The sequence below is a fragment of the Streptomyces sp. NPDC047880 genome (assembly GCF_040706515.1).
Lineage (GTDB): Bacteria > Actinomycetota > Actinomycetes > Streptomycetales > Streptomycetaceae > Streptomyces.
The window spans coordinates 30,513-87,380 of sequence record NZ_JBEZOK010000017.1 but is presented as its reverse complement, the minus strand read 5'-3'; the positions used below and the strand labels follow the sequence as shown (position 1 = coordinate 87,380).

At 71.3% G+C, this 56,868-nt stretch carries 49 protein-coding genes, 3 pseudogenes and 1 riboswitch (1 of these 53 cut by a window edge); of the genes and pseudogenes, 30 read left to right on the top strand and 22 right to left on the bottom strand.

Annotated features, from left to right (window positions below):
• From AB0937_RS24475 to AB0937_RS24465, 3 genes are all read right to left on the bottom strand, one after another.
• On the bottom strand, positions 1–1,197 hold the 5' portion of the coding sequence (locus AB0937_RS24475; protein WP_366714312.1) for a sensor histidine kinase. It extends 477 nt beyond the left edge of the window; the window shows 1,197 of its 1,674 coding nt (coding positions 1–1,197); it begins with the start codon at positions 1,195–1,197; the stop codon falls past the left edge of the window.
• A gap of 196 nt (positions 1,198–1,393) precedes the next feature.
• Entirely contained in the window at positions 1,394–2,338 is a 945-nt protein-coding gene (locus AB0937_RS24470) for a sucrase ferredoxin (protein WP_366714311.1), read from the bottom strand.
• Positions 2,339–2,391: 53 nt separating this feature from the next.
• Positions 2,392–3,651: a citrate synthase gene (locus AB0937_RS24465; RefSeq protein ID WP_366714310.1), complete on the bottom strand. Its 1,260-nt coding sequence runs from the start codon at positions 3,649–3,651 to the stop codon at positions 2,392–2,394.
• 110 nt (positions 3,652–3,761) lie between these two features.
• Here AB0937_RS24465 and AB0937_RS24460 point away from each other — a divergent pair, with 110 nt between their 5' ends.
• Complete coding sequence (locus tag AB0937_RS24460) at positions 3,762–4,919, top strand: citrate synthase (protein WP_366714309.1); 1,158 nt, start codon at positions 3,762–3,764, stop codon at positions 4,917–4,919.
• Positions 4,920–5,119: 200 nt separating this feature from the next.
• The gene (locus AB0937_RS24455; RefSeq protein WP_366714308.1) at positions 5,120–6,220 is read left to right on the top strand and encodes a GTP-binding protein; all 1,101 of its coding nucleotides are present in this window, start codon (positions 5,120–5,122) and stop codon (positions 6,218–6,220) included.
• On the opposite strand, the gene AB0937_RS24450 is transcribed toward AB0937_RS24455, so the two are convergent.
• A complete protein-coding gene (locus AB0937_RS24450; RefSeq protein ID WP_366714307.1) occupies positions 6,217–8,673 on the bottom strand; it encodes a DNA topoisomerase IV subunit A in 2,457 nt (818 codons plus the stop codon). The genes AB0937_RS24455 and AB0937_RS24450 overlap by 4 nt on opposite strands.
• 348 nt (positions 8,674–9,021) lie before the next feature.
• Here AB0937_RS24450 and AB0937_RS24445 point away from each other — a divergent pair, with 348 nt between their 5' ends.
• The 4 genes from AB0937_RS24445 (at position 9,022) to AB0937_RS24430 (ending at position 13,837) form a co-directional block, all read left to right on the top strand.
• Positions 9,022–10,365, top strand: a complete 1,344-nt coding sequence (locus AB0937_RS24445) for a pitrilysin family protein (RefSeq protein ID WP_366714388.1) — start codon at positions 9,022–9,024, stop codon at positions 10,363–10,365.
• Positions 10,362–11,750: a pitrilysin family protein gene (locus AB0937_RS24440; protein ID WP_366714306.1), complete on the top strand. Its 1,389-nt coding sequence runs from the start codon at positions 10,362–10,364 to the stop codon at positions 11,748–11,750. Before AB0937_RS24445 ends, AB0937_RS24440 begins: the two co-directional genes overlap by 4 nt.
• 192 nt (positions 11,751–11,942) lie before the next feature.
• A riboswitch (cyclic di-AMP (ydaO/yuaA leader) is annotated at positions 11,943–12,107 on the top strand.
• Positions 12,108–12,119: 12 nt separating this feature from the next.
• Entirely contained in the window at positions 12,120–12,908 is a 789-nt protein-coding gene (locus tag AB0937_RS24435; RefSeq protein ID WP_366714305.1) for a M23 family metallopeptidase, read from the top strand.
• A 233-nt stretch (positions 12,909–13,141) separates the two neighbouring features.
• Positions 13,142–13,837: a GntR family transcriptional regulator gene (locus AB0937_RS24430; RefSeq protein WP_366714304.1), complete on the top strand. Its 696-nt coding sequence runs from the start codon at positions 13,142–13,144 to the stop codon at positions 13,835–13,837.
• 196 nt (positions 13,838–14,033) lie between these two features.
• On the opposite strand, the gene AB0937_RS24425 is transcribed toward AB0937_RS24430, so the two are convergent.
• Entirely contained in the window at positions 14,034–14,315 is a 282-nt protein-coding gene (locus tag AB0937_RS24425; RefSeq protein WP_003993478.1) for an HPr family phosphocarrier protein, read from the bottom strand.
• A gap of 178 nt (positions 14,316–14,493) precedes the next feature.
• Here AB0937_RS24425 and AB0937_RS24420 point away from each other — a divergent pair, with 178 nt between their 5' ends.
• From AB0937_RS24420 to AB0937_RS24405, 4 genes are all read left to right on the top strand, one after another.
• Positions 14,494–17,328: a GNAT family N-acetyltransferase gene (locus tag AB0937_RS24420; RefSeq protein ID WP_366714303.1), complete on the top strand. Its 2,835-nt coding sequence runs from the start codon at positions 14,494–14,496 to the stop codon at positions 17,326–17,328.
• 51 nt (positions 17,329–17,379) lie between these two features.
• On the top strand, positions 17,380–17,967 hold the full coding sequence (locus AB0937_RS24415) for a DUF5998 family protein (protein ID WP_170320912.1): 588 nt from the start codon (positions 17,380–17,382) through the stop codon (positions 17,965–17,967).
• Positions 17,967–19,163, top strand: coding sequence for a nucleotide pyrophosphatase/phosphodiesterase family protein (locus tag AB0937_RS24410; protein ID WP_366714302.1), 1,197 nt, complete (start codon positions 17,967–17,969; stop codon positions 19,161–19,163). Before AB0937_RS24415 ends, AB0937_RS24410 begins: the two co-directional genes overlap by 1 nt.
• A gap of 67 nt (positions 19,164–19,230) precedes the next feature.
• Positions 19,231–19,881, top strand: coding sequence for a thymidine kinase (locus tag AB0937_RS24405; protein ID WP_366714301.1), 651 nt, complete (start codon positions 19,231–19,233; stop codon positions 19,879–19,881).
• A 22-nt stretch (positions 19,882–19,903) separates the two neighbouring features.
• Here AB0937_RS24405 and AB0937_RS24400 read toward each other — a convergent pair whose 3' ends face one another.
• Positions 19,904–20,707, bottom strand: a complete 804-nt coding sequence (locus tag AB0937_RS24400) for a VOC family protein (protein WP_366714300.1) — start codon at positions 20,705–20,707, stop codon at positions 19,904–19,906.
• A 251-nt stretch (positions 20,708–20,958) separates the two neighbouring features.
• Between AB0937_RS24400 and AB0937_RS24395 the strand changes: the two genes are divergently transcribed.
• Positions 20,959–21,810 carry a sulfurtransferase gene (locus AB0937_RS24395; protein WP_366714299.1) on the top strand — a complete coding sequence of 284 codons (852 nt, stop codon included), beginning with the start codon at positions 20,959–20,961 and terminating at the stop codon, positions 21,808–21,810.
• Between the two features lie 62 nt (positions 21,811–21,872).
• On the opposite strand, the gene sepH is transcribed toward AB0937_RS24395, so the two are convergent.
• The 3 genes from sepH to AB0937_RS24380 form a co-directional block, all read right to left on the bottom strand.
• On the bottom strand, positions 21,873–22,907 hold the full coding sequence (sepH, locus tag AB0937_RS24390; protein ID WP_366714298.1) for a septation protein SepH: 1,035 nt from the start codon (positions 22,905–22,907) through the stop codon (positions 21,873–21,875).
• Between the two features lie 1,005 nt (positions 22,908–23,912).
• Complete coding sequence (locus tag AB0937_RS24385; RefSeq protein ID WP_366714297.1) at positions 23,913–25,232, bottom strand: D-arabinono-1,4-lactone oxidase; 1,320 nt, start codon at positions 25,230–25,232, stop codon at positions 23,913–23,915.
• Complete coding sequence (locus AB0937_RS24380; RefSeq protein ID WP_366714296.1) at positions 25,192–26,433, bottom strand: MFS transporter; 1,242 nt, start codon at positions 26,431–26,433, stop codon at positions 25,192–25,194. The genes AB0937_RS24385 and AB0937_RS24380 overlap by 41 nt, the downstream gene beginning before the upstream one ends.
• 313 nt (positions 26,434–26,746) lie before the next feature.
• Here AB0937_RS24380 and AB0937_RS24375 point away from each other — a divergent pair, with 313 nt between their 5' ends.
• Together AB0937_RS24375 and AB0937_RS24370 are read left to right on the top strand one after the other, a co-directional pair.
• The gene (locus AB0937_RS24375) at positions 26,747–27,874 is read left to right on the top strand and encodes a ferrochelatase (RefSeq protein ID WP_366714295.1); all 1,128 of its coding nucleotides are present in this window, start codon (positions 26,747–26,749) and stop codon (positions 27,872–27,874) included.
• A gap of 8 nt (positions 27,875–27,882) precedes the next feature.
• Entirely contained in the window at positions 27,883–28,698 is an 816-nt protein-coding gene (locus AB0937_RS24370) for an inositol monophosphatase family protein (RefSeq protein WP_366714294.1), read from the top strand.
• Positions 28,699–28,816: 118 nt separating this feature from the next.
• On the opposite strand, the gene AB0937_RS24365 is transcribed toward AB0937_RS24370, so the two are convergent.
• Positions 28,817–28,990, bottom strand: a complete 174-nt coding sequence (locus AB0937_RS24365; protein WP_234846524.1) for a hypothetical protein — start codon at positions 28,988–28,990, stop codon at positions 28,817–28,819.
• A gap of 414 nt (positions 28,991–29,404) precedes the next feature.
• Between AB0937_RS24365 and AB0937_RS24360 the strand changes: the two genes are divergently transcribed.
• From AB0937_RS24360 to AB0937_RS24345, 4 genes are all read left to right on the top strand, one after another.
• Positions 29,405–30,058, top strand: a complete 654-nt coding sequence (locus tag AB0937_RS24360) for a response regulator transcription factor (RefSeq protein WP_234846523.1) — start codon at positions 29,405–29,407, stop codon at positions 30,056–30,058.
• Positions 30,059–30,064: 6 nt separating this feature from the next.
• Positions 30,065–31,297 carry a HAMP domain-containing sensor histidine kinase gene (locus tag AB0937_RS24355; RefSeq protein WP_366714293.1) on the top strand — a complete coding sequence of 411 codons (1,233 nt, stop codon included), beginning with the start codon at positions 30,065–30,067 and terminating at the stop codon, positions 31,295–31,297.
• 406 nt (positions 31,298–31,703) lie between these two features.
• The gene (locus tag AB0937_RS24350) at positions 31,704–32,000 is read left to right on the top strand and encodes a DUF4193 domain-containing protein (RefSeq protein WP_003993510.1); all 297 of its coding nucleotides are present in this window, start codon (positions 31,704–31,706) and stop codon (positions 31,998–32,000) included.
• A 13-nt stretch (positions 32,001–32,013) separates the two neighbouring features.
• Complete coding sequence (locus tag AB0937_RS24345; RefSeq protein WP_366714292.1) at positions 32,014–32,988, top strand: hypothetical protein; 975 nt, start codon at positions 32,014–32,016, stop codon at positions 32,986–32,988.
• Positions 32,989–33,295: 307 nt separating this feature from the next.
• On the opposite strand, the gene AB0937_RS24340 is transcribed toward AB0937_RS24345, so the two are convergent.
• Positions 33,296–33,751 carry a DUF3093 domain-containing protein gene (locus tag AB0937_RS24340; protein WP_366714291.1) on the bottom strand — a complete coding sequence of 152 codons (456 nt, stop codon included), beginning with the start codon at positions 33,749–33,751 and terminating at the stop codon, positions 33,296–33,298.
• Between the two features lie 58 nt (positions 33,752–33,809).
• Here AB0937_RS24340 and AB0937_RS24335 point away from each other — a divergent pair, with 58 nt between their 5' ends.
• From AB0937_RS24335 to AB0937_RS24300, 8 genes are all read left to right on the top strand, one after another.
• Positions 33,810–34,394, top strand: a complete 585-nt coding sequence (locus tag AB0937_RS24335) for a PaaI family thioesterase (protein ID WP_366714290.1) — start codon at positions 33,810–33,812, stop codon at positions 34,392–34,394.
• Between the two features lie 104 nt (positions 34,395–34,498).
• On the top strand, positions 34,499–35,068 hold the full coding sequence (dut, locus tag AB0937_RS24330) for a dUTP diphosphatase (protein WP_366714387.1): 570 nt from the start codon (positions 34,499–34,501) through the stop codon (positions 35,066–35,068).
• 1 nt (position 35,069) lies between these two features.
• The gene (locus tag AB0937_RS24325; RefSeq protein WP_366714289.1) at positions 35,070–35,822 is read left to right on the top strand and encodes a DUF3710 domain-containing protein; all 753 of its coding nucleotides are present in this window, start codon (positions 35,070–35,072) and stop codon (positions 35,820–35,822) included.
• Between the two features lie 249 nt (positions 35,823–36,071).
• The gene (locus AB0937_RS24320) at positions 36,072–37,247 is read left to right on the top strand and encodes an alginate lyase family protein (protein ID WP_366714288.1); all 1,176 of its coding nucleotides are present in this window, start codon (positions 36,072–36,074) and stop codon (positions 37,245–37,247) included.
• A 174-nt stretch (positions 37,248–37,421) separates the two neighbouring features.
• Entirely contained in the window at positions 37,422–39,965 is a 2,544-nt protein-coding gene (locus AB0937_RS24315; RefSeq protein ID WP_366714287.1) for an ATP-binding protein, read from the top strand.
• Positions 39,962–40,642, top strand: a complete 681-nt coding sequence (locus AB0937_RS24310; RefSeq protein ID WP_366714286.1) for a response regulator — start codon at positions 39,962–39,964, stop codon at positions 40,640–40,642. The genes AB0937_RS24315 and AB0937_RS24310 overlap by 4 nt, the downstream gene beginning before the upstream one ends.
• Before the next feature lie 167 nt (positions 40,643–40,809).
• On the top strand, positions 40,810–41,208 hold the full coding sequence (locus tag AB0937_RS24305; RefSeq protein ID WP_104781211.1) for an OB-fold nucleic acid binding domain-containing protein: 399 nt from the start codon (positions 40,810–40,812) through the stop codon (positions 41,206–41,208).
• A gap of 3 nt (positions 41,209–41,211) precedes the next feature.
• A complete protein-coding gene (locus AB0937_RS24300; RefSeq protein WP_107459968.1) occupies positions 41,212–41,943 on the top strand; it encodes a DUF3159 domain-containing protein in 732 nt (243 codons plus the stop codon).
• An 82-nt stretch (positions 41,944–42,025) separates the two neighbouring features.
• Here AB0937_RS24300 and AB0937_RS24295 read toward each other — a convergent pair whose 3' ends face one another.
• On the bottom strand, positions 42,026–42,700 hold the full coding sequence (locus tag AB0937_RS24295) for a TrkA family potassium uptake protein (RefSeq protein ID WP_234846512.1): 675 nt from the start codon (positions 42,698–42,700) through the stop codon (positions 42,026–42,028).
• Positions 42,700–43,371: a TrkA family potassium uptake protein gene (locus AB0937_RS24290; protein WP_094053911.1), complete on the bottom strand. Its 672-nt coding sequence runs from the start codon at positions 43,369–43,371 to the stop codon at positions 42,700–42,702. The genes AB0937_RS24295 and AB0937_RS24290 overlap by 1 nt, the downstream gene beginning before the upstream one ends.
• A gap of 643 nt (positions 43,372–44,014) precedes the next feature.
• Between AB0937_RS24290 and AB0937_RS24285 the strand changes: the two genes are divergently transcribed.
• The gene (locus AB0937_RS24285) at positions 44,015–46,066 is read left to right on the top strand and encodes an APC family permease (RefSeq protein WP_366714285.1); all 2,052 of its coding nucleotides are present in this window, start codon (positions 44,015–44,017) and stop codon (positions 46,064–46,066) included.
• 122 nt (positions 46,067–46,188) lie between these two features.
• Positions 46,189–47,517, top strand: a complete 1,329-nt coding sequence (locus AB0937_RS24280; protein ID WP_366714284.1) for a TRAM domain-containing protein — start codon at positions 46,189–46,191, stop codon at positions 47,515–47,517.
• 22 nt (positions 47,518–47,539) lie between these two features.
• Here AB0937_RS24280 and AB0937_RS24275 read toward each other — a convergent pair whose 3' ends face one another.
• Positions 47,540–47,992, bottom strand: coding sequence for a DUF5597 domain-containing protein (locus AB0937_RS24275; protein ID WP_366714283.1), 453 nt, complete (start codon positions 47,990–47,992; stop codon positions 47,540–47,542).
• A 234-nt stretch (positions 47,993–48,226) separates the two neighbouring features.
• On the opposite strand from AB0937_RS24275, the gene AB0937_RS24270 reads away from it, so the two are divergent.
• From AB0937_RS24270 to AB0937_RS24260, 3 genes and pseudogenes are all read left to right on the top strand, one after another.
• Positions 48,227–50,101: a polymorphic toxin-type HINT domain-containing protein gene (locus AB0937_RS24270; RefSeq protein WP_366714282.1), complete on the top strand. Its 1,875-nt coding sequence runs from the start codon at positions 48,227–48,229 to the stop codon at positions 50,099–50,101.
• Positions 50,102–50,109: 8 nt separating this feature from the next.
• Entirely contained in the window at positions 50,110–50,442 is a 333-nt protein-coding gene (locus AB0937_RS24265) for a hypothetical protein (protein ID WP_366714281.1), read from the top strand.
• 71 nt (positions 50,443–50,513) lie between these two features.
• Positions 50,514–50,930 (top strand): annotated as a pseudogene (locus tag AB0937_RS24260) (transposase); the annotation flags it as partial.
• Between the two features lie 555 nt (positions 50,931–51,485).
• Here the strand turns inward: AB0937_RS24260 and AB0937_RS24255 are convergent.
• From AB0937_RS24255 to AB0937_RS24220, 8 genes and pseudogenes are all read right to left on the bottom strand, one after another.
• On the bottom strand, positions 51,486–52,346 hold the full coding sequence (locus tag AB0937_RS24255; protein WP_366714386.1) for an aldo/keto reductase: 861 nt from the start codon (positions 52,344–52,346) through the stop codon (positions 51,486–51,488).
• A complete protein-coding gene (locus tag AB0937_RS24250; RefSeq protein ID WP_366714393.1) occupies positions 52,343–52,555 on the bottom strand; it encodes a hypothetical protein in 213 nt (70 codons plus the stop codon). Before AB0937_RS24250 ends, AB0937_RS24255 begins: the two co-directional genes overlap by 4 nt.
• Positions 52,556–53,104: 549 nt before the next feature.
• Entirely contained in the window at positions 53,105–53,293 is a 189-nt protein-coding gene (locus AB0937_RS24245) for an acyl-CoA carboxylase epsilon subunit (protein WP_366714280.1), read from the bottom strand.
• A gap of 32 nt (positions 53,294–53,325) precedes the next feature.
• Entirely contained in the window at positions 53,326–54,870 is a 1,545-nt protein-coding gene (locus AB0937_RS24240) for an acyl-CoA carboxylase subunit beta (RefSeq protein ID WP_366714279.1), read from the bottom strand.
• Positions 54,871–54,894: 24 nt separating this feature from the next.
• On the bottom strand, positions 54,895–55,326 hold the full coding sequence (locus AB0937_RS24235) for a hypothetical protein (RefSeq protein ID WP_366714278.1): 432 nt from the start codon (positions 55,324–55,326) through the stop codon (positions 54,895–54,897).
• A gap of 107 nt (positions 55,327–55,433) precedes the next feature.
• Positions 55,434–56,228 carry an AfsR/SARP family transcriptional regulator gene (locus AB0937_RS24230; protein WP_366714277.1) on the bottom strand — a complete coding sequence of 265 codons (795 nt, stop codon included), beginning with the start codon at positions 56,226–56,228 and terminating at the stop codon, positions 55,434–55,436.
• Positions 56,229–56,648: 420 nt separating this feature from the next.
• Positions 56,649–56,741, bottom strand: a pseudogene (locus AB0937_RS24225).
• 32 nt (positions 56,742–56,773) lie between these two features.
• Positions 56,774–56,866 (bottom strand): annotated as a pseudogene (locus AB0937_RS24220).
• Positions 56,867–56,868 lie beyond the last annotated feature (2 nt).

Genomic DNA, 56,868 nt, shown 5'->3' with positions numbered 1-56,868 from the left:
CGCCTTGCCGACCAGCAGGGCGGCGAGCAACGGGTCCTCGATCCGTTCGGTGACCTGTTCCGCGGTGGCCCGGTGGTCACCGACCACCTCGCCGACGAACTCGACGGCATCGTCGTACATCTCGAGTTCGAGCAGCCCCAGAAGCGTGTGCATACGGTTCGCGTGCTCGTGGTCCTGGGCGCGCAGGGCGTCGATCAGGCCGCGGGTGGAGTCCAGCTCGCGGCCCAGCTGCTCCAGCTCGGTGCGGTCGCGCAGGGTGGCCACGGCACCGCCGTCGTCGGTGGGCATGCGGTTGGCGACCAGCACCCGCTGGCCGCGCACCGTGAGCAGATCCGTGCCGGTGACCCGTCCGGCCAGCACATCGGCCGTACGCCCCGTGCCGAGCGCCTCGTCGGGGGAGCGGCCCAGCACCGCCTCCCCGATGCCGAGCAGGCGCTGTGCCTCGTCGTTCACGAGGCGGATGCGGCCGGTGCGGTCCAGGGCGACGACGCCCTCCCGGATGCCGTGCAGCATCGCCTCACGTTCGGACAGGAGCGCCGCGATGTCCGAGAACGCCAGGTCCCTGGTCTGCCGCTGGACCCGCCGTGAGATGACCCACGCGGCCAGCGCGCCCACGGCCAGGGCACCGCCGGCGTACGCCAGGAGCCCTGGGATGGCGTGGATCAGCCGGGCCCGGACGCTGTCGTAGGCGATGCCGACCGAGACCGCGCCGATGACGCTGCCGTCGCTGTCGCGCAGCGGCACCTTGCCCCGGGCGGAGCGGCCGAGGGTGCCGCTGTCGATCTCCATGACCTCCTTGCCGGCCAGGGCCTGGCCGGGGTCGGTGGAGACGATGCCGCCGATCTGCTGCGGGTCGGTGTGCGACCAGCGCACGCCCCGCCAGTCCATCACCACGATGTACTGGGCCTGGGTGGCCTTGCGGATCCGTTCGGCTTCCCGCTGGACCGGGCCGTTCGGCGAGGGTGGGGTGTCCCGCAGGTCCTTCGCGAGGTCGGGCAGTTGCGCGGTCGTCTGCGCGATCGCGAGGGCGCGGCGCATGGCCTGGTCGTCCAGCTGGTTGCTCAGGGGCGCGAGGAACAGCCCGGTGGCCAGCACCGCGACCCCCGCGGCGATCACCACCTGCATCAGCAGCACCTGTGAGAAGACCCTCCGGGGCAGGCCGAGGCGCAGGCGGCGTGCGGGGGGAGTGCGGCTCATACCCACGACCGTACGTGCGGACGGCTACCTGCCCTAGACGGGTGTGGCGTGGATCTCCAGATCAATGTGGGCAAGCAGGGGCGTCAGGTCCTCAACGGTGGCGTCCATGCTTGACGAGGACATCAATACTTGATCGCGGCGTCCATGCCACCAACCGGCAGCGGTAGCCCTGCGCCTCGCAGCAGAAGCCCGGCCGTCAGCCGGCCAGTGCCGTCGCGAGTCGCAGCTCGCGCACCGCCACCACGTCCATCCGAGCGGGCGAACCGAGCACGGACGCCCCGCAACTCTCCGGGCGGGGCGGCAGACCCGCGCTCTGTGCCACGTCGACCTGCCAGCGGCGTCCGTCGGTGTGGGCGACGGTCACCTCCCAGCGCTGGGCGGCGCCAGCCGTTCGGACGACGCTCAGCGCCTCCGCGGTGAATTCGCCGATCCTGGTGCGCACGGCGAGTTCAGCAGCCTGGCCGGGCCGGTCCCAGGCCGAGCTGCCCCGGCACGCCTCCACGACGATGCGCCCCTCCCGGGCGCCGTGCAGGACCTCCTTGAGGGAGTGGGCCTCGGCCCGGCCGTACGCGTATCCGTACGGCAGCACGAGCGCCGTGGGGGAGAAACGGTGACCACCCAGATGGGTGACCTCCCAGACACCCTCGACCCCGGACGTCGCCAGCTCGGCCGCGAGGGGACGGCCGAGGAGGGCACAACAGCGGTCACGCTTGCCATTGGTGCAGACGAGGGCCAGCGGGCCGCCCTCGTGGGGCCGGCCGCCGAGCAGCGCGTCGAACGTGCGGTGGTCGCCCCGGCCCAGCGCCGCGAAGTCGAGGCCGAGCAGCTGCCCGGGGTCCGAGGTCGAGGCGCTGTGCAGCCACACATTCCCCGGGACCACGTGCGCCACGTAGACCCGGCGCATGGCGGGCATGCGGCGGTCCGCGTGGCGCCCGGGGCGGCGGATGAGCGCGATCCGCACGCCCGTGTCCTTGGCGGCCGACTCCAGGGCACGCCCCAGGGCGGGGTCCAGGTGGCTCGAGGTGAGCGCCTTGGCACCCCACGGACCGGGCTGTTCCAGCAACAGCCAGGTCCTCGCGATGGCCGCGGTTCCCGAAACGGGCTCGTCGAAGTCCCGGGAGACGCTTGAGCACGTACTCACAGAGGTGAGCCTAACCTGACTTGGGTCGTGGCGGCCTCCGGCCCCGGCCCGCTCTACTCCGGCAGTGGCTGAGGAGGCTTCGGACCTGCGTAAAGACCGCTCGGCCGCATCCGCAGCGGCCGTTCGCCGTACTCCTCCAGGGCATGGGCGATCCAGCCCGCCGTGCGGGCCACGGCGAAGATCGTCTCGCCTGCGGTCGGGGCCATGCCGCACGAGGCGGTGAGCACCGCGAGCGCCAGGTCCACGTTGGCGTGCAGGGAGGTGTGGCGGGCGGTGGTCTCCACGATGTCGCGGGCGGCGAGGAGAGCCGGTTCCGCGCGGGGGATCCGCTCCAGGAGGGTGAACAGGGCACGCGCGCGTGGATCCTCACCGGGGTAAAGCCGGTGTCCGAGGCCCGGGATACGGCGTCCGGCGCGCAGTTCGTCCGCGATCACGGGGGCCGCGTCGCCCTGTTCGAGGACGTCCTGCAGCAGCCGGTGGGCGAGCCCGCTGGCCGCGCCGTGGAGCGGGCCCTCGATCACCCCGAGCCCCGCGGAGACCGCCGCGTAGGCATGGGCACGGGCCGACGCGGCGACCCGCACCGCGAGGGTGGAGGCGGCCAGGTCGTGGTCGACGAGGAGGGCGAGTGCCGCGTCCAGGGCGCGCAGGGAAGCCTCGTCGGGGTCCTTGCGCATCGACAGCCTGCTCCACAGGCGGTGCGCCAGCGGGCCCTCGTCGAGGCGGTGGCGCCCGGCCGGAGGCAGCGCGTCGACGAGCGTGGGGATGAGGGCGCGCGCGGTGCCGAGCACGGCGTCCTCGGACAGGTCGAACCGCAGGGGGTCGGCGGTCGCGGCGGCGATCGTCGCCACACGCAACAGGTCCGTGGGAGCGGCGTGTTCGGGCAGTGCGTCGACGGCACGGCGGGCGACGGCGACGGAGGCCGCGGGCGCGGTGAACGTGCTGCCCGGGACCATGCGCCCCGTCCACAGCCACTCGGCGACCTCCTCGTAGGTGTGCCGTGTGGCCAGCTCGACCGCGTCGACCCCGCGGAAGAAGTAGCGGTCGCTCTCGATGAGTGTGATGCGGGTGCGTACGGACAGCTCGCCGCCCGAGCCGGAACCACCTGCGCTGTCCCGCCTGTTGCGCCGGGCGAGGGCCTCGACCTCCGTGGCGTCGAAGGTGCTGCCGCGTCCGCCGCTCACCCGACGGCTGCTGAGCTGGCCGCGGCTCACGTACGCGTACACGGTCTCCGGCTTCACACCGAGCAGCTCGGCGGCCTCCTTGGTGCTCAGCCGTCGTTCCGCACCGAGGGGGGCGGGTTCTTGATCGCGCATGGGGGCCACCGTATCCGTCCAGCTAAATATTGACTCATATATTGATCCAATCAATATTGACAGGATTAAAGTCAACCATGGACAGTCAAATCAAGTCCAGGGAGGAACTCATGCCCGACAACAGGTCAGCCACCCTTCTCGAAGCGCCTCGGGGTCTCGCCGGAGTCGTCGTCACCGACACCCGCATCGGTGACGTCCGCGGACTGGAGGGCTTCTACCACTACCGGCAGTACTCGGCCGTCGACCTCGCGCGGAGCCGCGGTTTCGAGGACGTCTGGCATCTCCTCGTGCAGGGTGAGCTGCCGGATGCCGGGCGCAGCGCGGCCTTCGCGGCCGAGACCGCCGCGCTGCGCAGGCTGCCCGACGAGGTGCGAGCGGCACTGCCCGCCATCGCGGCGGCCGGCGGACGTTCCGGTCCGCTGGCCGGGATGCGTACGGCCCTGTCGCTGCTGGGCGCGGCGAAGGGGTTCCGCCCCGTGTACGACATCGACGCCGACCGGCGCCGCCAGGACACGATCGAGGTGTCCGCAGCCGTTCCCACACTGCTCACGGCGCTGCACCGGCTGGGCAGGGGCCTGGAACCGCTGGAGCCGCGCGAGGACCTGTCCTACGCGGCGAACTACCTGTACATGTTGACGGGTTCGGTGCCCGCCGAGCCGCACGCACGGGCGATCGAGCAATACCTGATCTCAACCATTGATCACGGATTCAATGCGTCAACCTTCACGGCCCGGGTCATCGCCTCGACAGGCGCGGACGTGGCGGCGTGCCTGGCCGGGGCGGTGGCGGCGCTGTCGGGTCCGTTGCACGGGGGCGCGCCCAGCCGGGCGCTGGACACCCTGGACGCCATCGGCACACCGGACCGTATCGAGCCCTGGGTACGTCAGCGGGTGCTCGCCGGTGAACGCATCATGGGGTTCGGGCACGCGGTCTACCGCACGGAGGACCCGCGGTCACGAATGCTGCGCGAGGTCGCCCAGGGGTTCGGCGGACCGAGGGTGGACTTCGCCGTCGAGGTCGAGCGCCGGATCGAGGCCGTCCTGGCGGAGCTGAAGCCCGGCCGGGAACTGCACACCAACGTCGAGTACTACGCGGGCGTGGTCATGGAACTCTGCGGTCTGCCCCGCGAGATGTTCACCCCGACCTTCGCCGCCGGGCGGGCGGTGGGCTGGAGCGCCAACATCCTGGAGCAGGCGGAGGACACGAAGATCATCAGGCCGGCGGCACGGTACGTGGGGCCGGAGGCGCCGGCGCCTGTGCCCGCCTGAGGCGTCCATATCCGGGTTACGGGGGAGCGCCGCCCCCAAGTGCCCGGGGAGGGTCAGCCCGAAGGCGCGGAGGCGGGCGAGCACAGTCGTTCGCCTCGGCGTGGATCTCACGGCTCGTATTCTGGGGCGGCATCCCCATCCCCCCACGTGTGCCGGGAACGCGAGCCGGTGCACGCGTCGGCGCGAGAAAGGTCGCAACGGTGAGCCAGCCGAGCCCGCACCCGCAGCAGATCCCGGTCGTCGTCCTGGCGGGATTCCTCGGCTCGGGGAAGACCACCCTGCTCAATCACCTCCTGCACCGCAGCGGTGGCAGCCGTATCGGGGCCATCGTCAACGACTTCGGGGCGATCGAGATCGACGCCATGGCCGTGGCGGGAGCGCTCGGCGACTCGACGGTCTCCCTCGGCAACGGCTGTTTGTGCTGCGCCGTCGACGCGAGCGAACTGGACCAGTACCTGGAGCGGCTCGCGGAGCCCTCCCTCGGCATCGACGTCATCGTGATCGAGGCCAGTGGTCTCGCCGAGCCGCAGGAGCTCGTGCGGATGCTGCTGGCCAGCGAGCACCCGGGAGTCGTCTACGGCGGGCTCGTCGAGGTCGTCGACGCCGCCGAGTTCGACGACACTCGGAGCCGGCACCCCGAGATCGACCGGCACCTCGCGCTGGCCGACCTCGTCGTGGTCAACAAGCTTGACCGGGCGGTGGACGGCGAGCGCGTCCTCGGGCTGGTGCGGTCCCTCGTGGACCGGGCCGCCGTCGTCCCGGCCACCTACGGCCGGATCGACCCCGAGTTCCTCTTCGACTGCCGGCCGAGCGAGGAGCGCATCGGACAGCTGTCCTTCGACGACCTGCACGAACACGGCCCCGACGGGAGCGAGGACCACACGGGCGCGGACCACGCCGGGCACCTGCACACCGCCTACGACAGCCTGTCGTTCGTCTCGCCCGAGCCGCTCGACCCGCGCCGGCTGATGACGTTCCTCGACAGCCGGCCCGAGGGGCTGTACCGGATCAAGGGCTACGTCGGCTTCGGGCCGTACGACCTCAGCAACCGCTACGCCGTCCACGCCGTCGGGCGCTTCCTGCGCTTCTACCCCGAGCCCTGGCCGGCCGGCGACGAGCGCCTCACCCAGCTCGTCCTCATCGGCTCCGGCATCGACGCCGCCGCTCTCGGCAAGGAACTGGAGGCGTGCGAGAACGACGCCCCGCACGCCGCCGACGAGCACGGCATGTGGGGCGTCCTGCGGTATGTGCGCCATCCCGAGGAGGACGGCGCCGACCCGGGCTGGACCGACCCGGTCTAGACCGGCCCGGCCACGACCGCCACCGTCTTCGCAAGGGAGACTCCCGAGCCGTCGCGGCGCGGGTCGATCTCCGGGAGCTCGGCCGGGGTGCCGTTCTTCTGCGCCGCCAGGGCCGGGGCAGGGCCCGCCCAGGCCAGAGACAGGCAGTCCTCGCCCTTCAGGAACCGCTGGCAGCGGACGCCGCCGGTGGCGCGGCCCTTGCGCGGGTACTGGTCGAACGGGGTCAGCTTGGCCGTCGTCTGTACGGAGTCGTCCAGGGTGCCCCGGGAGCCCGCGACGGTGAAGACGACGGCGTCCACGGCCGGGTCCACCGCCGTGAACGAGATGACCTTCGCGCCCTCGGCGAGCTTGACGCCCGCCACACCGCCGGCCGGACGGCCCTGCGGGCGGACCTGGGCCGCCTGGAAGCGCAGCAGCTGTGCGTCGTCGGTGATGAAGACCAGGTCCTCCTCGCCGGTGCGCAGCTCGACCGCGCCGACGATCCGGTCGCCCTCCTTGAGAGTGATCACCTCGAGCTCTTCCTTGTGGGCCGGATAGTCCGGCACCACGCGCTTGACGACGCCCTGAGCCGTGCCCAGCGCCAGGCCCGGCGACGCTTCGTCGAGTGTGGTCAGACAGACCACCGTCTCGTCGTCCTCCAGGGAGACGAACTCCGCCAGTGGAGCCCCGCCCGCGAGATTCGGTGACGGCAGCGACTCGGGAAGCTGGGGCAGGTCGATCACGTTCAGCCGCAGCAGCCTGCCCGCGGAGGTGACCGCGCCCACTTCGCCGCGGGCCGTGGCGGGCACCGCCGAGACGATCACGTCGTGCTTCACGCGCTTGGCGCCGGCGTCCTCCGCGAACGGCTCGCCGTTCGCCGTGCGGGCCAGCAGGCCGGTGGAGGACAGCAGAACCCGGCACGGGTCGTCGGCCACCTGCAGCGGCACGGCCGCCACCGGGGCACCGCCCGACTCCAGCAGGACCGTACGACGGTCGGTGCCGAACTTCTTGGCGACCGTGGCCAGTTCCGAGGAGACCAGCTTGCGCAGCTCCGCGTCCGAGTCGAGGATCCGGGTCAGCTCCTCGATCTCCGCGGTGAGCCGGTCCTTCTCGGCCTCCAGCTCGATGCGGTCGTACTTGGTGAGACGGCGCAGCGGCGTGTCCAGGATGTACTGCGTCTGCACCTCGCTCAGCGAGAACTGTTCCATCAGGCGCTGCTTGGCCTGCGCGGAGTTCTCACTGGAGCGGATCAGGCGGATGACCTCGTCGATGTCGAGCAGGGCCGTCAGCAGACCCTCGACCAGGTGCAGGCGGTCGCGCTTCTTGCCGCGGCGGAACTCCGAGCGCCGCCGTACGACGTTGAAGCGGTGGTCGAGGTAGACCTCAAGAAGCTCCTTCAGGCCCAGCGTGAGCGGCTGGCCGTCGACCAGGGCCACGTTGTTGATGCCGAAGGACTCCTCCATCGGCGTCAGCTTGTAGAGCTGCTCCAGGACCGCCTCCGGCACGAAGCCGTTCTTGATCTCGATCACCAGACGCAGGCCGTGCTCGCGGTCGGTGAGGTCCTTGACGTCGGCGATGCCCTGGAGCTTCTTCGAACCGACCAGGTCCTTGATCTTGGCGACGACCTTCTCGGGGCCGACCGTGAACGGCAGCTCCGTGACGACGAGGCCCTTGCGGCGGGCCGTCACGGGCTCCACCGACACCGTCGCCCGGATCTTGAAGCTGCCGCGGCCGGACTCGTAGGCGTCCCGGATGCCGGACAGGCCGACGATGCGGCCGCCCGTCGGCAGGTCGGGGCCCGGGACGTGCTTCATCAGGGCGTCGAGATCCGCGTTGGGGTGCCTGATGAGGTGGCGGGCGGCGGCGATGACCTCGCGCAGGTTGTGCGGCGCCATGTTCGTGGCCATGCCGACCGCGATGCCCGAGGCGCCGTTGACCAGGAGGTTCGGGAAGGCGGCGGGCAGGGCCACCGGCTCCTGCTCCTGGCCGTCGTAGTTGGGGTTGAAGTCGACGGTGTCCTCGTCGATGGACTCCGTCATCAGGCTGGTGGCCTCGGCCATCCGGCACTCGGTGTACCGCATGGCGGCCGGCGGGTCGTCGTTGCCCAGCGAGCCGAAGTTGCCGTGGCCGTCGACCAGCGGGACCCGCATCGAGAAGGGCTGGGCCATGCGCACGAGGGCGTCGTAGATCGACGCGTCGCCGTGCGGGTGCAGCTTGCCCATCACCTCGCCGACCACGCGGGCGCACTTGACGTATCCCCGCTCGGGGCGCAGGCCCATCTCGCTCATCTGGTAGACGATGCGGCGGTGCACCGGCTTCAGGCCGTCGCGTGCGTCCGGCAGGGCGCGGGAGTAGATGACCGAGTACGCGTACTCGAGGAAGGAGCCCTGCATCTCGTCGACGACGTCGATGTCGAGGATCCGCTCCTCGTACGAGTCGTCGGGCGGCGGGGTCTTCGTGCTGCGGCGGGCCATCGCTGCCGGCTCCTTCTGTTTCCTGGTCGCTCGCCTACGGGCACTGATGCCGGTGATGAGAGGCCGATCGTGCTCAAGCCTTCGGGCCTCCGCGCGCTCGCCCTCTCATCACCGGCGCGCCCTTCGGCTCGCTCATGCTGAAGCGTGAACGAGAACTGACGCCGACCATTGTGGACCGCCGCACTGACAACCGGGACCGCGACCCGGTCCGGGGCACATCTCGTGCTGCCGGGACAAGGTCGCCGCCGGGAACTTCTCCAGGGCTCCGCACGCTTGCATACAGTGGCAGGACCGGCAGAAAACCGCGGTCTGAACAACCGCTCAGCGATCGAGGGGACGTACATGCCCATGGGTCACACGGCCACAGCCCAGGCAGGCTCCGGGGGCCTGACAGCGACCGAGCACCGCCTGGCCAACGGCCTGCGCGTGGTGCTCTCCGAGGACCACCTGACCCCGGTCGCGGCGGTGTGTCTCTGGTACGACGTCGGCTCACGCCACGAAGTCAAGGGACGCACCGGCCTGGCTCACCTTTTCGAGCACCTGATGTTCCAGGGATCCGCGCAGGTCAAGGGCAATGGTCATTTCGAGTTCGTCCAGGGTGCGGGCGGCTCGCTGAACGGCACGACCAGCTTCGAGCGGACCAATTACTTCGAGACCATGCCCGCCCACGAGCTGGAGCTCGCCCTCTGGCTCGAGGCCGACCGCATGGGTTCGCTGCTGACCGCGCTCGACGACGAGTCGATGGAGAACCAGCGCGACGTCGTCAAGAACGAGCGCCGCCAGCGCTACGACAACGTCCCCTACGGCACCGCCTTCGAGAAGCTGACGGCCCTCATGTACCCGGAGGGCCACCCCTACCACCACACGCCGATCGGCTCGATGGCCGACCTGGACGCGGCGACCCTGGAGGACGCGCGCGCCTTCTTCCGCACTTACTACGCGCCGAACAACGCCGTGCTCTCCGTGGTCGGTGACATCGACCCGGAGCAGACCCTCGCCTGGATCGAGAAGTACTTCGGCTCCATCCCCGGCCACGACGGCAAGCCCGCCCCCCGCGACGGCTCGCTGCCGGAGACGATCGGCGAGCAGCTGCGCGAGGTCGTCGAGGAGGAGGTCCCGGCCCGTGCCCTGATGGCCGCCTACCGGCTGCCGCACGACGGCACGCGCGCGTGCGACGCGGTCGACCTGGCCCTCACCGTCCTCGGCGGCGGCGAGTCCTCCCGCCTGTACAACCGGCTCGTGCGCCGCGACCGTACGGCCGTGGCGGCCGGCTTCGGCCTGCTGCGGCTCGCCGGGGCGCCCTCCCTGGGGTGGCTGGACGTGAAGACGTCCGGTGACGTGGAGGTTCCGGTCATCGAGACCGCCATCGACGAGGAGCTCGCCCGGTTCGCCGAGGAGGGCCCCACGGCCGAGGAGATGGAGCGCGCCCAGGCCCAGTTGGAGCGCGAGTGGCTGGACCGGCTCGGCACGGTCGCGGGCCGCGCCGACGAACTGTGCCGGTACGCCGTGCTGTTCGGCGACCCGCAGCTCGCCCTGACCGCCGTCCAGCGCGTGCTGGAGATCACGCCGGAGGAGGTCCAGGAGGTCGCCAAGGCCCGCCTGCGGCCCGACAACCGTGCGGTCCTCGTCTACGAGCCGACCGCCCCCGAAGCCCCCGCCGACCAGGACGAGAACGAGGAGGCGGCCCGGTGACCGAGCTCGCCACGATGGACTTCCACCCCCGGCCGCAGGCGGGCGACGCCAAGCCGTGGGCTTTCCCCGCCCCAGAGCGCGGTGCGCTCGACAACGGCCTGACGGTGCTGCGCTGCCACCGTCCCGGCCAGCAGGTCGTCGCCGTGGAGGTGCTGCTCGACGCCCCCCTGGACGCCGAGCCCGCCGGCCTCGACGGTGTGGCCACGATCATGGCCCGGGCGTTCTCCGAGGGCACCGACAAGCACTCCGCCGAGGACTTCGCGGCCGAGCTGGAGCGTGCCGGCGCCACCCTCGACGCGCACGCCGACCATCCCGGCGTCCGGCTCAGCCTGGAGGTGCCGGCCTCCCGGCTCGCCAAGGGGCTGGGGCTGATCGCCGACGCACTGCGGGCGCCCGCCTTCGCCGACAGCGAGGTCGAGCGGCTGGTGAACAACCGCCTCGACGAGATCCCGCACGAGCTGGCCAACCCCTCCCGGCGTGCCGCGAAGGAGCTCTCCAAGGAGCTGTTCCCGGCGGACTCCCGCATGTCGCGGCCGCGGCAGGGCACCGAGGAGACCGTCGCCGCGATCGACTCCGCGGCCGTACGGGCTTTCTACGAGAAGCACGTCCGTCCCGCCACCGCCACCGCGGTGGTCGTCGGCGACCTCACCGGCATCGACCTCGACGCCCTGCTCGCGGACACGCTGGGCGCCTGGACGGGCTCCCCGGCCGAGCCGCGGCCCGTGCTGCCGGTGACCGCCGACGACACCGGCCGGGTCGTCATCGTGGACCGCCCAGGCGCCGTCCAGACGCAGCTGCTGATCGGCCGGATCGGTCCGGACCGGCACGACCGCGTGTGGCCCGCGCAGGTGCTCGGCACGTACTGCCTGGGCGGCACCCTCACGTCGCGCCTGGACCGCGTCCTGCGCGAGGAGAAGGGCTACACCTATGGCGTCCGGGCGTTCGGCCAGGTCCTCAGGTCCGCCCCGGACGGCACCGGTGCCGCGATGCTCGCCATCAGCGGTTCCGTCGACACGCCCAACACCGGCCCCGCCCTGGAGGACCTCTGGACGGTGCTGCGCACCCTGGCAGCGGAGGGCCTGACCGACGCCGAGCGGGACGTCGCCGTGCAGAACCTGGTCGGCGTGGCGCCGCTGAAGTACGAGACGGCGGCGGCCGTCGCGAGCACGCTGGCCGACCAGGTCGAGCAGCACCTGCCGGACGACTACCAGGCCACGCTGTACCGGCAGCTCGCCGCTACCGGCACCGTGGAGGCCACCGCGGCGGCCGTCAGCGCCTTCCCGGTGGACCGTCTGGTGACCGTCCTCGTCGGTGACGCGGCGCAGATCAAGGCGCCCGTGGAGGCCCTCGGCATCGGCGAAGTCACCGTCGTCACCGCTGAGTAGCCGCACGCGCGTGCAGGGGCCCTGGTTGTCTTCCACGGCACCAGGGCCCCTTTATGCCCGAATTGGTATGGGAGTTGCCTGTCTGCCCTGTGGGATGCGCTACAAAAGCCGGGATCCGTTTGGGAATTGAAAGCGGCGCCGCTTAGCGTCATCCGGGCTGTTCGTCAGGCAGTGCGCCGCGCCCGCGGCACCGGACAGTCATCGCCGAGTCCCCGTACGGCGCGAGCCAGGGGAGCCGGGGACCCACCGCAGTCCCTGGGGTGAATCGGACGCCCGCGCGTACCGCGAGGGAGTCCGTAGGAGACCTTCCTGCTCCGAACCCGTCAGCTAACCCGGTAGGCGAGAGGGAAGGAAAGGATCAGCCACCACATGGCGTTCACTCGCGCCACCGGGAAGCACCGTCGTCCCAGCAGGATCCAGCGCGGCACCGCCCGCGCGGCGGGCGTCGCGGCCCTCGCCACCACCGGCGTGATCGGCACCGTGGCGGCCCCCGCGGCCTTCGCCGCCGAGCCCAGCGCGGAGCAGACGGGTCTCACCCCGGTCGTCACCATGGGCGACACCGTGGCCCAGCAGATCGACGCCCAGGCCGTCGCGCAGCAGCAGGCCGCCGACGAGGCCGCCGCCAAGCAGAAGGCCGAGGAGGCCGCCCGCAAGCGGGCCGCCGAGGTGGCCGAGAAGGCCAAGGAGGCGGCCGAGAAGGCCCGTGCGGCCAAGGAGCGCGCCGCCCGCGAGGCCGAGCGCAAGCGTCTCAACGCCTTCGTGTCCCCGATCTCCGGCTCGTACGTCTCCACCGCCTACAAGGCCAGCAGCGGTCTGTGGTCCTCCGGCAGCCACACCGGCGTGGACTTCCACGCCGCCAGCGGCACCTCCGTCCACGCGGTCGGCATGGGCGAGGTCGTCGAGGCCGGCTGGGGCGGCTCCTACGGCAACAACATCGTGATCAAGATGAACGACGGCACCTACACCCAGTACGGCCACCTGTCGTCCATCAGCGTCTCGGTCGGCCAGAAGGTCACCCCCGGCCAGCAGATCGGCCTGTCCGGTGCGACCGGCAACGTCACCGGCCCGCACCTGCACTTCGAGGCCCGAACGAGCCCCGAGTACGGCTCCGACATCGACCCGGTCGCCTACCTCCGTTCGCACGGCGTCAGCCTCTGACCGGAACCTCATCGCCGTTCCCGAAAGCCCCGGCTCCCCGAGCCGGGGCTTTCGGCGTTTGCGGCCTCCGGACGGCTCCCGGGGCGGTCCTCAGGGATGGCTCCTCGGACGTCCGCTGTCCAAAAAATATCCATGGATTCCCGCTTGCCGTCGGAAATTCCCGCTCATTGCAATAGAGTCACGGAACACGCGCCGCTCGCCGGCGTTTCACGGGGATTAAGCGGAGGTCGGTCATGCGTATTCCCGCGCACTCGGTGTGCACTGCCATCCGGGACGACATCGTCGCGGGGGTCCACGCGCGCGGCAGCCGGCTCACCGAGGAACTCCTCGCACGCCGCTACGGCGTCTCGCGTGTGCCCGTCCGGGAGGCGCTGCGCACACTGGAGGCCGAGGGCTTCGTGGTGACCCGCAGGCACGCGGGTGCATGCGTGGCCGAACCCACCGAGCAGGAGGCTGCCGACCTGCTGGAGATGCGGATGCTCCTGGAGCCGCTCGGCGCGGCCCGGGCCGCCCAGCGCCGTACCGAGGCGCATCTGAAGGTCCTGCGCGGCCTGGTCCGGCTGGGTCAGGACCGGGCCCGCCGCGGCACCGGCGACGACCTGCGCTCCCTGGGCGTGTGGTTCCACGAGACGCTCGCCCAGGCCTCCGGCAGCCCCGCCCTGACGTCGATGCTGACCCAGCTCCGCCACAAGATCGCGTGGATGTACACCGTGGAGGCGCCGCTCAGCCCGGTGGAGTCCTGGACGGAGCACGGCGCGATCGTGGATGCGGTGGCGCGCGGGGACGGCGAGCGCGCGCGGGCGGTCACGGCGCTGCACGCCGAGCGCGCGGCCGGGGCGCACCGCCTGCGTATCGGCTCCGCCGGGGAGCGCGCCGACCGTGTGAGGAACTCGCAACATGCCGTCAACACGGCGAGCCTGCGGCATTAACACGGAAGCCGTATACAAAGAGAGGGTAATTCTCGGGGTTCCTCGGGTGCGCTCGGTTATTCCCGGGCTTCTCGAGGGTTTATTTCGGCTGCCCGGACACGGAATTACTTCTGCCTGTCGACCGGTAATGGCGAAGGGCTCGCCCGGTGAATTCGGACGAGCCCTTCAGTGTGCGCCGGACAGGGCGCCGGGGAAATCACACGGTCTCGGGCAGTTCCTCGAGACCCTCGGAGACCAGCTTCGCCAGCCGGTCGAGGGCGGCGTCCGCGCCCTCGGCGTCGGAGGCGAGGACGATCTCCTCGCCTCCCTGGGCGCCGAGGCCCAGGACGGCCAGCATCGAGGCCGCGTTGACGGGGTTGCCGTCAGCCTTGGCGATCGTCACCGGGACGCCTGCGGCCGTGGCGGCTCGGACGAAGATGGAAGCGGGGCGGGCGTGGAGGCCCTCGGCCCAGCCGACGTTGACGCGGCGCTCAGCCATGTGTTGCTGCCCTTCGGTGTTCAGGGTTGTCTAGACCAGTTTCCCATAACGTGAAGCCACCCGGAGCGGTTCTCTCGGTCCACTCCGCAGGTGCCGTCGGATCGCGGCCTCGACCCGACTGACGCCCTCCACAGACTGCCTCGCGCCGTTGTCAGGCGCTAGCCGTACTCTGGGGCCCATGCAGACCTCGCCGGACCGGCACGAGTATCCCGCCCACTGGGAAGCCGACGTGGTGCTGCGCGACGGAGGCACCGCGCGCATCCGGCCCATCACCGTTGATGACGCCGATCGCCTGGTCAGCTTCTATGAGCAGGTCTCCGACGAGTCGAAGTACTACCGCTTCTTCGCGCCGTACCCGCGCCTGTCCGCCAAGGACGTCCACCGCTTCACGCACCACGACTTTGTGGACCGGGTGGGACTCGCGGCCACGGTCGGCGGCGAGTTCATCGCCACCGTACGCTACGACCGGATCGGCGCGGACGGAACGCCCGCGTCCGCACCCGCCGACGAGGCCGAGGTCGCCTTCCTCGTGCAGGACGCCCACCAGGGCCGCGGAGTCGCCTCCGCCCTGCTCGAACACATCGGAGCCGTAGCCCGCGAGCGCGGCATCCGCCGTTTCGCCGCCGAGGTGCTGCCCGCCAACACCAAGATGATCAAGGTGTTCACGGACGCCGGCTACACCCAGAAGCGCAGCTTCGAGGACGGCGTCGTCCGTCTGGAGTTCGACCTCGAACCCACCGACCGCTCCCTCGCCGTGCAGTACGCGCGCGAACACCGCGCCGAGGCGCGCTCCGTGCAGCGGCTGCTGGCCCCCGGCTCGGTCGCCGTCATCGGTGCCGGCCGCACACCCGGCGGCGTGGGCCGCAGCGTCCTCGGGAACATCCGGGACGCCGGTTACACCGGCCGCCTGTACGCGGTGAACAAGGCCCTCCCCGAGGGGCACAAGGAGCTCGACGGCGTGCCCGCCCACCGTTCGGTGCGGGACATCGACGGCCCGGTCGACCTCGCGGTCGTCGCCGTACCCGCCGAGCACGTCCCCGAGGTCGTCACCGAGTGCGGCGAACACGGCGTGCAGGGGCTGGTCGTGGTCTCCGCCGGGTACGCCGAGAGCGGCCCCGAGGGGCGCGAACGCCAGCGCGCCCTGGTGCGGCACGCGCGCACGTACGGCATGCGGATCATCGGCCCGAACGCCTTCGGCATCATCAACACCTCCCCGCAGGTACGCCTCAACGCCTCCCTCGCCCCCGAGGTGCCGCGCCCCGGCCGGATCGGTCTTTTCGCCCAGTCAGGCGCCATCGGCATCGCCCTGCTGTCCAGGCTGCACCGGCGCGGCGGCGGCGTCACGGGCGTCACCGGCGTCTCCACCTTCGTCTCCTCCGGCAACCGCGCCGACGTCTCCGGCAACGATGTCCTGCAGTACTGGTACGAGGACCCCGACACCGACGTCGTCCTCATGTACCTGGAGTCCATCGGCAACCCCCGCAAGTTCACCCGTCTCGCCCGCCGGACGGCCGCCGCCAAGCCCCTGGTCGTCGTCCAGGGCGCGCGGCACGGCGCCGCTCCCCAGGGGCACGCCGTCCGGGCGACCCGGCTCCCGCACGCGACCGTGTCGGCGCTGCTGCGGCAGGCCGGCGTCATCCGCGTCGACACCATCACCGAGCTGGTCGACGCGGGCCTGCTCCTCGCCCGCCAGCCCCTGCCCGCCGGGCCCAGGGTGGCGATCCTCGGCAACTCCGAGTCACTCGGCCTGCTGACGTACGACGCGTGCCTGGCCGAGGGCCTCAGGCCGCACCCCCCGCAGGACCTGACCACGGCGGCCTCCGCGGCCGACTTCCACGCGGCCCTGTCCCACGCGCTGGCCGACGACCGGTGCGACGCCGTCGTCGTCACCGCCATACCGGCGGTGGGGGAGGGCTCGGTCGGCGACGCGGCCCTCGCGCAGGCCCTGCGCTCGGCATCGGCTGCGGCTCCGGCCAAACCGGTCCTGGTGGTCCACGTGGAGCTCGGCGGCCTCGCCGAGGCCCTGTCGGCGGCGGCCAGCACCGCACCTCAGGCCGTGGCGGAGGCCGCTGACGTCCCACGCCCGGCACCCACGGGACGACGCACCCCGGCCCCGGATGTCCCGGTCGACGCCGAGGCCACCGAGGACACCCACCTGATCCCCGCCTACCCCGCCGCCGAGCGCGCCGTCCGGGCACTCGGCCAGGCGGTCGCGTACGCGCAGTGGCGGCGCGACGCCGCCGACCCCGGCAAGGTGCCCGAGTACGACGACATCAACGAGAAGGGTGCCGCGGCCCTGATCGAAGGCCTGCTCGCGCGCGGGCAGGGACTCACCCTCGGCACGGACGAGACCTGCGACCTCCTCGGCCACTACGGTGTCCAGGTCCACCGCGCCCTGCCCGCCCCGACCCCCGACGCCGCCGCGGAAGCCGCCCGCACCCTCGGCTATCCCGTCGCCCTCAAGGCCACCGCCCCGCACCTGAGGCACCGGGCCGACCTGGGCGGCGTCCGCCTCGATCTCGCGGACGAGGACCAACTGCGCCGCTCGTACGCCGAGTTGACCGAGCTGTTCGGTGCGCCGGAGGAGCTGCGGCCGGTGGTGCAGCGGATGGCACCGCGTGGCGTGGACGTCGTCGTACGGGCCGTCATCGACCCCGCGGCCGGAGCGGTGCTCTCCTTCGGGCTGGCCGGGGCCGCCTCGCAACTGCTCGGTGACACGGCGCACCGGCTGATCCCGGTCACCGACCGGGAGGCGACCTCCCTGGTGCGCTCGATCCGCACCGCCCCGCTGCTGTTCGGCTGGCGCGGTTCCGCACCGGCCGACACGCGGGCCCTCGAGGAGCTGCTGCTGCGGGTGTCCCGGCTGGTCGACGACCACCCCGAGGTCGTCGCGGTCACCCTGGAGCCCGTCGTCGTCGCCTCGCACGGCCTGAGCGTCCTCGGTGCCTCGGTCCGCCTCGCACCCCCTCCCGCCCGCGACGACCTCGGCCCGCGGACGCTCCCCGCGTACTGACAGCAGGCGACCTGTCCCTCGCAGTCAGTGGTCCCCCGTAGGATGGGCGTCATGGCCAAGACCAGTACGACGACCCAGGGGCTGCGGGCGGCGATCGAGCGCAGCGGCTACTACCCGGCCCTCGTGGCCGAGGCGGTGGAGGCCGCCGTGGGCGGCGAGCCCATGCGGTCGTACCTGGTCCACCAGGAGACCACGTTCGACCAGAACGAGGTGCGGCGGCACGTGACGGTGCTCGTCCTCACGGACACCCGCTTCATCGTCAGCCACACCGACGAACAGGCCGCCGACAGCACCTCCCCGACGCCGTACGCCACCACGTCGACCGAGTCCGTGAAGATCGGCCGCATCTCGTCGGTCGTGGTCAGCCGCGTGGTCGCCAACCCCGAGTCGTACAAGCCGGGGACGCTGCCCCGCGAAGTCGTCCTGACCATCGGCTGGGGTGCCGTCTCCCGCATCGACCTGGAGCCGGCCGCCTGCGGCGACCCCAACTGCGAGGCGGACCACGGCTACACCGGCAACTCGACGGCGGACGACCTCAGCCTGCGCGTGAGCGAGGCCGGGGACGGACCGGAGACCGTGCGGGAGGCGCTCGCCTTCGCGCAGGCCCTTTCCGAGGCGACCGCGGACACGACCCGCTGATGGCGCAGCCCCAAACGGCGTGGGACCAGCACCCCGAACCGCTCACCGTCGCCTCCGCCCCGGCCCCCGAGTACGGCAGCGGATCACTCGCCGACCTCCTGCCCACCCTGGCCGCCGGCCTGGGCGTTCCGGACATGAGCGCCACGATCACCGAGCTGACCCCCGCCGACCGGAACTGCGTGTTCCTGATCGACGGCCTCGGCTGGGAGCAGCTTCGGGCGCACCCCGAGGACGCCCCCTTCATGACGTCCCTGCTCGCCACCTCCCGCGGTGGCACCGGGCGCCCGCTCACCGCCGGCTACCCGGCGACCACGGCGACCTCCCTCGCCTCCGTCGGGACCGGTCTGCCCCCGGGCGCGCACGGCCTGCCCGGCTACACCGTCCGCAACCCCGACACCGGCGAGCTGATGAACCAGCTGCGCTGGCAGCCGTGGACCCCACCCGGCCCCTGGCAGCCGTACCCCACGGTCTTCCAGCTGGCGCACGCGGCCGGGGTGCACGCCGCGCAGGTCTCGTCCCCGACGTTTGAGAACACCCCGCTGACCAAGGTCGCGCTCAGTGGAGGAACCTTCCTCGGGCGGCTGTCCGGCGAGGACCGCGTGGACCTGGCGGCCGAGCAACTGGCCGCGGGCGACCGCTCCCTGGTGTACACCTACTTCGCCGAGGTCGACGGTGCCGGCCACCGCTACGGCGTCGACTCCGACACCTGGCGCGGCCAGCTCATGTACGCCGACCGCCTCGTCCAGCGCCTGGCCGAGCAACTGCCGCCGCGCAGCGCGCTCTACGTCACCGCCGACCACGGCATGATCGACGTGCCCTTCGACGAGCAGCACCGCATCGACTTCGACGAGGACTGGGAGCTGAGCGCCGGTGTCGCCCTGCTGGGTGGCGAGGGCCGCGCCCGGCACGTCTACGCGGTGCCCGGCGCGGCGAACGACGTCCTGACCTGCTGGCGTGAGGTGCTCGGCGAGCAGTTCTGGGTGGCCTCACGCGACGAGGCCATCGCCGCGGGCTGGTTCGGCCCACGGATCGACGAACGGGTGTACGCCAGGATCGGCGACGTGGTCGCGGCCGCCCGGGACGACGTCCTGCTCATCGCCTCCGAGCGGGAGCCGAAGGAGTCGGCGATGGTCGGCAACCACGGTTCGATGACCCCCGCCGAGCAGCTGGTCCCCCTGCTCGAAGTACGCTCCTGAGACAGCCCCACCCGAGCCCGCCTCGGCCCCGCCCCGTCCTCCCACGCCGAAAGGTGCTCAACTCCACATGCCCGAGCTGGTGTTCTTCTGCGGAACGATGGACTGCGGGAAGTCGACGCTGGCTCTCCAGATCGAGCACAACCGCTCGGCGCGCGGCCTGCAGGGCATGATCTACTCGCGTGACGACCGCGCCGGCGAGGGCAAGCTGTCCTCCCGCCTCGGCCTGGTGACCGACGCGGTGGAGGTCGGGGACGGACAGGACCTCTACGGCCACCTGGTCGACCACCTCTCGCAGGGCGGCCGCGCCGACTACGTGATCGCCGACGAGGCGCAGTTCCTCGCACCGGAGCAGATCGACCAACTCGCGCGCGTGGTGGACGACCTGGGCCTCGACGTCTACGCCTTCGGTATCACGACCGACTTCCGCTCCAAGCTGTTCCCCGGCTCGCAGCGGCTGGTGGAACTGGCCGACCGGGTAGAGGTCCTCCAGGTCGAGGCCCTGTGCTGGTGCGGAGCCCGTGCCACGCACAACGCCCGCACGATAGGCGGGGTCATGGTCGTCGAGGGCGCCCAGGTGGTCGTCGGCGACGTCACCCACTCCGCCGACGAGGTCGGCTACGAGGTCCTGTGCCGGCGCCACCACCGCCGCCGGATGACCGCGGCGACGTCCCGTGCCGCGGCCCTGTCCCCGGACGTGCTGCCGATGACGTCCGCCTGACCCGCGGCCGGCGCGCCGTACGTCAGCTCGGCCGTTGCAGCAGTGCGAACCGCGCCCCTTCGGGGTCGGCCACCTGTGCCACCCGCCCGTGGGCGGTGTCGTGCACCGGCTCGAGGACCTGCCCGCCGAGGCGGACGAGGTGGGCCGAGGCGTCGTCCGCGTCGGCCACCTGGAAGTACGTGACCCAGTGCGGTCCCCGGTCGCGGGGCAGGGCGTGGCCCAGGCCGTGGATTCCGGCGACGGGTTCGCCGTCGAGGTGCAGGGACACGTAGTCGACGTCGGCGGAGACCACCGGCTCCTCCTCGTAGCCGAACACCGTGCGGTAGAACTTGGCGACACCGGCCGACTCGAAGGTCAGCAGCTCGTTCCAGACGGGGGTGCCGGGAACCCCCGCGATGGCGGTGCCGAGGCGCGCGGCGGCCTGCCAGATGCCGAAGACCGCGCCCGAGGGGTCGGAGCCGATGGCCAGACGGCCGGCGTCGGCTGCGTCGAGGGGGCCCACCCCGATCGTGCCGCCGCGACTGCGCACCGTCTCGGCCGTCAGATCGGCGTCATCCGAGGCGAAGTAGGGCGTCCAGGCGATGGGCAGGTGGCGGTCCGGGGGAAGCCGTCCGATGCCGGCCACGTCGCGCTCGTCCAGCAGGGCGCGCACATACGGGCCGAGCTGCTGGGGGCCCGGCCGGAACTCCCAGCCGAACAGCGCTCCGTAGAACTCCTCGGTCGCGTCCGGGCCGTGCACCATCAGACTCACCCAGCAGGGCGCGCCGGGCACGTGCCGAGCGGGTGTGTCGCCGTTCGGCCCGGCGGACCCCCGTGCGTCGGTCATGGTCACTCTCTTCTCGGCCTCGCGGTGGCCGTGCTCTCCGCAGCCTGGTGGGGCGGCCCTGTGGGGCGTCCCATGTCCGGGAGAATGCCCGATGTGCGGGCACCTGTCCCTCGCGGCGCGCTTGTCGGCAGATGTCGTTCAGCTGTACAGCATGTGCTTGTTCCCGTACTCCGAGTGATCGCCGTGCTCCGGCCGAGCAGAGTAGCCGGACGAGGGCGGCTCGGCCACCCCCGTGCGCGAGGATGGGGACCATGAACGCCATCATCAGCGCATCCGATCTCGCGCAGGACCTCGCGGGCGCCCGGCCGCCGGTCCTGCTCGACGTCCGCTGGCAGCTCACCGCGGCCAAGGCGGCCGGCGAGCCGCCGTTCGACGGCCGTGCCGCGTACGAGGCAGGGCACCTGCCCGGGGCCGTCTACGTCGACCTGGACCGGGAGTTGGCCTCAGCGCCGGGCGAAGGCGGCCGGCACCCCCTGCCGGACCTCGCCCGCTTCGGTGCCGTGATGCGCCGGGCCGGCGTCTCGGCCGGAACACCGGTGGTCGTCTACGACGGCGGCCACGGGTGGGCGGCGGCCCGGGCGTGGTGGCTGCTGCGCTGGACGGGTCACCCGGAGGTGCGAGTCCTCGACGGCGGGTTGCCGTCCTGGGAGGGGCCGTTGGAGCAGTCCGTGCCGACGGTGGAAGAGGGCGACTTCGTGCCCGAGCCGGGGGTGACGGGGCTGCTGGACGCGGATGCCGCCGCGGCGCTGGCCCGCTCCGGGGTGCTGCTGGACGCGCGGGCGGGGGAGCGGTACCGGGGTGAGGTGGAGCCGATCGACCCCGTGGCCGGGCACATTCCGGGCGCGGTGTCGGCACCCACCACGGAGAACGTGGGCGCCGACGGGCGTTTCCTGCCCGCCGGAGAACTGCGGGAGCGGTTCAAGGGCCTTGGCGTGACCGAGGGGTCGCGGGTGGGCGTGTACTGCGGTTCGGGGGTCTCCGCCGCACACCAGGTCCTGGCCCTGGCGGCCGCCGGCATTCCGGCCGAGCTGTACGTGGGGTCGTGGTCGGAGTGGTCCTCGGACCCGGACCGTCCGGTCGCCGTCGGTCCGGACCCGCAGTGACCTGACGCTACGAGGGGCCGTGCCCGGATGGCGCGGCCCCCGTTGCTCACCAGTCGACTCGCCTACTCCTGCTTCTTGCGCCGGGTCCCGAACACGATCTCGTCCCAGCTCGGGACGGCCGCCCTGCGCCCGGGGCGCACGCCGTCCGCCTCGGCCTGGCGGTCGGTGGCACCGATCAGCCGGTCGCGGTGGCTGCCCACGCTGCGCGGCATGAGGACGTCCGCGTAGGCGGAACCGGCCGAGGCGGCGGGAGCCGGGGGCTCCTCTTCCTCGACCTCCGCTACGACGGTCTCCTCCTCGGGCTCCGCCGGGGGGAGTTCCGGAACGACCAGGTCGCCGCGGAAGCTCGGCACCGCCTCGAGCAGGCTCGTCAGTGAGTCGCGCTCGCCCGTGGTCTCCTCGATGGGCTCGGACGCCTGGGCGGGCAGGCTGGGCCGCTCGCGCTCGGGGCGGTCCAGCGGTCTGTCGCGCGGCAGCCGGGCGATCCTGGGCACGAACGGGAAGCTCGGCTCGGGCGCGGACAGGTCGTCGGACTCGCCGATCAGGGAGCGCGCCTCGTCGTCGACGGCCTGGACGAGCCGCCGGGGCGGGTCGTACGTCCAGCTCGCCGAGTGCGGTTCGCCGGCGACACGGTAGACCAGCAGAACTTCCCACGTGCCGTCGTCGCGGCGCCATGAGTCCCACTGCACGGAGTCCTTGTCGGCGCCGCGCAGCAGCAGTCGCTCCTGCACGGCCTCGCCCAGGGGCGGGCCGGAGTTCTCGCCGGGGCGGCGGACGGGCGTCTTGCGGGCTCGCTCGGCCATGAAGGCGCGCTCGGCGAGCACGGGGCCCTCGAAGCGGCGCACCCGGTCGACGGGGATGCCGGCCATCTGCGCGACCTCTTCCGCGGTCGCGCCGGCACGTATACGCGCCTGGATGTCGCGGGGGCGGAGGTGGCTTTCGACCTCGATCTCGATCTGGCCGAGACGGGGACGGTCGCCGCGCACGGCGGCGCGCAGGCGTTCGTCGATCGGAAGCGTGTACTCCGTAGAGTCGGCAGCCTTCAGCACCAGCCGTGTGCCGTCATTCGAGACGGCCACGACACGCAGTTCGGGCATGGGGACCTCCCGGGTGGTGCCTGCCGACGTCACGTGCGTCGCTGCTTCCGCTAGTCGAGTGTGGCCTGCCCGGGTGCAGCCTGCCACAACCTTGCCGAGTTGCCCGGCGTGTCGGGCGCGGGCCCTGGATCGCCGTTATGGCACGGTTACCTATTCGCAACGCTAAGTGACGAACTCTGTCACCCTGTGCAACTAGCCCCCCTCCCGGCGGTCCTTAAAGGCCCTGTACACCCTGACGGGAGACCGGACCCAGGGCTCGCAACAGTACTCCATTCGGGCCACGTGCGTGGATTGGCACGCCGCCCAACTTCTGGCAAGGGGTGGGACTTGGCCTCCCCTGCCCCCATCTCTCGATCTTGAACGTGGGGTACTTCACATAATCGCCGGAATCGGAACGAAGGGTTTCGCGCGCACGTCCCCTTCTTGTGCAGTTGCACGACCCTGTACGGGAAAGGCGGACAAGGTCCGGAGGAGCGTGAAAGGTCCGACGCTGTCGAGGAGTCGGGCGAGCAGGGACGGAGAAGCTCCAGCGGATAGACCTGGCGACGGTGGCCGCACGGCCGGTGACCGAGCCGGTCGGTCAAACCCCGTCGCGGCCCGGTGAGTTCAGCGAGGGCGCTGTCTACGGCGCGCGGGCCGTACGCCGCTCACGGCGGTCGTCGTCTTCGGCTGACGATGGCCGGAATCACCACCTGCGCGCCGGCATCGGGTCACAGCCTCCGCGGAGGTCGCGGCACCACGGTCGGCGACCCGTTGTCCGGTGGCGGCGCCACCGCCCGGGACCCGGGAAGGCCGGGCAGTTCGGGCGGCTCGGCCCATCCGGTGCGTCCGGCTCCCGCAGCTCCGGCGTCGAGGAGGCCCCCGACGGCCGATCCGTCCGGCGCGCCGCAGGGCGGAACCACATCGCCCTCACCCGAGAGAGTGGCGGGACGAGGCCCGGCCCGGCCGCCTCCCCGAGTGCCAAGGGGGAGCGAAGAGACCGGGAGTGCCACCCCGAGTGCGCCCTTACGCCCCCAGAACCCTCCGCAAGTAGTCGTTCTGGAACCGCCGATCAGGGTCCAGACGATCCCGCAGCGCCGTGAACTCGCCGAAGCGCGGATACACCCGGGAGAAGTACTCGGCGTCCCTGGTGTGGATCTTGCCCCAGTGCGGACGGCCTTCGTGGGCGGTGAAGATGCGCTCGGCGGACGTGAAGTACCGCTGGTAGGGCGTGCCCCGGAACATGTGGACGGCGATGTACGCGCTGTCCCGGCCGGACGCGGTGGACAGGGTGATGTCGTCGGCGGGGGCGGTGCGCACCTCGACCGGGAAGCTGACCCTGAGGCCGGAGCGGTCGACCATCGCCTTCAGCTCGCGCAGCGTCTCGACGACGGCCGCGCGCGGAACGGCGTACTCCATCTCCACGAAGCGCACCCGGCGCCGAGACGTGTAGACCTTGTAGGGGATGTCCGTGTAAGTCCGCGCGGACAGGGCCTTGCTGGAGATCTGGGCGATCGCGGGGATCGTGGCGGGCACCGCGCGGCCGACCCAGTTGGCCACCTGGAACGCCCCGTTGGAGAGGAGCTCGTCCTCGATCCAGCTCTTGACCTGCGGCACGGGCTTCTCCGGGCCCGCGCTGCGGTTGTTCCGCTTGGTGTTGGTGTTGCCGGTGTGCGGGAACCAGTAGAACTCGAAGTGCTCGTTCTCGGCCCAGAGCTCCTCGAAGTCCGCGAGGACCCGGTCCAACGGCATCGGCTCCTCGCGGGCCGTGAGCAGGAAGACCGGCTCGGCGGCGAAGGTGATCGCGGTGACGATCCCCAGGGCGCCGAGGCCGATGCGGGCGGCGGCGAAGACCTCCGGGTTCTCCTTCTCGGAGCAGGTGAGAACCGAACCGTCGGCGGTGACCAGCTCCAGGCCCTTGATCTGGGCGGCGATCGAACCGGAGTCGCGGCCCGTGCCGTGGGTGCCGGTGCTGGTGGCTCCGGATACCGTCTGCTCCATGATGTCGCCCATGTTGGTGAGCGACAGGCCCTCACGCTCCAGGGCCACATTGAGTCTCTTGAGCGGGGTGCCGGCCTCCACCGTGACCGTCATGTTCTCGCGATCAATGCTGCGGATGCCGGTCAACAGTTGAGGACGGATCAACACACCGTCCGTCGCGGCTATGGACGTGAAGGAATGCCCCGCGCCGACCGCCTTCACCTTCAGACCGTCCTCGGCGGCCCGCCGCACGGCGGCGGCCAGCTCGTCGACGGAGGCAGGGGTGACCTCCCGCGCGGGACGTGCCGAGACGTTGCCGCCCCAGTTACGCCACGTGCCGTTCTTTCCGTTCGCTGTGCTGCCCAACGGAGCCTCCCCGACCCGGTGCCGGTCGCTTGAGCCGGCGGAACCCGAGGAAACCGACCGCGACCGCGACGGCCCCGGCCACCGCCGGAACCCCGTACCCCGCACGCGCCCCGGCCGCGTCGATCACCCAGCCGGCCGCGGCAGAGCCCAGTGCGACTCCCACCGCGAGCCCGGTGCTCACCCAGGTCATGCCCTCGGTGAGCTGCGCGCGTGGTACGTGCTCTTCGATGAGGGACATGGTCGTGATCATCGTCGGCGCGATGGACAGACCCGCAACGAACAGCGCCACGGCCAGAAACGGCAAGTTTCCGACCAGTAGGAGGGGGATCATACTCACGGCCATGGCGCATACGCCCAGCAGCCACCGTCGTTCCGGCGCCCCGGCGAAGTGCAGCAGCCCGAAGATCATGCCCGCCACACAGGAACCCGCCGCATACAGGGCGAGGACGACGCTCGCTGCGGCCTTGTGCCCCTCCTCTTCGGCGAAGGCCACGGTGACCACGTCGACGGCCCCGAAGATCGCCCCCGTGGCGACGAAGGTGGCCACCAGGACCTGGAGTCCCGGTGCCCGCATCGCGCTGCCGCCGCCACCCTTCCGCTGCCGGGGGTGCGGCTCGGGTTCGGTGGCGCGCTGCGCGGTCAGCCAGAACACGCCGGCGGCCAGGAAGCACGCGGCGAGCAGTGGGCCGGCCTCCGGGAACCAGGCGGTGGAAAGGCCGATGGAGATGATCGGCCCGAAGACGAAGCACACCTCGTCCACCACGGACTCGAACGAGTACGCCGTGTGCAGCTGCGGCGTGCCCCGGTACAGCGCCGCCCAGCGGGCCCGGATCATCGCGCCGACGCTCGGCACGCAGCCGATGCCCGCGCAGGCCACGAACAGCACCCAGTCCGGCCACCCGTAGTGCGCGGCGAACAGCAGGACCGCCGCGGCCGTGAGCGAGATCAGTGTGGCCGGGCGCAGCACCCGCCGCTGCCCGTACTGGTCCACCAGGCGGGAGACCTGGGGCCCGGCCGCCGCGGCGGCCAGGGCGATGGTCGCCGACAGGCCACCGGCCAGCCCGTACCGGCCGGTGAGCTGCGAGATCATGGTGACGACGCCGATGCCCATCATCGACAGCGGCATCCGGCCGAGGAAGCCCGCAGCGGAGAAGCCCTTGGAGCCGGGGGCTGCGAACAGGGCGCGGTAGGGGCTGGGCAACGGGGTCTCCGGAAAGCTCAGTAAGCTGCGAACGCAGTCGACACAGCTTACGGCCCGGAACGCTCCGATGGGACCCGTTCGGCCCCGCGCGGAATCACCCGGCGTGCCCCTGCGGCCCGGCGCTGAATCGCCCCCGACGTTGCCCCTGCGCCTTCGCACAGGTTCGCCTCGACGCGTGCCACTCCGGCCTCGCGCGGGAGCGCCCCGGCGTGCGCCCGGCCGACCCGGCTGCGCATCGCCCCCGCGCCCGCCGGCCGCGCCGGTGCCACCCCGTCGTTTTCCGGCTGTCGGTGCAGGGTGGCAGGATCGACTCATGCCAGACGCGCGTGATGTCAGCCCCTACGACGCCCTGCTCCTGCTCTCGTTCGGCGGCCCGGAAGGCCCCGACGACGTGGTTCCGTTCCTGGAGAACGTGACACGTGGCCGCGGCATCCCCAAGGAACGCCTCAAGGAAGTCGGGCAGCACTACTTCCTGTTCGGCGGGGTCAGCCCGATCAACGACCAGAACCGCGCCCTGCTGGACGCCCTGCGCAAGGACTTCGCCGACCACGGCCTGGACCTGCCGGTCTACTGGGGCAACCGCAACTGGGCGCCGTACCTGACGGACACCCTGCGCGACATGGTCCGCGACGGCCGCCGCCGCATCCTGGTCCTCGCCACCAGCGCCTACGCCTCCTACTCGGGCTGCCGCCAGTACCGCGAGAACCTCGCCGACGCGCTCGCGACCCTGGAGGCGGAGGGCCTCAAGCTGCCGAAGGTCGACAAGCTGCGGCACTACTTCAACCACCCGGGCTTCCTGGAGCCCATGATCGACGGCGTGCTCCAGTCCCTCGCCGAGTTCCCCGAGGACGTCCGGGACGGGGCGCACCTCGCCTTCTCCACCCACTCGATCCCGACGGCCTCCGCCGACACCTCCGGCCCCGTCGAAGAACACGGCGACGGCGGCGCCTACGTGAAACAGCACCTGGACGTGGCGCAGCAGATCGCCGACGCCGTCCGTGAGCGCACCGGCGTCGATCACCCCTGGCAGCTCGTCTACCAGTCCCGCTCCGGCGCCCCGCACATCCCGTGGCTGGAGCCCGACATCTGCGACCACCTCGACGAGCGGCACGCGGCCGGCGTCCCGGCGGTCGTCATCGCCCCGATCGGTTTCGTCTCCGACCACATGGAGGTCCTCTACGACCTCGACACGGAGGCCAAGGCCAGGGCCGAGGAACTCGGCCTGCCGATGCGGCGCTCGGCCACCGTCGGCGCCGATCCCAGGTTCGCCGCGGCGATCCGTGATCTCGTCGTGGAGCGCGCCGCCGTCGAGCGCGGGCAGGACGTCACCCCATGCGCCCTGGGCACCCTCGGGGCGAGCCACAACCTCTGCCCGGTCGGCTGCTGCCCGGCCCGCGCCGCCCGGCCCGCCGCCGCGGGCGCCGACAGCACCTACGCGTGAGGAGCCCCGTGACCGACCCCCTGCACACGGACCTGCTCGACCTCGCCCAGGAAGCCGCCCGCCGCGCCGGCGCGCTGCTGAGGGACGGACGTCCGGCCGACCTCGCGGTCGCCGCGACCAAGTCCAGTCCCATCGACGTCGTGACCGAGATGGACATCGCGGCGGAGAAGCTGATCACGGGTCTGATCGCCGAGCGCCGCCCGGACGACGGCGTGCTCGGCGAGGAGGGCGCCTCCACCGAGGGTACGAGCGGCGTCCGCTGGGTGATCGACCCTCTCGACGGCACCGTGAACTACCTGTACGGGCTGCCCACCTGGGCCGTCTCCATCGCCGCCGAGCAGGACGGCGAGACCGTCGTCGGAGTCGTCACGGCCCCGATGCGCGGCGAGACGTTCCACGCGGTGCGCGGCCGCGGCGCCTGGGCCACCGGCGCCTGGGAGGGTGAGCGCCGGCTGGCCTGCCGCCCCGCGCCGCCCCTGGACCAGGCCCTGGTGTCGACGGGCTTCAATTACGTCGCCGCCGTCCGCGCCCACCAGGCCGACGTGGCCCAGCGGCTGATCCCGCTGCTGCGCGACATCCGGCGCGGCGGCTCGGCCGCGGTCGACCTGTGCGACGTGGCCGCGGGACGCCTCGACGGCTACTACGAGCGCGGCCTGCACCCGTGGGACCTCGCGGCGGGGGACCTGATCGCCCGGGAGGCGGGTGCGCAGACCGGTGGACGCCCCGGAGAGCGCCCGTCGGGCGATCTGGCGGTCGCGGGTACCCCCGGCGTCTTCGAGCCGCTCCAGCGACTCCTGGAGGATTTCGGAGCCTGGCACGACTGAGCGGGCGGCCGGACCGCACCGCGCGACGACGACGCACTGAACGTCAGCTGAACGGCCCCTACGACAACGCGACGGGCCCCGGCGCTGGATTCGCCGGGGCCCGTCGCGTAAGGCCTGATCAGACGCTCGTCGCGCCGACCTGCACACCGTGCTCGGCGGCGAGACGGTGCAGGTCGTCGAGCTCGCCCTGCTCCACGTCGACGAGGAACTCGTCGCCCTCGTCTCGAGCCCGGGACAGATCGGACTCGGTCGCCCTTATGCGCTGCAGAAGTCCTGCGGTGAATGCGTCCATGCTGCGCCCCCTCGTCCTGGGTCGTGGGTCGATGGCACGGGGGTGTGCCGTTCGGAAGGGACGATCACGCCGCATGTGGATGCCCAGCGCCGCTCGGCCGGGCGGCGACGGTGCCGGGCACCCACGCCCACCCTGCGGCAAGCGGATTGATGCGCACCGCATGGTGGTGCGGCGCCAGCAGAGCGTGATCGTGGGATGTAAAGCCGTCCTCCCCAAGCTCCCTTCCGTGGAAACCTAACCGGAGGAGAAAATCTCGTATTCCCTCTCGGGTCACGGCCTCCTCACCCGCCTTACCTCCGACTTATGGCCGAAAAGGGCAGGATGGAGGGCAACACACCAAGGCACCGTCGAAGACCCCTGCCCACGTGCGCCCGTGCAGGGCCACGCGGGTGGACATGAGGAAGGACCAGTTACGTGCGCGTACTCGTCGTCGAGGACGAGCAACTGCTCGCCGATGCGGTGGCCACCGGACTGCGCCGGGAGGCCATGGCCGTCGACGTCGTGTACGACGGTGCGGCCGCCCTGGAGCGCATCGGAGTCAACGACTACGACGTGGTCGTCCTCGACCGCGACCTCCCCGTCGTGCACGGTGACGACGTCTGCCGCAAGATCGTCGAACTGGGCATGCCCACGCGCGTGCTGATGCTGACGGCCTCCGGCGACGTCAGCGACCGGGTCGAAGGCCTGGAGATCGGTGCCGACGACTACCTGCCCAAGCCGTTCGCGTTCAGTGAGCTCATCGCGCGGGTGCGCGCCCTCGGCCGGCGCACCAGCGTGCCCCTGCCGCCCGTCCTCGAGCGCGCCGGGATCAAGCTCGACCCCAACCGGCGCGAGGTCTTCCGTGACGGCCACGAGGTGCAGCTCGCCCCCAAGGAGTTCGCGGTCCTGGAGGTGCTGATGCGCAGCGAGGGCGCCGTCGTCTCCGCGGAGCAGCTCCTGGAGAAGGCCTGGGACGAGAACACCGACCCGTTCACGAACGTCGTGCGCGTGACCGTCATGACCCTGCGCCGCAAGCTGGGCGAGCCCCCCGTCATCGTCACCGTCCCCGGCTCGGGCTACCGGATCTGATCCCCCGTGGCAGCGACCCCCGCGCCCCCGCAGGCGCCCCCCAAGCCCACCTGGGACCCCAGAAGGCCCGTACCGCCCTTCCCGTGGCTGCGCCCGACCATCCGCATAAGGCTCACGCTGCTCTACGGCGGCATGTTCCTGATCGCCGGCATCCTGCTGCTGTCGATCATCTACCTGCTGGCCGCGCAGGCGCTGCACGTGGGCAGCGACCTGCCGTTCAAGATCGTCGAGGGCAAGGTCACCAGCGACATCTGCAACCTGCCCGACCAGGCGTCGCCGAGCGAGTTCAACGACGCGATGAACACGTGCGTCAACGAGCAGCGCCGGCACGCCCTGGACGACCTGCTCAGCCGCTCGCTGCTGGCGCTGCTGGGCCTGGCGGTCATCGCCTTCGCCTTCGGCTACGCGATGGCCGGCCGCGTCCTGTCGCCGCTGGGCCGGATAACCCGTACCGCCCGGGCGGTGGCGGGCTCCGACCTGTCCCGCCGGATCGAGCTGGACGGCCCGGACGACGAGCTCAAGGAGCTGGCGGACACCTTCGACGACATGCTCGAGCGGCTGCAGCGCGCCTTCACGGCCCAGCAGCGCTTCGTCGGCAACGCCTCGCACGAGCTGCGGACGCCACTGGCGATCAACCGCACCCTCCTGGAGGTGCACCTGTCCGACCCGAACGCCCCCATGGAGCTGCAGCAGCTCGGCAAGACGCTGCTGGCCACCAACGAGCGCAGCGAGCAGCTCGTCGAGGGCCTGCTGCTGCTCGCCCGCAGCGACAACCAGATCGTCGAGCGGGGCCCCGTGGACCTCGCCGAGGTCGCCTCGCAGGCCATCGACCAGGTGCACGGCGAGGCCGAGAGCAAGGGCGTCGCGATCCGTGGCGAGCAGAAACCTGCGGTCGTGCAGGGCAACGGCGTGCTGCTGGAGCGGATCGCGCTCAACCTCGTGCAGAACGCCGTGCGCTACAACGTGGCGGAGGGCGGCTGGGTCGAGGTCACGACCGACGTCCAGCACGGCCAGGCGGTCCTGGTGGTCTCCAACACCGGCCCGGTCGTGCCGGCCTACGAGATCGACAACCTCTTCGAGCCGTTCCGGCGGCTGCGCACGGAGCGCACGGGCAGCGACAAGGGCGTGGGGCTCGGACTCTCCATCGTCCGGTCGGTGGCCCGGGCGCACGGCGGGCACATCTATGCCCAGCCGCGTGAGGGGGGTGGACTCGTCATGCGCGTCACGCTGCCGATCTGAGATCATGTCGCCGATCAACTCGGAGACACGCGGGGATGTTCGCTTTACGCGGAATTTCTTATGCTTCGCCGCGCGTGCGCCGTGTGTGATCGATCACAGGGACGCCTTTCCGGCCATCTACTCTCCGTGATCATGCACGCTGTCGTAAAGCCGGGAAAATCCCGGTTTTCGGGGGTCTTGATCACGGGAAGTACACGGTGAGACGCCTTTGGCGTGCAGCATTCGGACCGTGTACGGTCCCCATCGCCATCCAAGCCGATCACTCGTCAGGAGTCCGGTTGGGTGTCGATTGAGTAACAGACCTTGATGTGAGGCAAAATCTCCGCCTCAGGTCGGGCACAAGTCCGGCCTCTCACGCGTTACGTGCGCTGGAGACACCGCAGACACCCAGAGGGGGAGAGCGACCATGGCCACCGATTACGACACCCCACGCAAGACCGACGACGACGTCGACTCGGACAGCCTCGAAGAGCTGAAGGCCCGGAGGAACGACAAGTCGGCTTCCGCCGTGGACGTCGACGAGTTCGAGGCCGCCGAAGGCCTGGAGCTGCCCGGAGCCGACCTCTCGAACGAGGAGCTGGCCGTCCGGGTGCTCCCGAAGCAGCAGGACGAGTTCACGTGCATGAGCTGCTTCCTGGTGCACCACCGCAGCCAGCTGGCCCGCGAGAAGAACGGTCAGCCGATCTGCCGCGACTGCGACTGAGGACGGGTCGGCCGTGACTGGCTCGACCCCTCCCTGGAAGCGCCGCTTCTCCAAGCGAAAAGCGGACGAAGGGCCGATCGACGGCCCGCGGCACGGCGCGCGTGACGACGAGCGAGGCTCAACCGGTCCGGAGACGGCCTCGCTCGAACCGGCAGCGGACCGGGGTGACCTCCCGGCGGCCGTGGACGTCCCCGCACCCGTCGCGAGACGGCGGGCGGGGACGATCCGGGATCGCGCCAGGGAAGGCGCCCGCAAGGGCGGCGACCGGGCCCGTGCCGGACTCGCCTATCTCGCCGACCGGATCATCGAGCTGGCCCCGCGCGTCCCCGTACGGGACCTGGCGACCCTGCGCAGGCAGTTCCCGGGCCTCGGCCCCGAGGAGCTGGCGGACAAGCTGGTGGCGGGCGCCGCGAAGGCGACGGCGACGGTCGGAGCCGGAATCGGCGCGGCCGCGATGCTCCCCGTGCCCCCGGCGATGCCGACGGAACTGGCCGCCGAGGTCACCGGCGTCGCCGCGATCGAGCTGAAGCTGATCGCCGAGCTCCACGAGGTCTACGGCGTACGGCCGCCGGGCAACCTCAAACAGCGCAGCACCGCGTACCTCGACTCCTGGTCGGGGGAGCGAGGGATCGACGCGTCCAAGCCGTCGACCCTCAGTACGGCGCTGAACAGCCGCATGAAGCGCGACCTGCGGCAGCGGATCATGAAGCGCACGCTCCGCAACATGCCGAACCTGATGCCCTTCATGGTGGGTGCCGCGGTGGGCGCGGCCATGAACCGCGGCGAGACGAGAAAGCTCGCCGGGCGGATCCGCCGGGACCTGCGCAAGATCCAGGTGCCCTGGGAGGCACTGGAGGCGCTCCCCACGCTGGAACGTCCGGCGGACGCCCTGGAGATGGGCGAGATCACGCACGACCCCCTGGGCCGCCACGAGGGCCGCCGGCGCGACGACGGCGGACAGGACAGCGGACGCTTCGGCGGGCGCTGAGACGGCGGGTGCGGCGATGGCGGCGCTGAGCCGCTGGACGCGGCGACGGCGCGGAGACGCTGGGCGCGGCGGCGGTGCCGAGTGCGCGATGATGGCGGACACGACAGCGGACGCGGCGGCGGGCGCTGAGACGTCGGGCGCGGCGATGGTGCCGAGAAGGCAAGCGCGGTGACGGTGCCGAGATGACAAGCGCGGTGACGGTGCCGAGATGACAAGCGCGGTGACGGTACCGGGACGGTGAGTGCGCGACCGGGGCCGGGCCGGGGGGCGTCAACACGCTGGGCGGGTGACGTCCCGCGCGGGTGTGCTACGGCTTCGCCGCCCGCAGCGCCTCCGCCAGGCGCTCCGGCTCGCGCGTGGACAGGTACAGGTACGGAGTCGGGTCCTGCGGGTCCGTGACCTCCACGCGCAGGGCCGTGGGGATGTACGCGCGCAGCAGGAGGAAGGCGCGCGGGTCGGCCTTGTGGGTGCGCCAGGCGCGGGCCTCCTCCCGGTCCAGCACCTCTGCCTCGCCCAGCGCCGCCAGCGGGATCTTCGCCTCGCCCGCGATCAGGGAGTCGCCGACCACGCGGATGCGCACGGAGCCGTAGGAACTCGCGGCGACGGCCGCGACCGCGGTGCCCCCGGCCAGGCCGCCCAGCATGGGCAGCGTGCCGAAGGGGAGCAGGATCAGGGCCATCGAGACGCCCACGAGGAACGAGATCAGCCACCAGGTCCGCGGGGCGGTGAGGCGTTCTTCGTACGGGGCGGCGGAGAGCTGCATGGAGCCAAGCTTGACACGGTGTCCGGAAGGGGCCGACGCGCGGGTAAGGTCTCCGGCTGTGAGTGGTACTTCCCCGGCTCTTCAGCCCCCGGCCGACGCCGTGCAACCGGTGCGGCACCCGGACGCGCCCGCGCCCGGTGAGCTCCTCGGCGCGCACTACGGCGAGTGTTTCGGCTGTGGTGGCGACCAGCCGCACGGGCTGCACCTGGAGGCGCGGGCCGGTGAGGGCGTGTCGCTCGCCGCCGAGTTCACCGTCCAGCCCGCCCATCAGGGGGCCCCTGGCCTCGCGCACGGCGGCGTGCTCGCCTCCGCGCTGGACGAGACCCTCGGCTCGCTGAACTGGCTGCTGCGCACGATCGCGGTGACGGGGCGGCTGGAGACCGACTTCGTGCGGCCCGTGCCCGTCGGCACGACCCTGCACCTGGAGGCGGAGGTGACGGCCGTGGCGGGGCGGAAGATCTACTCCACCGCGACCGGACGCGTCGGCGGCCCCGACGGGCCCGTGGCGGTGCGCGCCGAGGCCCTCTTCATCGAGGTGAAGGTCGACCACTTCGTCGACCACGGCCGCCAGGAGGAGATCCAGGCGGCCATGAGCGACCCGGACCAGATCCGGCGTGCCCGGGCCTTCGAGGTGAACCCGTGAGCGCGGAATGTTCTGTGCGCGCCGGGAGCGCAGCAGAAACCGTCAGCCCCTTGGGTACCGCAGAAACTGTCAGCCCCTTGGTTACCGCAGGCCCGGGCAGCCCCGTGGCTCCCGCGAGCCCCGGGGTCCGGCCGCCGCTGGACGTACTGATCCGGCGCCTCGATCCGGAGGTGCCGCTTCCGTCGTACGCGCAGCCCGGGGACGCCGGAGCCGATCTGCGCACCACTGAGGCGTGCCAACTGGAGCCGGGCGAACGGGCCGTACTGCCCACAGGCGTGTCTGTGGCGCTGCCCGAGGGGTACGCGGCCTTTGTGCACCCGCGATCCGGTCTGGCCGCTCGCTGCGGCGTCGCCCTGGTGAATGCCCCGGGGACGGTTGATGCCGGGTACCGTGGGGAGATCAAGGTGATCGTGGTGAATCTCGACCCGCGCGAGGCCGTGCGGTTCGAGCGCTTCGACCGGATTGCCCAACTGGTGGTCCAGCAGGTCGAGAGGGTCCGCTTCCAGGAGGTGGCGGAACTTCCCGGCTCCGCGCGGGCCGAGGGGGGCTTCGGGTCCACCGGAGGCCACGCCGCGGTGGGCGGGACGAGCGGCACAAGCGGTCAGGCCGCCGTGGGCGGTCAGGCGGGTGGGAATCGATACGCTTCGGTCGTATCCGACCGGGAAGGACAGTGACGTGTTCGGACGTCGCAAGAAGAGGGATGCCGCCGAGGACGCGGCCGGCGAGACCGAGCAGGTCGTCGACGGTGTCGACACCGAGGCGGACGAAGAGCGCGAGCGCCTGAGGCTGGAGCCTGCGCCGCGCCCCGACGGCCCCTGGGACAGCTCCGAGGTCCGTGACCCGGGTGAAGGCCGGGTCGACCTGGGCGGTCTGTTCGTGCCGGGCGTCGACGGCATGGAGCTCAGGGTCGAGGTCGCGGGCGACGCGATCGTGGCGGCGACGGTCGTGCTGCGCGACAGCGCCATCCAGCTGCAGGGCTTCGCCGCGCCCAAGCGCGAGGGCATCTGGGGTGAGGTGCGCGAGGAGATCGGCACCGGCATCACTCAGCAGGGCGGCATCGTCGACGAGGTCGAGGGACCACTGGGCTGGGAGCTGCGCGCCCAGGTGCCCGTGCAGCTGCCGGACGGCACCGGCGGCTTCCAGGTCGTGCGGTTCGTCGGTGTGGACGGCCCCCGCTGGTTCCTGCGCGGGGTCATCTCGGGCCAGGGTGCGGTGCAGCCGCAGGCCGCCGGGCTGCTCGAGCAGATCTTCCGGGACACGGTCGTGGTCCGCGGCGAGGGCCCGATGGCGCCCCGCGATCCGATCGTCCTGAAGCTGCCGAACGACGCCCAGATGGTCCCCGAGGGTGTCCAGCAGGAGGAGGGCTCCCGTTTCGCCGGTGGAATGGGCCAGCTCCAGCGCGGACCGGAGATCACCGAGGTCCGCTGAGCACACAGAGACACCGGGGCCGCATCCCGCCGGGGGTGCGGCCCTTTCTCATGCGCGGGACCTCATGCGAGGGGCCCCATGCGCAGGACCTCAACGCGCAGGCACTCATGCGCGGGCCTCTGACCCCTTGCGCGGAACTCATGCGAGGGACCTTGACGGTCCATTGGTCTGTACCTACCGTCTCCGTCCAACGCGTCTGTTCATAAAGGCGCTTCACGTTCACATACGAGAACGGAAGGCCCCCCGCGTATGCGCAGAACCGCCCTCCTCGCGGCCGCGGCCGCCCTCGTCGCCGGTGTCCTCGCCTGGCCCGCCGACGCCGCACCCAGCGCTCCCGCCACCTTCGTCCACCCCGGAGTCACCGTCTCGCAGGGCCAGTTGGACTTCGCCCGGTCCAAGGTCAACGCCGGCGCCCAGCCCTGGAAGGGCGCCTTCGACCGGATGATGGCGAGCAAGTACGCCGACCTGAACCGCACGCCCAGGCCCCGGGCGGTCGTCGAATGCGGCTCGTACTCCAACCCCGACCTCGGCTGTACCGACGAGCGCGAGGACGCGATCGCCGCGTACACCCACGCCCTCGCCTGGTACCTCACCCGCGACGAACGGCACGCCCGCAAGGCCATCGAGCTCATGGACGCCTGGTCCGCCGTGATCAGGGATCACACCAACAGCAACGCGCCCCTGCAGACCGGCTGGGCCGGCTCCTCCTGGCCGAAGGCCGCCGAGATCATCAAGTACACCTACACCGGCCCCTGGGTGAACTCCGGCCGCTTCGCCACCATGCTCCGCACCGTCTACCTGCCCGAGATCATCAACGGCTCCCACTCCAACGGCAACTGGGAGCTGTCGATGATGGAGGCCGCCGTCGGCATCTCCGTCTTCCTGGAGGACAAGGCGTCGTACGACAAGGCCATGGCGAAGTTCCGCACGCGCACGGCCGCCTACGTCTACCTGGAGTCCGACGGCGCGCTGCCGAAGACCGTGCCGAGCCAGAACCTGAACACCCGGGAGAAGATCGTCAAGTTCTGGCAGGGGCAGTCGACCTTTGTGAACGGCCTCAGCCAGGAGACCTGCCGCGACTTCACCCACACCGGCTACGGCCTCTCTGCCATCTCGCACGTCGCCGAGACCAGCCGCGTCCAGGGCCAGGACCTCTACGGCACCGATGTGGGCGAGCGGCTGCGGCACGGGCTCGGGTTCCACGCCAAGTACCAGCTCGGTGCCGGTGCCGAGGGCCGGCTGTGCGGCGGCTCGCTGAAGCTCGGGCTCGGGCCGGTCACGGAGGTCGGCCACAACGCCCTGGCCAACCGTCTCGGACACGCCATGACCAACACCGGGACGCTGACGTTGCAGGGCCGCCCGGCCGGCAGCAACAACCTCTTCGTCGCCTGGGAGACCCTCACCCAGGGCGACAACCCCGCCTGACCCCCTGACGACCGGACGCCGGGCGGGGACCCCGGCGCCCGGTCCCGCCCGCCGGTCCGCGTCAGAGTTCCGTCAAAGTGCGCCCCGGAGCCGGGCAGAAAGCCCGGACACCGTGCCTTCCGGTCGTAGGGTCGACGCGGCGCAGTCGGCACACCACCGGAAGACAATGGGGCCATGGCACGCGGCAAGCTTCGGATCCACCTCGGCGCGGCGCCGGGTGTCGGCAAGACGTACGCGATGCTGTCCGAGGCCCACCGCCGCGTGGGCCGGGGCACGGACTGCGTGGTGGCCTTCGTCGAGCACCACGGCAGGCCCCGCACCGAGGTGATGCTGCACGGCCTGGAGCAGGTGCCGCGCAAGGAGCTGGAGTACCGCGGCGGCGTCTTCCCCGAGATGGACCTCGACGCCGTCCTCGCCCGCCGCCCCCAGGTGGCCCTGGTGGACGAACTCGCCCACACGAACGTCCCGGGCTCCCGCAACGCCAAGCGCTGGCAGGACGTGGAGGAACTGCTCGCCGCCGGCATCGACGTGGTCTCCACCGTCAACATCCAGCATCTGGAGTCCCTCGGCGACGTCGTCGAGTCGATCACCGGGGTGCGGCAGCAGGAGACCGTGCCGGACGAGGTGGTCCGCCGGGCCGACCAGGTCGAGCTGGTCGACATGACGCCCGAGGCCCTGCGGCGGCGGCTGGCGCACGGCAACGTCTACCAGCCCGACAAGGTCGACGCCGCCCTGTCGAACCACTTCCGCCCCGGCAACCTGACCGCGCTGCGCGAGCTGGCGCTGCTGTGGGTGGCCGACCGGGTCGACGCCCACCTCACCCGGTACCGCAGCGAGCACCGGGTGTCGAAGATCTGGGGCTCGCGCGAGCGGATCGTGGTCGGTCTGACCGGCGGTCCCGAGGGCCGCACGCTCATCCGCCGGGGCGCCCGGCTGGCGGAGAAGGGCGCCGGCGGCGAGGTGCTGGCCGTCTACATAGCCCGCAGCGACGGGCTGACCTCGGCCTCGCCCAAGGAGCTCGCGATGCAGCGGACCCTGGTCGAGGACCTCGGCGGAACGTTCCATCACGTCGTCGGCGACGACATACCGGCCGCGCTTCTCGCCTTCGCCCGGGGCGTGAACGCCACCCAGATCGTGCTGGGCTCCTCGCGCCGCAAGAGCTGGCAGTACGTCTTCGGACCCGGCGTCGGAGCCACCGTCGCCCGCGAGTCCGGCCCCGATCTGGACGTGCACATCGTCACCCACGACGAGGTCGCCAAGGGCCGCGGACTGCCGGTGGCTCGCGGCGCCCGGCTCGGGCGGTCCCGGCGGGCGTGGGGCTGGCTGGCCGGAATCGTCGGACCCCCGGTCCTGACGGTGCTGCTGAGCACCGTCGACCTCGGCCTGGCCAACGACATGCTGCTGTTCCTTGCGCTGACGGTGGCGGCGGCCCTGCTCGGCGGACTGCTGCCCGCCCTCGCCTCGGCGGCGGTGGGCTCCCTGCTGCTGAACTACTTCTACTCGCCGCCGCTGCACCGCTGGACCATCGCCGACCCGAAGAACATCGTCGCCATCGTGATCTTCGTTGCGGTCGGTGTGGCGGTGGCCTCCGTGGTCGACCTGGCCGCCCGCCGCACGCAACAGGCGGCCCGGCTGCGGGCGGAGTCCGAGATCCTGTCCTTCCTCGCGGGCAACGTGCTGCGCGGCGAGACCGGCTTGGAGGACCTGCTGGAACGGGTGCGGGAGACCTTCGGCATGGAGTCGGCGGCCCTGCTGGAACGGGCGAACGACATCGAGCCCTGGACCTGCGCCGGACGTGCCGGCCCGGGGCGTCCCGTCGAGCGGCCCGACCAGGCGGACGTGGACATGCCCGTCGGGGACCACATGGCCCTGGCGCTCACCGGCCGGGTGCTGCCCGCGGAGGACCGCCGGGTGCTGGCCGCCTTCGCCGCCCAGGCCGCCGTCGTCCTGGACCGCCGCCGGCTCCGGGAGGAGGCCGACCGGGCCCGCGCGCTCGCCGAGGGCAACCGCATCCGCACGGCGCTGCTGGCCGCGGTCAGCCACGATCTGCGGACCCCGCTCGCCGGCATCAAGGCGGCCGTGACCTCTCTGCGCACCGAGGACGTCGCATGGTCCGAGGAGGACCGGTCCGAGCTGCTGGAAGGCATCGAGGAGGGTGCCGACCGCCTCGACCACCTGGTCGGCAACCTGCTGGACATGTCCCGCCTCCAGACCGGCACCGTCACCCCGCTGATCCGCGAGATCGACCTGGACGAGGTCGTGCCGATGGCGCTCGGGGGCGTGCCCGAGGGCAGTGCCGACCTGGACGTCCCGGAGACCCTGCCCATGGTCGCCGTCGACCCCGGACTCCTGGAGCGGGCGGTCGCCAACCTCGTGGAGAACGCCGTCAAGTACGCTCCGCCCGGTACGCCCGTGCTGGTTGCCGCCAGCGCGCTCGCCGACCGGGTCGAGGTGCGGGTCGTCGACCGGGGGCCGGGCGTCCCCGACGCGGCCAAGGACCGCATCTTCGCACCGTTCCAACGCCACGGCGACGCCCCGCGCGGCGCCGGGGTGGGCCTCGGGCTCGCCGTGGCGCGCGGCTTCGCCGAGGCCATGGGCGGCACCCTGAACGCCGAGGACACCCCCGGCGGCGGGCTGACCATGGTCCTCACCCTTCGCGCGGCGGGAATGCGTCCGGAGCCTCACCGCGCGACAGAACCGGAAAGGCAGGCCTCATGACCCGCGTCCTGGTGGTCGACGACGAGCCGCAGATCGTGCGCGCCCTCGAGATCAACCTCAAGGCACGCACCTACGAGGTCGACGTGGCCCACGACGGGGCCACCGCCCTCCGGCTCGCCGCCGCCCGTCTCCCCGACGTGGTCGTCCTCGACCTCGGTCTGCCCGACATGGACGGCGTCGAGGTGATCAGGGGACTGCGGGGCTGGACCCGGGTGCCGATCCTGGTGCTGTCCGCCCGGCACTCCTCCGACGAGAAGGTCGAGGCGCTGGACGCGGGAGCCGACGACTACGTCACCAAGCCGTTCGGCATGGACGAGCTGCTGGCCAGGCTGCGGGCCGCGGTGCGCCGGGCCGAGCCGGCCCGGGGCGAGGGCGATGTGATCGTCGACACCGGTGAGTTCACCGTCGACCTGGCCGCGAAGAAGGTCGACCGGGGCGGCAAGGACGTGCGGCTCACGCCCACGGAGTGGCACCTGCTGGAGGTTTTGGTGCGCAACACCGGCCGCCTGGTCGGGCAGAAGCAGCTGCTCCAGGAGGTGTGGGGGCCGTCGTACGGCAGGGAGACGAACTATCTGCGCGTGTACATGGCGCAGTTGCGACGGAAGCTGGAGGCGGATCCCTCACACCCGAAGCACTTCATCACGGAGCCGGGGATGGGGTATCGCTTCGAGAAGTGAGGGGCGCGACCGACGGCCGGGGGTCCGGGGGGGTGCCGCCCCCGGGGGGATGCGGTATCGCGTAGCCGGGGATGGGATGTCGCTTCGGGAAGTGGGCCGTGCCTGGTCAACGGGGGTGGTCACCACAGGACTACGGAGATGTCGGCACGCCCCGGTACGCTTCAGATATGAGTGCTGTTCCTCGTTCCGAAAAGCCGGTGGGCCGGTTCCGGCGCATGCTCGACCGGCTCTCCTCGTCGCAGGAGGACCTGGAGTCCGAGGAACTGCGGGAGGACACCGAGACGGCCGGCTGCATCCGGATCGGCGACTGTCAGGACCGCCAGATAGTGACGGTTACTGGTACCTTGCGCACGGTCACCCTTCGGCCGCGCGCCGGAGTCCCCGCCCTGGAGGCCGAGCTGTTCGACGGCTCCGCCGCGCTGGACGTGGTGTGGCTCGGCAGGCGCTCCATCGTGGGGATAGAGCCCGGGCGCAAGCTGATCGCATCGGGCCGGATCTCGATGAGCCGGGGCCGCCGGGTGCTGTTCAATCCCAAGTACGAACTGAGACCCCTCGGACGGGAGTAGCCGGTGACGTCGCTCGACAAGCCGACCGAAGAGACATCTGCGGACGACGCCCGGGCGGTGACCGAGGCCGCCCTGTTCGAGGCGTTCGGCGGCGTGCGGGGCATGGTGGAGACGGTCGTTCCCGGTCTCCTCTTCGTCACCATCTACACGATCAACAAGGACCTGCACCTGTCGGCGATCGCGGCGCTGGCCGTGTCGCTCGTACTGGTCGTGGTCCGGCTGGTGATGAAGGACACCGTCAAGCACGCCTTCAGCGGTGTCTTCGGCGTGGCCTTCGGTGTCGTCTTCGCGATGATGACCGGCAACGCCAAGGACTTCTACCTGCCCGGCATGCTCTACACGCTGGGACTGGGCCTCGCCTACATCATCACCACCCTGTGCGGCGTGCCGCTGATCGGGCTGATCCTCGGCCCGGTCTTCAAGGAGAACCTCTCCTGGCGCACGCGGAACCCGGGCCGCAAGAAGGCGTACGCGAAGGCCAGCTACGCGTGGGGCGCGATCCTGCTCGCCAAGTGCGCGATCCTCTTCCCGCTGTACTGGTGGGCCGACACCACGCAGCTGGGCTGGGTCCTGGTCGCCCTGAAGATCCCGCCGTTCCTGCTCGCGGTGTACCTGACGTGGGTGTTCCTGGCGAAGGCGCCCGCGCCCATCGACGTGTTCGCGGAGATGGAGGCGGAGGAGAAGGCGGCCGAGGAGCGCGAGCGGCAGGCCGCCGCACGGTCCGCGGAGCAGTGACCCTCCACCGCTGACGGACAGGGGCGTCCCGAGCACACGGGACGCCCCTAGTCCGTTCGCTTCCCTTCGCCCGGAGACCGGCTCAGCTCGCCGCGTCGCGACGTACCGACAGCAGGTCCTCCAGTTGCTCCTCGCGGGCCTGGGCGGCCACGAAGAGCAGCTCGTCGCCCGCCTCCAGGGAGTCCTCCCGGGACGGGGTCAGGACGCGGTTGCCGCGGATGATCGTCACCAGGGACGTGTCCTGCGGCCAGTCGACGTCGCCGACCTGCGTACCGGCCAGAGCCGACTCCTCCGGCAGGGTCAGCTCGACCAGGTTGGCGTCGCCGTGGCTGAAGCGGAGCAGGCGGACCAGGTCGCCCACACTCACCGCCTCCTCCACCAGGGCCGACATCAGACGCGGGGTGGAGACGGCGACGTCCACGCCCCAGGACTCGTTGAACAGCCACTCGTTCTTGGGGTTGTTCACCCGGGCGACGACGCGGGGGACGCCGTACTCCGTCTTGGCCAGGAGCGAGACGACCAGGTTCACCTTGTCGTCGCCGGTCGCGGCGATCACGACGTTGCAGCGCTGGAGCGCCGCCTCGTCCAGGGACGTGATCTCGCAGGCGTCGGCGAGCAGCCACTCGGCCTGCGGGACGCGTTCGACCGAGATGGCGGTCGGCGCCTTGTCGATCAGGAGGACCTCGTGGCCGTTCTCCAGCAGTTCGCCCGCGATCGAGCGGCCGACGGCGCCGGCTCCGGCAATGGCGACCCTCATCAGTGACCGCCCTCCTCTTCGGGACCCTTGGCGAACGCCGCCTCGACCTTGTCGACCTCGTCGGTGCGCATCATCACGTGCACCAGGTCGCCCTCCTGCAGCACCGTCTGCGAGGTGGGCAGGACCGCCTCGCCGAGCCGGGTCAGGAACGCGACGCGCACGCCGGTCTCCTCCTGGATCCGGCTGATCTTGTGGCCGACCCAGGCGGTGGAGGTGTGCACCTCGGCGAGCTGGACACCGCCGGTGGGGTCGCGCCACAGCGGCTCGGCGCCGGAGGGCAGCAGGCGGCGCAGCATCTGGTCGGCCGTCCAGCGGACGGTCGCGACGGTGGGGATGCCCAGGCGCTGGTAGACCTCCGCGCGGCGGGGGTCGTAGATGCGGGCGGCGACGTTCTCGATGCCGAACATCTCGCGGGCCACGCGGGCGGCGATGATGTTGGAGTTGTCACCGCTGGAGACGGCGGCGAAGGCGCCGGCCTCCTCGATGCCCGCCTCGCGCAGGGTGTCCTGGTCGAAGCCGACACCGGTGACCCGGCGGCCGCCGAACGAGGAGCCCAGCCGGCGGAAGGCCGTGGGGTCCTGGTCGACCACGGCGACCGTGTGCCCCTGTTGCTCCAGGTTCTGAGCCAGCGCGGAACCCACCCTTCCGCAACCCATGATCACAATATGCATCGCGTCACACCGCGCTTCCTGCAGGCCCTCTGGGCTTCATGAATGTCGTGCTCATGTCTCTCTCTCGGCTCGCCCGGCATCACGTCACGACCCGCGAGCGGGTCGCCGGGCAACATCATGCCGGTGGAATCACGCCATGATGCCCTCCGGGGGCGGTGCCGCGTTCAACTGCCCGAGTCCAACGTATCCGCAAAGCCGAGGGCGTTGCCGAGGCCCTGCCGGGCGCCGGCCGGGCAGACGGCCGCCGTGCGTCACGAGAGCGAGAGCCGCGGGGCGGGGCGGCGGAGCGCACCGGAACCTGAGGGGAGCGGGAGCGGTCCGAGCAGCCGGGCCCCGAACGCTAGCGCGCCCCGGACGAGACGTGGTTGCGGCGGCTGATGCTGCGCACACTCGCCAGGGTCAGGATTCCGAGGGCGATGAGGGTGGCCACGGCGCCGATCAGCTGGGCGGGGGTGTGCATGGGACCTCCAGGGGCGGCAACGGGCGGGAAACGGACGGGGCTTAGTCATATAGGCATGGGAAGCGGGTGACCTGCGGAATCCTCAGCCGCATGCGCCTCTGAATTCACTCGGAGAGCAGACGGAACGCCGATGGGGGGTGGCGGGTGGGCGACCTGGCAATCGAACGCCTACGATCCTCTGTTGTGTCCAAACTGACCGACGTGCCCAAACGGATCCTGATCGGGCGCGCACTGCGCAGTGACCGGCTGGGCGAAACGCTCCTGCCGAAGCGCATCGCACTCCCCGTCTTCGCCTCCGACCCGCTCTCCTCCGTGGCGTACGCGCCCGGCGAGGTGCTGCTGGTCCTGTCGATCGCGGGAGTGACGGCGTACCACTTCAGCCCGTGGATCGCCGTCGCGGTCGTCGTGCTGATGTTCACCGTGGTCGCCTCCTACCGGCAGAACGTGCACGCCTACCCCAGCGGCGGCGGCGACTACGAGGTGGCGAACACGAACCTCGGGCCCAAGGCCGGCCTGACGGTCGCGAGCGCCCTGCTCGTGGACTACGTCCTCACCGTCGCCGTGTCGATCTCCTCCGGCATCGAGAACCTGGGCTCCGCGGTCCCCTTCGTGGTCGAGCACAAGGTGCTCTGCGCGATCGGCGTGATCGTGCTGCTGACGCTGATGAACCTGCGCGGGGTGAAGGAGTCCGGCTCGCTGTTCGCGATCCCGACGTACGTCTTCGTCTTCGGCGTCTTCACCATGATCGCGTGGGGCGCCTTCCGCGGACTGGTCCTGGGCGACACCATGCGGGCACCGACGGCGGACTACGTCATCAAGCCCGAGCACCAGGGCCTGGCCGGCTTCGCGCTGGTCTTCCTGCTGCTGCGCGCCTTCTCCTCCGGCTGCGCCGCCCTCACCGGCGTCGAGGCGATCTCCAACGGCGTCCCGGCCTTCCGGAAGCCCAAGTCGAAGAACGCCGCGACCACCCTCGCCATGATGGGCCTGCTGGCCGTCACCATGTTCTGCGGCATCATCGCGCTGGCCGCCGCGACCGACGTCCGCATGGCCGAGAACCCGGCCCAGGACCTCATCCACAACGGCGTCCCGCTCGGCCCCGACTACGTGCAGAACCCGGTGATCTCCCAGGTCGCCGAGGCCGTCTTCGGCAAGGGCAGCTTCCTGTTCATCATCCTGGCCGCGGCCACGGCGCTGGTGCTGTTCCTCGCGGCCAACACCGCCTACAACGGTTTCCCGCTGCTCGGCTCGATCCTCGCCCAGGACCGTTACCTGCCGCGCCAGCTGCACACCCGCGGCGACCGGCTGGCCTTCTCCAACGGCATCGTGCTCCTCGCCGGCGCCGCCGGACTGCTGGTGGGGATCTACGGCGCCGACTCCACGCGCCTGATCCAGCTCTACATCGTCGGCGTGTTCGTGTCCTTCACGCTGAGCCAGACCGGCATGGTCCGGCACTGGAACCGCCACCTGGCCACCGAGAAGGACCAGGCCAAGCGCCGCCACATGATCCGCTCCCGCGCGATCAACGCGTTCGGCGCCTTCTTCACCGGCCTCGTGCTGGTCGTCGTCCTGCTCACCAAGTTCACCCACGGGGCCTGGGTCGCCCTGCTCGGCATGGTGATCTTCTACGCGACGATGACGGCCATCCGTAAGCACTACGACCGGGTCGCCGCCGAGATCGCCGCACCCGAGGGCCCCACCGACGACCTCGTACGGCCCTCGCGGGTCCACTCGGTCGTGCTGATCTCCAAGATCCACCGCCCGACGCTGCGCGCCCTGGCCTACGCCAAGCTGATGCGCTCGGACACCCTGGAGGCGCTGAGCGTCAACGTCGACCCGGCGGAGACCAAGGCGCTGCGCGAGGAGTGGGAGCGGCGCGGCATCGACGTACCGCTGAAGGTCCTGGACTCGCCCTACCGCGAGATCACGCGGCCGATCATCGAGTACGTCAAGAGCCTCCGCAAGGAGTCCCCGCGCGACGCGGTGTCCGTGATCATCCCGGAGTACGTGGTCGGCCACTGGTACGAGCATCTGCTGCACAACCAGAGCGCCCTGCGGCTGAAGGGCCGGCTGCTGTTCACGCCCGGGATCATGGTGACCTCGGTGCCGTACCAGCTGCAGTCCTCCGAGGCCGCCAAGCGGCGGGCCCGCAGGCAGCAGGACTGGAACGCGCCGGGCTCGGTGCGGCGGGGTCCCGCGCAGGTGCGGTCGAAGGAATCCTCCGAGCACAAGTCGTGATGATTCTCTGAGACGACGGCTCGTGTGAAACGGCCGGTCGGCAGCCACGTAGACTGGTGGGCTGTCGTCCGGCCGTTTCCGTTTCGGCCCTTCCCCCTCACGTGTTTTGGAGTCATCCCGCCATGCAGGCAGAACCGAGGAAGTCGCTGGTGGGGGAGGAGTACGAGGTCGAGGTCGGCCCCGTCGCCCACGGCGGCCACTGCATCGCCCGCACGTCCGAGGGCCAGGTGCTGTTCGTACGGCACGCGCTGCCCGGCGAGCGGGTCGTGGCGCGGGTGACGGAGGGCGAGGAGGGTGCGCGGTTCCTGCGCGCCGACGCGGTGACGGTGCTCGACGCCTCCAAGGACCGCATCGACGAGCCCTGCCCGTTCGCCGGCCCCGGCCGCTGCGGCGGCTGCGACTGGCAGCACGCGAAGCCCGGGGCGCAGCGGCGCCTGAAGGCCGACGTCATCGCCGAACAGCTCCAGCGCCTCGCCGGGCTCACCCCGGAGGACGCCGGCTGGGACGGCACGGTGCTGCCCGCCGAGGGCGACAAGGTGCCGGCCGGCCAGGTCCCGGCCTGGCGCACCCGCGTGCAGTACGCCGTCACCGCCGACGGCCGGGCGGGCCTGCGCCGGCACCGCTCGCACGAGGTGGAACCCATCGATCACTGCATGATCGCCGCGGAGGGCGTCAGCGAGCTGGGCATCGAGAAGCGGGTCTGGACGGGCATGGACTCCGTCGAGGCGATCGCTGCGACCGGCTCCCAGGACCGCCAGGTGGTCCTCACCCCGAAGCCGGGCGCGCGTCTCCCGCTCGTCGAACTCGACCGCCCCGTCTCCGTCCTGCGGGTGGACGAACGCTCCGGCGGCGTCCACCGCGTCCACGGCCGCCCCTTCGTCCGCGAACGGGCGGACGGCCGCACGCACCGCGTCGGCAACGGCGGCTTCTGGCAGGTCCACCCGAAGGCCGCGGACACCCTGGTGACCGCGGTCATGCAGGGCCTGCTGCCGCGCAAGGGCGACATGGCGCTCGACCTGTACTGCGGCGTCGGCCTCTTCGCGGGCGCGCTCGCCGACCGGGTCGGCGACCAGGGCGCGGTCCTCGGCATCGAGTCGGGCAAGCGGGCGGTGGAGGACGCGCGGCACAACCTGGCCGACTTCGAGCGCGTCCGCATCGAGCAGGGCAAGGTCGAGAGCGTGCTGCCGCGTACGGGCATCACGGAGGTCGACCTGGTCGTACTGGATCCGCCCCGGGCCGGGGCGGGCCGCAAGACCGTGGAGCATCTGTCCTCGCTGAATGCCCGGCGGATCGCGTACGTGGCGTGCGATCCGGCGGCACTGGCGCGGGACTTGGGGTACTTCCGGGACGGCGGCTACCGGGTGCGGACGCTGCGGGCGTTCGATCTGTTTCCGATGACGTCGCACGTGGAGTGCGTGGCTATTCTTGAGCCCACTAAAAAGGGACTCTGACCTGCTATTCTTTGTGCATCAGTCAGGGCGGCCGGGCGAACGGGTCTGACCTGCGGGTTCGATGATTACCGGGAAGACCGGCGTGTGGTGTCTCCGATCCTGACCGGGTCCGCGCAGAGCAGTCGTGACGCTCGCTCTGATGGCTCGTCAGGCCTGGGGGCCAGGAAAAGGTCTCGTCACCGTTGAGGCGCCTTCGAGGCCTGCGTTCGTCACTGCTGACCACGAGCTCGTCCGCTCGCGGGATGGCCATCGGCCGGCCGTCCTGCGAGCGCGGGCCGACCGTGAAGTTGTCGCCGGCAGCGAGGAATGTGTCCTCGTTACTCGGCAGCAGGAGCCCGTAGCCGAGCGTCCCGCCGGCGCCGCGTTCCGTCTGGGCCTTGACACGAACTCGAACCGGCCGAGGGTGAGCGTCTTCTCCTCGGAGGCCGACACCCGGAATCCTTGCCACGCTCAACCGGTAGGCCCCGTCAGGCATTTCCCGCCGGTAGCCGCACGGCGGCCCGCAACGGCACCGGACCGGGCGGACCCCTGGCTCGGCGCCCCGTCGCCGCCGGTGGCGAGGGCCGGGCCGCAAGCCGTTTGAGGGGATGCGTTAAGGTGCTCCGGACCATATGGCTACGCGCCAGTAACAAGACGGCTCTCCCTACCGAGAGCGTCACGGGGAGCAGGGCCTGGCCGGGGGACCCGCCGGGCCCTGACCAAGGAAGTCATGTACAACAATCTCAGATCGAGGCTCGCGACGTTCATCGTCGTGTTGTCCGTCCTCTTCGCAGGATCCATGGGCAGTGCCGCAGCGGCCACGCCCGCCAGCGACAACCGCGTGGAACGGCTGGCGGCCATCGTCGCCAAGGTGCGTCAGTACGCGAACTGCGACGGCCTGCCCCTGCTGGAACGGCCCCGCTGCTACAAGGAGTTCGCGGGCAAAGCCGTGAAACTGGGCATCGGAGTGGGTCTGTTCCTGTTCATCACACAGGACGCCATGAAGGACCACGGTGCCGGCTTCGCCGCGCTGGACAAGGACCTGAAGGCGCTGCACGCACTCAAGCCGCAGGATCTGCTGGACCCGGCCAAGGAACCCGACCCGCAAAAACAGTCGAAGCTGCTGGAACAGGCGGTCAAGACCCTCCAGAGCGCCAAACCGCACCTGGACAAGGTCGGCAAGAACCTCGGCAGGGCGACCGACCTGCTGGGGACGCAGAGCGACTCGCTCCTCGCCGTCACCATCCTCACCATCGCGCTGGGCGACTACTACCCGGATTACACACCACCCAAGTACCCCGCGGCCAAGCCCATCTTCGACTTCGAGAAGGACCTCGCCGAGCTCAACGCGGCCTTCGACCAGATGAACGAAGGCTTCGCCCAGATGGACCGCGGACTGCGGACCATGAACGAGGGCGTCGCGGAGGTCAACAAGGGCCTGGCGCAGGCGAACAAGGGCATCTCCAAGGCCAACAAGGGCATGAAGGAGATGAACGCGGGCATCGCACAGGCGAACCGGGGCGTCAACGAGGCGAACAAGCACGTACCCGGGATCAAGAAGGGCGCGCAGAAGCTGCGCGAGATACCGGACATCGACTTCGACTTCTCCCACATCGGTGACACCTGGGGCTCCGGATCCTCGGGCCTGGACGACGCCGAGCAGCAGCGCCGGATGTCCCTCCTGCTGGACTTGTTGCCGGGCATCGGCGACGGCAAGGGCGTCGTCGAGGCCGTCGTCGGCAAGGACCTGGTCACCAGTGACAAGCTCAGCGCCAAGGAGCGGGCGCTGGGCGGCCTCTCCGTACTGCACTGGCTCAGGGCCGGCGGCAAGCTCCTGACGGCGGAGGACGTCAAGAAGGCCCGCAAGGGCGAGGGAGCCGTCCCCTGCAACAGCTTCCCGGCCGGCACTCCCGTACTGATGGCGGACGGCACGCACCTGCCCATCGAGCGGGTGCGCGTGGGCGATGAGGTGCTCGCCACCGACCCGGAGAGCGGGCGCACACAGTCCGAGCCCGTCACGGCCCTCATCACCGGTCACGGCGACAAGGAACTCGTCACGGCCGAGGTGCGCACGGACGACGGCACCTCCTCGGTCACCGCGACCGAGGGGCACCCCTTCTGGATCGAGGACCTCGGGGTGTGGGGCACCGCGGGCGACCTGCGGCCGGGCATGTGGCTGCGCACGAGCGCGGGGACGCACGTACCGGTCAGCGCGGTGTCCGCGTGGACGGCGCAGGACCGGACGGTCCACAACCTCACCGTCGCGGACCTGCACACGTACTACGTGGTGGCGGGCACCACCCCGCTGCTCGTCCACAACGCCAACGGGTGCGGCGTGTGGAAGTCGGAGTTCGACGCCCTCCCGAAGGGCAAGCAGTCACACGTCCGTGAGATGTCCAGCGTCTCCGACATGCGCAAGGCGTTCGAGAAGTGGACCGCCGGCGCGGAGCGCCTGCCCGCACGCGGGCCCAAGATCCCCGAGGTGTACAAGCTGGCGGACGGCACGGTCATCCAGTGGCGTACCTCGTCGAGGTCCGGCGGGGAGACGATCGACATCTTCCCCGTCGGGGGGAAGGGCATGAAGGTACACCTTCCCGATGAATAGGAATCCGGATGAATAGGGACGTCATCGTATGTGAGCTCCTCGTGGAGGGGCTCGGCGACTGGGTACCCGTGGACAGGCTGATCGGGCTCGCACGCGAAGCGGCCGAGCGGTCGCGGAGCGACTTCAGGGCCGTCGCGATCGAGGTCCTCACCCATCTGGTGCGGGACGGCTTCATGATCGTCGGAGAGCTCGGCGGTGGCGGCTTCGAGGCGTGGCCCGGAAGCGCTGACGAGGTCCTGGAAAGAGCCGTGGCCGCGCTGGATGGTGTCCACTGGGCACCGGCCGGGGGCGGTTTCTGGCTCATGAACACCCCGAAGGGAGACCGTACGGCTCCCGCATGATCGCGGCGGCCCGGGAGCCCGGGTGAACCATGGTGCCCTTCGCCACGGCCGGTGGCGAAGGGCACCGCGCGTTCCGTGATCAGGTTCCCGGCGTCGTGAAGTGCTACCAGCGTCGCACCGACTGCCTGGCAGACCAACTCGGCTCCGCAGTCGAGGAGTTAGAGGGCCGGGCGGGCGCCCGTCTCTCCCGCGCGATCTCCCGCTCGACCGAACTGCGCATGCCCATGCGAAGGGCGGCACCGCCGCTGCGCGTCCCGCGCGTGCTCGGCATCGATGACATCGCCCCCAAGCGCCGGCACCGCTACGCCACCGCGATCATCGACGCCGAGACCCGCGAGCGGATCGACGTCCTGCCCGAGCGCACCGCCCAGACCCTGGCCGCGTGGCTACGTGAGCACTCCGGGGCCGCATACGTCTGCCGCGACGGCTCCGGCTCCTACGGCGAGGCGATCCGCCAGGCGCTCCCTGAAGCGGTGCAGGTCAGTGACCTGGCAGCTCACCGTAGGCAGCCAGGGCCCGCAACCAAATGGTCCTGCTCAAGCACGTCCAGGGGTGATCTGCTGCTCCCGTTGCGCGCTGGTGGGCGCCTGGCCGGAGGCCCCCCGCCCTGGACCTCGACCGGGCCCGAAGGATCTTGGAGGGGAAGACCTCAGGGAGGGCTGGACGGAGCGGTTGCTCTTCGACATGATCGCTGTCGTGACGCCCGGCGCCCGCGCCGTCCTGCGCCGCCTGACAGACCCGGGCTGCACGGCCACCTACGACGGTATCCAGGCGCATTTCGTCGATCACCCCGACACACCGATCCCGCAGGAGAGGATTGGGGACGCTCACCGTCGTCCGCGCGGTACGTCGCCGGTGCGATGTGCCGGTTTGGTGTCAAGCGCTCCAGCGCCGGGTGTCGTTCCGAGCCGGGGCAGCGGTGGGAGACCGTCTGGCCAGCCGCCGCATGTCGGGTGTGGAGCCGCGGGACGCACCGGCACCGCGGTTGTCGAAGGCGATCACGGGCGGCGCGGGCGCATCTCGTCCTCAGCCGCGTTCACCCATCAGGCCACCGGCACGACCGGGGCGGTGACGCGGTCGGCGGCGCCTCCCTGGAGGTGGTCCAAGGTGGCGGCGATCCCTTCGTGGGGGACGCCGAGCGGCACCGCGCTGACCTCGGCCAGGCGGTTGTACTGCTCATCGGTCAGCTGGACGTCGAGGGCGCCGAGGTAGCCGTCGAGCTGGGAGAGACTGCGCGGGCCGATGATCGGGACGAGCGCGGCAACGGAGCGGGCGGCGCGCTCGCGCACCCAGGCCACCGCCACCTGGGCGGGCGTCACGCCGGCCTCCTCGGCGATCGCCAGGACGTTGTCGACGACGGCGGTCTTTTGGCCGGTGCTCTCGGTGTGGATGACCATGCCCAGGTCGCTCAGGCGCCCCTCGGCGGAGCTGCGGTACTTGCCCGTGAGCAGTCCGCCGCCGAGCGGGGACCACAGGGCTGCGCCGAGCCCGAGGCTCTCGGCCATGGGTAGGAGCTCACGGCCGGCGGTGCGCTCGACGAGGCTGTACTCGTGCTGGATGCCCACGATCGGGGCCCAGTTCTTCAGGTTCGCAAGGGTTACCGCGCGCGAGACGCGCCAGGCGGGGAAGTTGGACAGCGCGGTGTGGTGGATCTTGCCGGCGCTCACCAGGTCGTCGAGCCCGCGCAGGAGTTCCTCCATCGGAGTGAGCTCGTCGGGGAAGTGCACCCACAACAGGTCGATGTAGTCGGTCCCCAGGCGCTTCAGGCTGGCCTCGACCGAGGCGACCATGTTCTTGCGGCCGTTGCCCGTCTTGGAGATGTCCGGCTGCGGGGCGGCGCCGAGGGTGAACTTCGTGGCCAGGACGAAGTGGTCGCGGTCGGCGGAGATCAGCTTTCCGGTCAGTTCCTCCGACTCGCCGAACTGGTAGCCGTCCGCGCTGTCGAGAAAGTCCCGCCGGCCTCGGCGAACCGGTCGAAGATCCGCCGGGCCTCGTCGGGCTCGGCGCCCGCGCCCCAGCCGGTGCCGAAATTCGCCGTGCCGAGCGCGTACTCGGAGACGCGCAGTCCGGTCCGGTGGCCGAAGGTCGCGTAGCGCGTGAGATGTCCTTGCATGAGAGGGTGGTGACGAGCTGTCCGGCCGTGGGCAGCAGGCGGAGCCGCAGTCGGCGGGGCTCCCGGAGTGCCGGATTTCCGGGTGCCGGTCTCGTTGGGTGCGGGACAGGGGCCCTGGACCTGCCCGGCGGCTGGCTACGGTTCCAGGAATTCGAGCGCCCGCGGGACGAATCTGTCGTGGTGATGGAAGATCGGTGAACACGGGGCGCCGGGCGGCGAGTCCGTCGGCGGCGTGTCCGTGCGTGGCGTGACCTTCGCCTACCGGCGGCTCGGCCCGGACGACGGAAATACCCCTGATCCTCCTCAACCACCTGTCCGCAGTCCTGGACAACGGGGTCCCCGCGTTCGACAACCGCGGCGTCGGCGCGTCCGGCGGCGTCACACCCGGCACGATCGAGGCGATGGCTCGCGACACCGTGCTGTTCACCCGTGCCCTCGGGTACGACACACCCGGCCCGGCCTTCGCCCGCGAACCGGGTGCGAACCCCAGCGCCGGACCGGCCGCCTCGGGGGGGAGGGGGCCGGTCCGGCGCTTCGGCGCGTCACCGCTCAGGGCGTCTGCCAGCTGTGCGGGGCGTGGAAGGGGTGGGGGCGCCAGGAGGTGGTGCCGGGGGTGGACGCCTGCGCGTCGACGCCGGCCAGGGCGGCACGGCTGAGCAGCAGGGCCGCGAGGGCGGCCAGTTCCTCGTCCGTGGCTTGGCCCTTCTCGATGCGGATGGGGGGCGGGGGAGTGAGCATGGGACCTCCGTCGCTGTGGGGCGGCCGTGCCGTCACTGAGGGGGGTTGCCGTGCTTGCGGGCGGGGTGGTCGGCGTGCTTGGTGCGCAGCATCGCCAGTGAGCGGATGAGGACCTCGCGGGTGTCGGCGGGGTCGATGACGTCGTCGACCAGGCCCCGCTCGGCCGCGTAGTAGGGGTGCATCAGTTCCGCCTTGTACTCCTTGACCAGCTCGGCCCGCATGGCTTCGGGGTCCTCGGCCTCGGCGATCCGGCGGCGGAAGATGACGTTGGCCGCGCCCTCGGCGCCCATGACGGCGATCTCGTTGGTGGGCCAGGCGTAGGTGAGGTCGGCGCCGATGGACTGGCTGTCCATGACGATGTAGGCGCCGCCGTAGGCCTTGCGCAGGATCAGGGAGATCCGCGGCACCGTGGCGTTGCAGTACGCGTACAGCAGTTTGGCACCGTGGCGGATGATGCCGCCGTGCTCCTGGTCGACGCCGGGCAGGAACCCGGGGACGTCCAGGAGGGTGACGATCGGGATGCTGAAGGCGTCGCACATCTGCACGAAGCGGGCGGCCTTCTCGCTGGCCTCGATGTCCAGGACACCGGCGAGCACCCGGGGCTGGTTGGCGACGACGCCCACCACCTGCCCGCCGAGACGGGCCAGCGCGCAGATGATGTTGCGCGCCCAGCGCTCGTGGACCTCCAGGTACTCGCCGTCGTCGACGATCTCCTCGATGACCTCCGCCATGTCGTAGGGCCGGTTGCCGTCCGCCGGGACCAGGTCGGCGAGGGTGTCGCAGCGACGGTCGTGCGGGTCGTCGCACGGCACCGCGGGCGGGTTCTCCCGGTTGTTCTGCGGGAGCAGGGACAGGAGGTAGCGGACCTCCTGGATGCAGGTCTCCTCGTCGTCGTAGGCGAAGTGGCAGACGCCGCTGGTCTCGGCGTGCACGTCCGCGCCGCCGAGGCCGTTCTGGGTGATCTCCTCACCGGTGACCGCCTTGACGACGTCCGGTCCGGTGATGAACATCTGCGACGTCTCGCGGACCATGAACACGAAGTCGGTGAGTGCGGGGGAGTAGGCGGCACCTCCGGCGCACGGGCCGAGCATCACCGAGATCTGCGGGATGACACCGGACGCCCGGGTGTTGCGCTGGAAGATGCCGCCGTAGCCGGCGAGCGCGGTGACGCCCTCCTGGATGCGGGCGCCGGCGCCGTCGTTGAGGGAGACCAGCGGTGCGCCCGCCGCGATGGCCATGTCCATGATCTTGTGGATCTTGGTGGCGTGGGCCTCGCCCAGCGCACCCCCGAAGATCCGGAAGTCGTGGGCGTAGACGAACACCGTGCGGCCCTCCACCGTGCCCCAGCCGGTGATCACACCGTCCGTGTACGGCCTCCTGGCCTCCAGACCGAATCCGGTCGCCCGGTGCCGGCGCAGCTGCTCGACCTCGCGGAACGAGCCCTCGTCCAACAGCAGGCCGATGCGCTCGCGTGCGGTCAGCTTGCCCTTGGCGTGCTGCGCTCGCGTCGCCTTCTCACTGGGGCCGGCCAGCACCTGGCGGCGTATCCCGGCCAGCTCCGCGACGTGGGACCTCATGTCTCCCCCTGATGGGACGGGATGTCAGTTGCCGAGCCGGCGCAGACCGTTCATCTGGAGCACGGCGAAGACCGCGACGACGGCCGCTTGGAGCGGGGTCCACACGGTGCCGACGGTGTTCGGGTCCAGCCAGCCGAAGACCACGGCGGCCACGCTCGCGACCGCCCACAGCAGGTTCGCCTCGATGACCGCCTTGGTGGCCGCGGTGGACGGCACCGGGCGGCTGGCCAGTACGGCGACCAGTGCGCCGTAGACGGTGAGGAACACGCCGATGCCGCGGAGGAAGCCGGTGTCGAGGCCGAGCAGGTCCCCCACCGGGCCCGCGGCGAACAGGTAGATGAGGCCGTTGCCGCCGGTCACGACGGCGTCGAGGCCGAGGAAGAGACGTAATGGACGCGCGGCCTCCGCACGCCCCTGGGTCGTCACGGCGCGGGCCGGCGACTGGCTCGTGGTCATGTGGTTCTCCAAAGGTCGGGGGCGGTTTCCACTTCCGATCCGGATCGTTCCAGGCAGTGCTGACCAGCGGCTGACGTGCCGCTTACGCGGCGCCGGGACCGGTGGCGTCAGGTGGGCTGGAGCAGGGGAGCGCGCACGTCACCGGACAGGGCCGGGTCGTGGGACAGGATGGCGCTCTCGACCTGCCGCAGCGCGGGGGAGGGCTCGATGCCGAGTTCGTCGGCGAGGTGGCGGCGCATACGGCGGAACACGTCCAGGGCGTCGGCCTGGCGGCCCGCGCAGTACAGGGCGATCATCAGCTGCTCGCAGAAGCGTTCCCTGAGCGGGTGGCTCGTGTGGGTCTCGGCGAGTTCGGCCAGGACGGCGGCGTGCCGGCCGAGCCGTAGTTCGGCGTCGAAGCGGAGCTCCATGGCCCGCATGCGGTACTCCTCGTAGCGGGCGCCGGCGAGCTGACACAGGGTCCCGCCGGTGAAGCCGCCGAACACCGGCCCCCGCCACATGGCCAGGGCCTGTCTCAGTAACCGGGCCGCCTCCTCCGGTGAGCCCGAGCCGAGGGTCTCGGCCTGGCGGACCGTCCTGACGAACTCGGCGGCGTCCAGCTCCCCCTCGTTGACCGTCAGGCGGTAGCCCGAGGGGTGGATGGTGACGCGCGAGGTGGTGCGATCGGGCTCCAGGCCGCGCAGCTTACGGCGCAGCCGGCTGACATGGGCCTGCAGGGCGTTGGCCTGGTTGTCCGGGGCGCCCTCGCCCCACATCTCCTCGACCAGCGCCTCACCGGAGACCGACTGGCCCTCGCTGACCAGCAGCGTCTGAACCAGGGTCCGTTGCAGATCGCCGGAGATCTCGGCCGGTCCCGACGCGGTGCGGATCTGCAGTGCCCCGAGGATCGAGAACCTCAGCATGTTTCCCCCTTGGCGATCAGTGCGTCAGAGAGTGGTCGGGGGGCCGGTCGCGGCGGTCCGTCTCTGCGGCCGAGGCCGCGTGGCGGTCTCCCGGCCGGCTTCCGCCCCGGGGTTTCCTCCCGACTCCATCCTGGCACAGAATAATTCCTTTGGGAAGGTATTTTTCTGCTGAACGAGTCCGAGTCATGTCGGCAAGGGTGCTGACCTGCGCGGTCGCGGGACAACAGAGGTCAAGCGGAAGGGGTGGTGGTGGATGCGAACGTGTCTGCGCCCCGGCGCACCACCCAGTGCCGGGCGGTGCGCCGGGGCGCGTGTGTCCGCCGGTGCGGGGGGTTCACCGACGGTGCGTGCGGCACCGGGGCCGCGCGGCCGGTGGGCGGGGCCGCGCCGGAAGCCGGGTGCCGGGGCGTATGCGACGAGCGGAGAGGGCAGGATTCGAACCTGCGTGGGCTTTGTGGGCCCGACCGTGAGATTGCTCTCTGGTCCCCGTTGAGCCGCTCCGGGCACCTCTCCTGGTGTGGCCGTTGGTGCGTGGCCGTTTTTCGCGGAGAGGGCAGGATTCGAACCTGCGTGGGCTTTGTGGGCCCGACCGTGAGATTGCTCTCTGGTCCCCGTTGAGCCGCTCCGGGCACCTCTCCTC

Excerpts from the sequence above, each read along its gene's own strand:
- AB0937_RS24465 (WP_366714310.1), bottom strand. The coding sequence starts at position 3,651 with ATGCGCGATCAAGAACCCGCCCCCCTCGGTGCGGAACGACGGCTGAGC.
- AB0937_RS24460 (WP_366714309.1), top strand. The coding sequence starts at position 3,762 with ATGCCCGACAACAGGTCAGCCACCCTTCTCGAAGCGCCTCGGGGTCTC.
- AB0937_RS24450 (WP_366714307.1), bottom strand. The coding sequence starts at position 8,673 with ATGGCCCGCCGCAGCACGAAGACCCCGCCGCCCGACGACTCGTACGAG.
- AB0937_RS24445 (WP_366714388.1), top strand. The coding sequence starts at position 9,022 with ATGGGTCACACGGCCACAGCCCAGGCAGGCTCCGGGGGCCTGACAGCG.
- AB0937_RS24435 (WP_366714305.1), top strand. The coding sequence starts at position 12,120 with ATGGCGTTCACTCGCGCCACCGGGAAGCACCGTCGTCCCAGCAGGATC.
- AB0937_RS24430 (WP_366714304.1), top strand. The coding sequence starts at position 13,142 with ATGCGTATTCCCGCGCACTCGGTGTGCACTGCCATCCGGGACGACATC.
- AB0937_RS24425 (WP_003993478.1), bottom strand. The coding sequence starts at position 14,315 with ATGGCTGAGCGCCGCGTCAACGTCGGCTGGGCCGAGGGCCTCCACGCC.
- AB0937_RS24420 (WP_366714303.1), top strand. The coding sequence starts at position 14,494 with ATGCAGACCTCGCCGGACCGGCACGAGTATCCCGCCCACTGGGAAGCC.
- AB0937_RS24415 (WP_170320912.1), top strand. The coding sequence starts at position 17,380 with ATGGCCAAGACCAGTACGACGACCCAGGGGCTGCGGGCGGCGATCGAG.
- AB0937_RS24410 (WP_366714302.1), top strand. The coding sequence starts at position 17,967 with ATGGCGCAGCCCCAAACGGCGTGGGACCAGCACCCCGAACCGCTCACC.
- AB0937_RS24405 (WP_366714301.1), top strand. The coding sequence starts at position 19,231 with ATGCCCGAGCTGGTGTTCTTCTGCGGAACGATGGACTGCGGGAAGTCG.
- AB0937_RS24400 (WP_366714300.1), bottom strand. The coding sequence starts at position 20,707 with ATGACCGACGCACGGGGGTCCGCCGGGCCGAACGGCGACACACCCGCT.
- AB0937_RS24395 (WP_366714299.1), top strand. The coding sequence starts at position 20,959 with ATGAACGCCATCATCAGCGCATCCGATCTCGCGCAGGACCTCGCGGGC.
- sepH (WP_366714298.1), bottom strand. The coding sequence starts at position 22,907 with ATGCCCGAACTGCGTGTCGTGGCCGTCTCGAATGACGGCACACGGCTG.
- AB0937_RS24375 (WP_366714295.1), top strand. The coding sequence starts at position 26,747 with ATGCCAGACGCGCGTGATGTCAGCCCCTACGACGCCCTGCTCCTGCTC.
- AB0937_RS24365 (WP_234846524.1), bottom strand. The coding sequence starts at position 28,990 with ATGGACGCATTCACCGCAGGACTTCTGCAGCGCATAAGGGCGACCGAG.
- AB0937_RS24350 (WP_003993510.1), top strand. The coding sequence starts at position 31,704 with ATGGCCACCGATTACGACACCCCACGCAAGACCGACGACGACGTCGAC.
- AB0937_RS24340 (WP_366714291.1), bottom strand. The coding sequence starts at position 33,751 with ATGCAGCTCTCCGCCGCCCCGTACGAAGAACGCCTCACCGCCCCGCGG.
- AB0937_RS24320 (WP_366714288.1), top strand. The coding sequence starts at position 36,072 with ATGCGCAGAACCGCCCTCCTCGCGGCCGCGGCCGCCCTCGTCGCCGGT.
- AB0937_RS24315 (WP_366714287.1), top strand. The coding sequence starts at position 37,422 with ATGGCACGCGGCAAGCTTCGGATCCACCTCGGCGCGGCGCCGGGTGTC.
- AB0937_RS24310 (WP_366714286.1), top strand. The coding sequence starts at position 39,962 with ATGACCCGCGTCCTGGTGGTCGACGACGAGCCGCAGATCGTGCGCGCC.
- AB0937_RS24305 (WP_104781211.1), top strand. The coding sequence starts at position 40,810 with ATGAGTGCTGTTCCTCGTTCCGAAAAGCCGGTGGGCCGGTTCCGGCGC.
- AB0937_RS24295 (WP_234846512.1), bottom strand. The coding sequence starts at position 42,700 with ATGAGGGTCGCCATTGCCGGAGCCGGCGCCGTCGGCCGCTCGATCGCG.
- AB0937_RS24290 (WP_094053911.1), bottom strand. The coding sequence starts at position 43,371 with ATGCATATTGTGATCATGGGTTGCGGAAGGGTGGGTTCCGCGCTGGCT.
- AB0937_RS24280 (WP_366714284.1), top strand. The coding sequence starts at position 46,189 with ATGCAGGCAGAACCGAGGAAGTCGCTGGTGGGGGAGGAGTACGAGGTC.
- AB0937_RS24275 (WP_366714283.1), bottom strand. The coding sequence starts at position 47,992 with ATGCCTGACGGGGCCTACCGGTTGAGCGTGGCAAGGATTCCGGGTGTC.
- AB0937_RS24270 (WP_366714282.1), top strand. The coding sequence starts at position 48,227 with ATGTACAACAATCTCAGATCGAGGCTCGCGACGTTCATCGTCGTGTTG.
- AB0937_RS24265 (WP_366714281.1), top strand. The coding sequence starts at position 50,110 with ATGAATAGGGACGTCATCGTATGTGAGCTCCTCGTGGAGGGGCTCGGC.
- AB0937_RS24250 (WP_366714393.1), bottom strand. The coding sequence starts at position 52,555 with ATGCAAGGACATCTCACGCGCTACGCGACCTTCGGCCACCGGACCGGA.
- AB0937_RS24245 (WP_366714280.1), bottom strand. The coding sequence starts at position 53,293 with ATGCTCACTCCCCCGCCCCCCATCCGCATCGAGAAGGGCCAAGCCACG.
- AB0937_RS24240 (WP_366714279.1), bottom strand. The coding sequence starts at position 54,870 with ATGAGGTCCCACGTCGCGGAGCTGGCCGGGATACGCCGCCAGGTGCTG.
- AB0937_RS24235 (WP_366714278.1), bottom strand. The coding sequence starts at position 55,326 with ATGACCACGAGCCAGTCGCCGGCCCGCGCCGTGACGACCCAGGGGCGT.
- AB0937_RS24230 (WP_366714277.1), bottom strand. The coding sequence starts at position 56,228 with ATGCTGAGGTTCTCGATCCTCGGGGCACTGCAGATCCGCACCGCGTCG.